Source organism: Shewanella sp. ULN5 (assembly GCF_030731885.1).
GTDB classification, from domain to species: Bacteria; Pseudomonadota; Gammaproteobacteria; order Enterobacterales; family Shewanellaceae; genus Shewanella; species Shewanella holmiensis.
In genome coordinates this window covers 47,229-89,318 of record NZ_JAPJEE010000001.1, presented here as the reverse complement: position 1 = coordinate 89,318, position 42,090 = coordinate 47,229, and the positions used below count along the sequence as shown (strand labels likewise).

The 42,090-nt window shown below is 41.4% G+C and carries 35 protein-coding genes; 16 read left to right on the top strand and 19 right to left on the bottom strand.

Annotated features, from left to right (window positions below):
• Positions 1–968 precede the first annotated feature (968 nt).
• Positions 969–2,783, top strand: coding sequence for a M1 family metallopeptidase (locus ORI98_RS00360; RefSeq protein ID WP_261299732.1), 1,815 nt, complete (start codon positions 969–971; stop codon positions 2,781–2,783).
• 312 nt (positions 2,784–3,095) lie between these two features.
• On the opposite strand, the gene ORI98_RS00355 is transcribed toward ORI98_RS00360, so the two are convergent.
• A complete protein-coding gene (locus ORI98_RS00355; protein WP_261299733.1) occupies positions 3,096–4,601 on the bottom strand; it encodes a peptide MFS transporter in 1,506 nt (501 codons plus the stop codon).
• 607 nt (positions 4,602–5,208) lie between these two features.
• On the opposite strand from ORI98_RS00355, the gene ORI98_RS00350 reads away from it, so the two are divergent.
• From ORI98_RS00350 to ORI98_RS00330, 5 genes are all read left to right on the top strand, one after another.
• Positions 5,209–5,871 carry an OmpA family protein gene (locus ORI98_RS00350; RefSeq protein ID WP_306133829.1) on the top strand — a complete coding sequence of 221 codons (663 nt, stop codon included), beginning with the start codon at positions 5,209–5,211 and terminating at the stop codon, positions 5,869–5,871.
• Between the two features lie 24 nt (positions 5,872–5,895).
• Positions 5,896–6,732: a mechanosensitive ion channel family protein gene (locus ORI98_RS00345; protein WP_306133828.1), complete on the top strand. Its 837-nt coding sequence runs from the start codon at positions 5,896–5,898 to the stop codon at positions 6,730–6,732.
• Positions 6,733–7,069: 337 nt separating this feature from the next.
• Positions 7,070–7,618, top strand: coding sequence for a thiol peroxidase (gene tpx / locus ORI98_RS00340; RefSeq protein WP_371931102.1), 549 nt, complete (start codon positions 7,070–7,072; stop codon positions 7,616–7,618).
• 49 nt (positions 7,619–7,667) lie between these two features.
• A complete protein-coding gene (ltaE, locus tag ORI98_RS00335; RefSeq protein WP_261299765.1) occupies positions 7,668–8,681 on the top strand; it encodes a low-specificity L-threonine aldolase in 1,014 nt (337 codons plus the stop codon).
• Between the two features lie 211 nt (positions 8,682–8,892).
• Positions 8,893–9,261 (top strand): acyl-CoA thioesterase, encoded by a 369-nt coding sequence (locus tag ORI98_RS00330; RefSeq protein ID WP_261299737.1) that lies wholly within the window; start codon positions 8,893–8,895, stop codon positions 9,259–9,261.
• A 49-nt stretch (positions 9,262–9,310) separates the two neighbouring features.
• On the opposite strand, the gene ORI98_RS00325 is transcribed toward ORI98_RS00330, so the two are convergent.
• Positions 9,311–9,982: a DUF2461 domain-containing protein gene (locus ORI98_RS00325; RefSeq protein ID WP_306133825.1), complete on the bottom strand. Its 672-nt coding sequence runs from the start codon at positions 9,980–9,982 to the stop codon at positions 9,311–9,313.
• Between the two features lie 288 nt (positions 9,983–10,270).
• Between ORI98_RS00325 and ORI98_RS00320 the strand changes: the two genes are divergently transcribed.
• From ORI98_RS00320 to ORI98_RS00310, 3 genes are read left to right on the top strand one after another with little or no spacing between them, the layout of a single operon-like run.
• Positions 10,271–10,702 (top strand): RimK/LysX family protein, encoded by a 432-nt coding sequence (locus ORI98_RS00320; protein WP_306133824.1) that lies wholly within the window; start codon positions 10,271–10,273, stop codon positions 10,700–10,702.
• A gap of 1 nt (position 10,703) precedes the next feature.
• Complete coding sequence (gene rimK / locus ORI98_RS00315; RefSeq protein ID WP_306133823.1) at positions 10,704–11,609, top strand: 30S ribosomal protein S6--L-glutamate ligase; 906 nt, start codon at positions 10,704–10,706, stop codon at positions 11,607–11,609.
• Positions 11,610–12,623: a succinylglutamate desuccinylase/aspartoacylase family protein gene (locus ORI98_RS00310; RefSeq protein WP_306133822.1), complete on the top strand. Its 1,014-nt coding sequence runs from the start codon at positions 11,610–11,612 to the stop codon at positions 12,621–12,623.
• 76 nt (positions 12,624–12,699) lie between these two features.
• On the opposite strand, the gene ORI98_RS00305 is transcribed toward ORI98_RS00310, so the two are convergent.
• The gene (locus tag ORI98_RS00305; RefSeq protein WP_306133821.1) at positions 12,700–14,490 is read right to left on the bottom strand and encodes an acyl-CoA dehydrogenase C-terminal domain-containing protein; all 1,791 of its coding nucleotides are present in this window, start codon (positions 14,488–14,490) and stop codon (positions 12,700–12,702) included.
• A 209-nt stretch (positions 14,491–14,699) separates the two neighbouring features.
• On the bottom strand, positions 14,700–15,641 hold the full coding sequence (locus ORI98_RS00300; protein WP_306133820.1) for an alpha/beta fold hydrolase: 942 nt from the start codon (positions 15,639–15,641) through the stop codon (positions 14,700–14,702).
• 250 nt (positions 15,642–15,891) lie between these two features.
• Between ORI98_RS00300 and ORI98_RS00295 the strand changes: the two genes are divergently transcribed.
• The gene (locus tag ORI98_RS00295; protein ID WP_306133818.1) at positions 15,892–16,401 is read left to right on the top strand and encodes a DUF1097 domain-containing protein; all 510 of its coding nucleotides are present in this window, start codon (positions 15,892–15,894) and stop codon (positions 16,399–16,401) included.
• 346 nt (positions 16,402–16,747) lie between these two features.
• Positions 16,748–17,743, top strand: coding sequence for a GGDEF domain-containing protein (locus tag ORI98_RS00290; protein WP_306133817.1), 996 nt, complete (start codon positions 16,748–16,750; stop codon positions 17,741–17,743).
• Between the two features lie 116 nt (positions 17,744–17,859).
• Here ORI98_RS00290 and ORI98_RS00285 read toward each other — a convergent pair whose 3' ends face one another.
• From ORI98_RS00285 to ORI98_RS00245, 9 genes are all read right to left on the bottom strand, one after another.
• Positions 17,860–18,363, bottom strand: a complete 504-nt coding sequence (locus ORI98_RS00285; RefSeq protein WP_306133816.1) for a GNAT family N-acetyltransferase — start codon at positions 18,361–18,363, stop codon at positions 17,860–17,862.
• Positions 18,364–18,464: 101 nt separating this feature from the next.
• The gene (locus ORI98_RS00280) at positions 18,465–19,121 is read right to left on the bottom strand and encodes a 3-oxoacid CoA-transferase subunit B (protein WP_261299747.1); all 657 of its coding nucleotides are present in this window, start codon (positions 19,119–19,121) and stop codon (positions 18,465–18,467) included.
• A gap of 13 nt (positions 19,122–19,134) precedes the next feature.
• Positions 19,135–19,839: a CoA transferase subunit A gene (locus ORI98_RS00275; protein WP_261299748.1), complete on the bottom strand. Its 705-nt coding sequence runs from the start codon at positions 19,837–19,839 to the stop codon at positions 19,135–19,137.
• A gap of 86 nt (positions 19,840–19,925) precedes the next feature.
• Positions 19,926–20,813, bottom strand: coding sequence for a hydroxymethylglutaryl-CoA lyase (locus ORI98_RS00270; protein ID WP_306133815.1), 888 nt, complete (start codon positions 20,811–20,813; stop codon positions 19,926–19,928).
• Positions 20,810–22,834, bottom strand: a complete 2,025-nt coding sequence (locus tag ORI98_RS00265) for an acetyl/propionyl/methylcrotonyl-CoA carboxylase subunit alpha (protein ID WP_261299750.1) — start codon at positions 22,832–22,834, stop codon at positions 20,810–20,812. Before ORI98_RS00265 ends, ORI98_RS00270 begins: the two co-directional genes overlap by 4 nt.
• The gene (locus tag ORI98_RS00260; RefSeq protein WP_261299751.1) at positions 22,834–23,646 is read right to left on the bottom strand and encodes an enoyl-CoA hydratase-related protein; all 813 of its coding nucleotides are present in this window, start codon (positions 23,644–23,646) and stop codon (positions 22,834–22,836) included. The genes ORI98_RS00265 and ORI98_RS00260 overlap by 1 nt, the downstream gene beginning before the upstream one ends.
• A 28-nt stretch (positions 23,647–23,674) precedes the next feature.
• Entirely contained in the window at positions 23,675–25,282 is a 1,608-nt protein-coding gene (locus ORI98_RS00255; protein ID WP_306133813.1) for a carboxyl transferase domain-containing protein, read from the bottom strand.
• Positions 25,283–25,414: 132 nt separating this feature from the next.
• Positions 25,415–26,584, bottom strand: coding sequence for an isovaleryl-CoA dehydrogenase (locus ORI98_RS00250; protein WP_261299753.1), 1,170 nt, complete (start codon positions 26,582–26,584; stop codon positions 25,415–25,417).
• A 193-nt stretch (positions 26,585–26,777) separates the two neighbouring features.
• A complete protein-coding gene (locus ORI98_RS00245; RefSeq protein WP_306134055.1) occupies positions 26,778–27,176 on the bottom strand; it encodes a MerR family DNA-binding transcriptional regulator in 399 nt (132 codons plus the stop codon).
• A 289-nt stretch (positions 27,177–27,465) separates the two neighbouring features.
• Here ORI98_RS00245 and ORI98_RS00240 point away from each other — a divergent pair, with 289 nt between their 5' ends.
• Entirely contained in the window at positions 27,466–29,385 is a 1,920-nt protein-coding gene (locus ORI98_RS00240) for a propionyl-CoA synthetase (RefSeq protein ID WP_306133812.1), read from the top strand.
• Positions 29,386–29,635: 250 nt separating this feature from the next.
• Positions 29,636–31,165, top strand: coding sequence for an NADP-dependent phosphogluconate dehydrogenase (gene gndA / locus ORI98_RS00235; RefSeq protein WP_306133811.1), 1,530 nt, complete (start codon positions 29,636–29,638; stop codon positions 31,163–31,165).
• 105 nt (positions 31,166–31,270) lie between these two features.
• Here the strand turns inward: gndA and ORI98_RS00230 are convergent, their stop codons facing one another.
• Positions 31,271–32,155 (bottom strand): 1,4-dihydroxy-2-naphthoate polyprenyltransferase, encoded by an 885-nt coding sequence (locus ORI98_RS00230; protein WP_261299756.1) that lies wholly within the window; start codon positions 32,153–32,155, stop codon positions 31,271–31,273.
• A gap of 208 nt (positions 32,156–32,363) precedes the next feature.
• On the opposite strand from ORI98_RS00230, the gene tesB reads away from it, so the two are divergent.
• The 3 genes from tesB (at position 32,364) to ORI98_RS00215 (ending at position 35,063) form a co-directional block, all read left to right on the top strand.
• Entirely contained in the window at positions 32,364–33,227 is an 864-nt protein-coding gene (tesB, locus tag ORI98_RS00225) for an acyl-CoA thioesterase II (RefSeq protein WP_306133810.1), read from the top strand.
• 58 nt (positions 33,228–33,285) lie between these two features.
• Complete coding sequence (locus ORI98_RS00220) at positions 33,286–33,681, top strand: YbaY family lipoprotein (RefSeq protein ID WP_261299758.1); 396 nt, start codon at positions 33,286–33,288, stop codon at positions 33,679–33,681.
• A gap of 65 nt (positions 33,682–33,746) precedes the next feature.
• Complete coding sequence (locus tag ORI98_RS00215) at positions 33,747–35,063, top strand: MFS transporter (RefSeq protein WP_261299759.1); 1,317 nt, start codon at positions 33,747–33,749, stop codon at positions 35,061–35,063.
• A 29-nt stretch (positions 35,064–35,092) separates the two neighbouring features.
• On the opposite strand, the gene ORI98_RS00210 is transcribed toward ORI98_RS00215, so the two are convergent.
• The 5 genes from ORI98_RS00210 to ORI98_RS00190 form a co-directional block, all read right to left on the bottom strand.
• Positions 35,093–36,469 (bottom strand): sigma-54 dependent transcriptional regulator, encoded by a 1,377-nt coding sequence (locus ORI98_RS00210; protein WP_261299760.1) that lies wholly within the window; start codon positions 36,467–36,469, stop codon positions 35,093–35,095.
• A complete protein-coding gene (locus tag ORI98_RS00205; RefSeq protein ID WP_306133808.1) occupies positions 36,466–38,277 on the bottom strand; it encodes an ATP-binding protein in 1,812 nt (603 codons plus the stop codon). The genes ORI98_RS00210 and ORI98_RS00205 overlap by 4 nt, the downstream gene beginning before the upstream one ends.
• A 119-nt stretch (positions 38,278–38,396) precedes the next feature.
• Positions 38,397–39,794, bottom strand: a complete 1,398-nt coding sequence (locus tag ORI98_RS00200; protein WP_306133807.1) for a TRAP transporter large permease — start codon at positions 39,792–39,794, stop codon at positions 38,397–38,399.
• Positions 39,794–40,456 carry a TRAP transporter small permease gene (locus tag ORI98_RS00195; RefSeq protein ID WP_371931097.1) on the bottom strand — a complete coding sequence of 221 codons (663 nt, stop codon included), beginning with the start codon at positions 40,454–40,456 and terminating at the stop codon, positions 39,794–39,796. The genes ORI98_RS00200 and ORI98_RS00195 overlap by 1 nt, the downstream gene beginning before the upstream one ends.
• A 73-nt stretch (positions 40,457–40,529) precedes the next feature.
• Positions 40,530–41,480 (bottom strand): TRAP transporter substrate-binding protein, encoded by a 951-nt coding sequence (locus ORI98_RS00190; protein ID WP_371931101.1) that lies wholly within the window; start codon positions 41,478–41,480, stop codon positions 40,530–40,532.
• Positions 41,481–42,090: the final 610 nt, after the last annotated feature.

Genomic DNA, 42,090 nt, shown 5'->3' with positions numbered 1-42,090 from the left:
GTAAAAACACTATCGAAGGGGAGATGATGATGAACATAACATTTCAACAAAGTAGCTTAAAAAATTCGGTTCATATAATCAGAGTCCGTTTGTTTGAATAAGTTCCGCAGCGCAGTAAAAAAATTCCAAATATCGATATTATTCTCATTCTCCTTTTCTGAGATGCCAAATCACAGGTAAAAAAAAGCAACCTGGTTAAGGTTGCTATCACTGCAATATGCAATTCATTTGATAGGTAAAAACACTATCGAAGGGGAGATGATGATGAACATAACATTTCAACAAAGTAGCTTAAAAAATTCGGTTCATATAGTCAGAGTCACTTTGTTTGAATAAGTTCCGCAGCGCAGTAAAAAAATTCAAAATATCGCTATTATTTTCATTCCCCTTTTCAGAGATGCCAAATCACAGGTAAAAAAAAGCAACCTGGTTAAGGTTGCTATCACTGCAATATGCAATTCATTTGATAGGCATCAACACTATCGAAGGGAGGATGATGATGAACTAAACTTCAATAAAAGTACTGTAAAAATTCGGTTCGTATATTAGGACTTGTGATCTTGGCAAAAGTTCACCAGTTTTCAAATTATTTTAAATAAAGCGATGTACTTGATGTTTATAGGTGGCATTTTGTTCGATAAAACAATTTACGCTGATTGAGCCAATCGCCTAGTTATTTTATTTAACTAGGTTTAACAATGTATCACTCTTTAAGTTGTTTCGTTTGGGACGGCATTATCATGGTATTAGTGATGTTCGCCCAAACAAGATCGTAACGTCTTTTTTGCCGTTTTGGGCTTAAGCCAAGTACAATAATTGTTGCAATAAACCTATAACAGCTAACCATAATAAAATACCGAATTAAAACGGATATTCCCTTACAAACATCACCTTTAAAGATGCTATCTTTAGTGGCAATTAGTCAGATGCTTTTTTATAAAATATAAGCCTAGCGAAAGGATATTAACGTGGCCAAAACAATAGAAACTCAGTGGGATCATCAGCATGATTATCATTCTAGTGCGAATGTTGACTCATTAAAAGTGACTCATTTATCACTCGAGCTTAGAGTCGACTTTGAAGCCAAGCAGTTAATCGGTCACGTACAACTTCAGTTTGAATCAAATAATAATCCCAATAATGTTCAACAACTTATTTTAGATTGCCGTGATTTAACCATTTTCAAGGTAACTGATAAACATGGGGGCGTGCTTGATTTTACTCTTAGCGAGGTTGACGATGTGCTGGGGCAAAAGCTGGTTATTGACATTCATCAATCAATGCGTGAGGTCGTGGTTTATTATGCGACTTCCCCTCAAGCACAAGGTTTGCAATGGTTAACGCCAGAGCAAACACTGGGTAAATTAAAACCTTATTTGTTTAGTCAGTCTCAACCCATTAATGCCCGAAGCTGGATACCGCTGCAAGATACCCCAAAAGCTCGGGTGACTTTTGATGCCGTTATTCATGTAAACAATGGCTTGCGGGCTGTGATGAGTGCATTGAATGACCCGAAAATGCCTGAAAATGGTGTTTTTAACTTCGCTATGGATAAACCTATTCCAACGCATTTACTTGCCTTAGCCGTTGGTGATTTAGCGTTTGAAGCCACTGGGCCTCGAAGCGGTATTTACACTGAACCAGGAATGCTCGCGTGTGCAGTTAAAGAGTTTGAAGATACGGAAGCTATGATTCGTGTTTCAGAGTCGTTATTAGGTCCTTATGCTTGGGGTCGTTACGACATGATAGTGTTGCCGCCCAGTTTTCCATTTGGCGGTATGGAAAACCCTATGTTGGCATTTATGACGCCCACTTTGATCGCTGGAGATAAAAGTCTAGTCTCAACGGTTGCCCATGAACTTGCTCATTCCTGGACTGGTAATTTAGTCAGTAATGCTACCTGGCGTGATTTGTGGCTTAATGAAGGGTTTACGACTTATTTTACTAATCGAATCGTTGAAGCGGTATACGGAAAAGAACAAGCGGATTTAGAATGGGTTAATGAGTACACTCGCTTAGTGTCTGAGATGCATTCATCTGACTTGGCAGAGCAAACTTTGCCCGCCAATGTCCAACGTCAAGATCCAAATTTAGCGTTTAATCGTTTTACTTATGATAAAGCCTCTATGTTTGTGCATGAACTAGAGTGGCGTTTTGGTCGTGAAGCATTTGATGCATTCCTGTTTGACTATGTCAGTCATTTTGCTTTTAAAGCGATTACAACAGAGACATTTATCAGTTATATGCAGCAACACGTCTTGCCTACGTTTTCAGATAAGCTGTCGCTAGATGAACTCAATGAATGGGTTTATGGCCAAGGCTTACCAGAATGGTTTGTTGCTCCAACATCTAATAGCCTAGATAAAGTACACCTTGCATTAGCCGATTTTGAACAGCTTAAATCAGCAAGTTCATTAAATGTGACAGGATGGCGAGTACACCATTGGCAGTATTTTTTAAATCAATTACCGCAAGTTATCACGCAAGAGCAATTACTTGATTTAGATGAATCCTTTAATTTTACCCTCAGCCAAAACTCAGAGATTGCATGTGATTGGTTTAGGGTCGCTATTCGTAATCATTATGATCCTGTGCTAGACGCGTTATCAGGTTTTTTGATGACGGTTGGCCGCGCTAAGTTTGTTAAACCCCTGTATATCGAATTACAAGTTGCAGGATATCACCAAGAGGTGCAACAAATTTATCAGCAAGCTAGGGCAGGCTATCACCCTTCATTACAGGTGCAATTAGATAAGATAATTGTCATAAACTCGGCAGGGTAGTTGTTTGTTTCAATTTCGTTTTGACGGAAGGTAAGTGCATGAGCTTAATATCAAATTCGTGGAATAACGTGACTAGAGCAAGAACCAAGAGTGAGGGGCCGTTATTATTTCGGTTTTCATTTAATTGTTCATTACAGGTGCGCAATAGTTTGGTTTAGTTTGCCCAAGTTTTACGGAAACTCAATAAAACAGCGCACAAACAGTAACTCACTAAGATTGACTCATTGCTTGTAAGTTACAAGCAAAAAAAAACCTCAGACAATATCTGAGGTTTTTTATTGCCTTACATAATGATAAGGCTAAAACATACTATTAACGTTTAATAGCTTCATGTTCGCCTGTTACGCCAATTTCTTCGGTCAATGCCGCTTCTTCAGTGTCATTGTGCCCTTCAGCACCGTGCATCCAATCGACTAACTTGTCAGCCATGAAGTATAAAATGATACCTGAAACTGCCGCAGTGATTGCGATGCCTGCGAAGATTGACATTGCATTCGCAAGTTGATCTTCAACACTGCCGCCATGACCGATTAATGAGCCGACTAAACCACCCACTTTGTTAGCAATCGCAATAAACAGGAACCATGCGCCCATCATTAATGATGCGATACGCAGTGGTGCAAGTTTAGTGACCATAGATAGACCAATTGGAGATAAACAAAGCTCACCCATAGTGTGGAAGAAATACGCACCGACTAACCACCACATGCTTGATTTGATTGAAGCGTCACCGTCCATCTGTAAAACAGCACCAATCATAAATAAGAAACCAATGCCAAGTAACACTAGACCAAGGGCAAACTTAACGGGTGAGTTGGGTTCGTTTTTACCTAAACGTATCCAAATTGATGCTATAACTGGAGCAAAAACAACAATAAAAATAGCATTAAGTGATTGGAAGTAAGTCGTCGGAACTTCCCAGCTACCAATCATACGGTCGGTAAAGTTATTGGTGAATAGGTTCATTAAGCCACCGGCTTGTTCGAAACCAGCCCAGAAAATGATGGTAAATAAACCCATTACCATGATCACTTTAATACGATCACGTTCAATTTTAGTTAAAGGCTCACTACGCACTTGACCTTTTTGGGCATTTTTCTCTCTTTCAAGTTTTGCCGCAGGGACTGTACCAATATCACCCAATAATCTTTGGGCAAAGATGAACTGAATAATTAAAGAGGCAATCATACCTACACCAGCACAGAAGAAACCTGCCTGCCAGTTGTTTACAAATACTTCCTGACCTTCAATGACTGTGCTGTGACCAAAAGAGGTATAAGCCCAAGCTACGATAAAGCCAGATAACGCCGCACCCACGTTGATACCCATATAGAAAATAGTGAATGCACCGTCACGACGGTGATCGCCTTCTTCGTATAAGTCACCAACCATGGTAGAAATATTGGGTTTGAATAAACCGTTACCAAAAATTAGAGTACCTAAACCAATATAGAATAACGTGGTCTCTAAACCTGGGAACCAGCTATGTGGGGCCGCAAGGGTAAATTGTCCGATAGCCATTAATGCGCCACCGATATAAATAGCTTTTCGCTGACCTAGATATGTATCAGCTAACCAACCACCGATAAGTGGTGTTAAGTAAACAAGACCAGTAAACGTACCATATAAAGAAAGCGCTTCGGCTTGTGTCCAACCTAAGCCACTGCCCCCTTCAGATTGTACTTTATCAACCAAATAAAGTACTAAAATAGCGCGCATTGCGTAGTAACTGAATCGTTCCCACAATTCTGTTGTAAAGAGTAGGAACAATCCCTTTGGATGCCCAAGCATCGTTCCTGGTGCTTTTACTTCACTCATTAAGTTTTCCACCTTAAAGCTTGTGATTGGCTGTGACGCAAGTTGCATCACAGAATAGTTGTTTGCAAAGTTAACCTGAGTATCACAAAGACAGCACAATTCAAGAAAATGAAGTGCAACTTAACCAGGAAATCTTGGCTTATTTATTGTTCATTTTTATAATAAATAGTGTTTATTCGATGCTTAATTTGTTTAAAACATCAAAAAACCCACCTTATATACCCTTTTAAGACCGCTAAAGTCAATGTTTGTGCGGGTATGGGGTGTATATTAAGGGTTGCAAAAATGTTAACGCCGCTCTGTGTTTTATCTCTAGCTAAAACGTTTTTTGAAAGTCATTGAGGTTATTCCTACTGGTAGCCATTATTGCGTCATAATCAAGTTTGCCAACAGTTGGTCGATAAAGAGTGGCTTTATCAAAAAAATTTAGATGACGTTATTTTAAGCAAGTAAAGGGTGGTTTTTAACTTGTTTACAGCAATTAAGTGTTACGTGATTGCAAAAATGTAACTAAAAGTTAGAATGTGTAGAAATTACAGTGCTGCAAAATAATGATTATCCAGAATATGTTGCCTAACCGCATCGAGACAACATGATTGAGGACAATATGCGCTTATTATTAAATGCAATATCGCTATCTATTATTTTGCTGAGCACTGCAGCTTCGGCCTGGATAGATACTGATATGGATGGCGTGCCAGATAAAAAAGACGCTTGTGCTGGTACCGCAAAAGGCACAGTGGTTATGGCGAATGGTTGCCAAGACCCAAGCAATATTGCCATTGAAGAAATTGAAGAAATTGAACAAGAGTTTGACCTTGAGTCCCCGGTTGAAATATCGGCTATTGAAGAGCCACCATTAACCCCACAAGAGTTGGTTAATAGATGTGAACAGCAAACAGGCCTCAATGACATCTCAGCGTGTTTACAACAAGCAATACAACCTGTGTATTTTGAATTTGCTAAAGCGGATGTACTATTATCGCAGCGTCCATTTTTAGACAGTATTCATCGATTAACTGATAAAAATGATAATGTGCAGTTGATGTTAGTTGGTCATGCCGACCTACTGGGCACTGATGAATTAAATCAAGCGCTGTCACTTGCTCGAGCAAACAGTGTAAAACAAGTGTTAGTGACCGATTATCATTTTAATCCTGACAACATTTCTGTAAAAGGAATGAGTAACAAACAGCCTGCTGCAGATAACGCCACAGTAGAAGGGCGTCAACGTAATCGGCGAGTAGAATTTATCATTTCGGCAGAATAACCTGCCATTTAAGGGAGTAAAACAATGGAAAACCTTGAAGGTTTAGAAGGGTTAATGCAACAAGCACCTGAGTTTATTATGGCTTATGGTCTTAAAGCATTAGCGGCTTTGGTGATATTTATTATTGGTAAATATTTTGCTGGTGTTGCAAAACGTCTAACTGACAAAGTATTAAGCAGTCGTAAAGTTGATCAAACCGTAGTGTCATTTGTGGCTAATTTAGCGTGGGCAATTGTTTTTGTCTTCACTATCATTGCTACATTGGGTCAGATTGGCGTTCAAACTGCATCGCTTGTTGCCGTGATCGGTGCCGCTGGTCTTGCTGTTGGTTTAGCATTACAAGGCTCATTATCTAACTTCGCTTCTGGTGTGTTGATGGTGTTATTCCGTCCATGTCGTGTAGGCGATTTTGTTGAAGCTGCAGGTGTTGCAGGTGTTGTTGATGAAATTACTATTTTCTCAACTAAGCTACGTACTGGTGATAACAAGCTTATCATCGCACCGAACTCAGCCATTATGAATGGGACTATCACGAATTATTCAGCGCTTGAAAAGCGTCGTATCGATTTGGTGATTGGTGTTAGCTATGCGTCTGATATTGCTAAAACTAAGAAAGTGATTGCAGAAGTATTAGATAACAATGCATTTGTTTTAAAAGATCCTGGTTATACCATTGGTCTAGCTGAATTAGCCGATTCTTCTATTAACTTTGTGGTTCGCCCATGGGTAAGTACGGGTGATTACTGGCCGGCACGTTTTGAAGTTTTAGAGCAAATCAAAAATGCACTTGATGCTGCTGACATTGAAATTCCATTTCCACAAATGGATTTGCATGTAAAAGAGTTAGCTGCAACTAAGTAACCTAAACTCTGGATAACAACTTGCTTTCTAGAGGCTATTTTTACTGATAACAGTGTTAAATTTATTTGCAATAGGCCAGCTATTGACGCACAAATTTGCCTTGTTTTAAGAAAAAATATCTCTCTAGAATACATGGGTTAGATATATGTTATTTAATTTCATATGTATAGCTAATCTCTTATCCAGAGTTCAGGTTAAGTAATCAATTTATCGATTGAGTACGTATCAAAAAACCAGCCAACGGCTGGTTTTTTTAATGAATTTTTAAACGCATTTATTGGAGCTTACAATGACACTTAAACACGCACTTTTTAATTTAGCTTTTACGTTAGCATTAATGACTACGCCGTTATTGATAACGTCGGCGATAAGCGCAGAAGTCACTATAGGTGGCCATTCTGTGACATTAAAAGGCAAATTACCGCTCAATAACACCACAGCACCAGAATTTAAAGTTGTCGACGATAAGTTTAATCCGGTACACCTAAGTGACTTCAAAGGTAAAACGGTATTAATCAGCGCAGTACCGAGTCTAGACACAGGTGTTTGTGCGCTGCAAACGAAACGTTTTAATAATGAGTTTGCCCATTTTAATGCTGATGTGGTGATGTTGACGATTAGTACCGATTTACCTTTTGCACAAAAACGTTTTTGCCAAACAGAAAGTGTCGATAAAATTAAAGTGTTATCTGATTCAGTTTGGCGCAACTTTGCAGAGCAATATGGCTTATTAATTGAAGATCGTGGTTTGTTAGCCCGTGCGATATTTATCATAGATGACGAGGGGAAATTGCAGTATCAAGAACTGGTTAAAGAGGTGAGCCAGCATCCTAACTACGACGCGGCGCTTTCAGCCTTGACAAAAATTGCTGCAGTAAAATCTTAATCCGTTACACTGTCGACTATGGATTGAGATTAAATAGATAATAGAAATAATGATTGATTTTAGAAGCGATACTGTTACTCAGCCGACAGCGGCAATGCGCCGCGCCATGGCAGAGGCTCCTGTTGGTGATGATGTTTATGGCGATGATCCTACCGTTAATCACTTACAGGATATGGCCGCTGAAATGTTCGGTTTTGATGGCGCATTGTTTGTCAGCTCTGGCACACAAGCTAACTTATTAGCATTGATGTCGCATTGTGATCGAGGCGACGAGTATTTATGTGGGCAACAAGCGCATAATTATAAATTTGAAGGCGGCGGAGCTGCGGTATTAGGCAGTATTCAACCTCAGCCGCTCAATAATCAGCTAGATGGCAGTATTTTATTAGCTGACGTTGAAGCCGCCATTAAACCCGACGATATACATTTTGCCCGCACTCGTTTACTCAGCCTTGAAAATACTATTGGCGGCAAAGTTTTACCTCAAGAGTATTTATCACAGGCGCAGGCTTTAGCGTTTAACCGCGGGCTAAAAATCCATTTGGATGGTGCCCGAGTTGCAAATGCTGCAGTCGCTCAAAATATCGATATTGCCGACATTACCCAGTATTTTGATTCAGTTTCAATATGCTTATCTAAAGGCTTATGTGCCCCAATAGGTTCTATTTTGTTAGGGGATGAACGATTAATTGCTAAGGCCACTCGATGGCGAAAAATGTTAGGTGGTGGTATGCGCCAAGCAGGTATTATTGCCGCCGCAGCTAAATTAGCATTAACGGAGCAGGTAGACCGCTTAGCTGAAGATCATCACCATGCAAAACTGCTTGCTGAAGCCTTATACCAATTTGACGAATTTGAAGTAGACATTAAAGCGGTACAAACCAATATGGTTTTTGCACGTCTGTCTAGTCACATCGATCCTCATTATTTATCACAGGCATTACTGCAAAAAGGCATTAAGATTAGCCCTAGTCAGCAACTGCGCCTTGTGACCCATGCGGATATTACCAGCGAAGATATTACGGCTTTCTTAGCATCCTTAAAGCAGGTGTTATCGGCTTAACTTAGAGAGTGCTTATCTGAAACCCCATGAAATATTTAACGCCATTTATGACATGAATGGCGTTAAATAGTGCAAATGTAATTCCGTTATGGGGCAATTTTTATTATTCAAACCTTTAAGTGTTTGATTAATAATTTAACTACAATTGGCTTAATCATTGCTACCTCTTTAGTAATACACGTGTTTGTTGTAAACAACTAAAGGGGTTTATATGAAATATCTTAGCCGTCATCTTATTTTACCAATTCATCTAAATAACAGTCAGGCGCTTTGCTGTGGACAGCTACTGAGTTGGATTAATGAACAAGCGACAATTTTTGCCAGTTGTCAGATGAAGAGTCAGTGTCATGTCGCCAAACTTATTTCTGAAATCAATTTTATGACACCTGCAGTAGCGGGCGATATGCTTGAATTTGGTTTTGAATGTGTAAGTTTAGGGCAAAGTTCAGTTACCATTCGTTGCAAGGTGCGTAATAAAGTGACTCAATCGCCTATCGCGAGTATTGATAAAATGGTGTTTGTAAACATAAATGCCAATGGCTTGCCTATTCCTCATGGAATGCGAGCCAATGCAGCTTAAAAACAGTATAGATAGGTAAGTCATGCGCGTAACTGACTTGCCGATGCTTTTAGTAATCTAATTCAAGGGCAAAACACAAATAGGCCATCAGACTGGTCGTTTGTTGTAATTCCTTTTGGCAGTATTCTACAAAATCTGCCTGGCAAGCCTGTTTTTGCGAAATAGGTTTTATGGCGATAAAGTCTTTTCGTTTGAGTTCATCAACTAAAGGATGATTTTTAGCAAACCCTCTTGGCGGTCTTATTAGTTGATCCCCTTCCATGTTAAAACCAGCTTTATTTAATCCCTGTATGGTCTTTTGATAGCCATTGGGGTTTTCATCTATGCATTGTCTTATTGCATTGAGACTTTTTGATTCCGGATGCCATATACCTGCAGCGATAAAGCATTCATCGTTTGCCAGGTGAATATAAAAGCCAGGAGCGTGAACATCTTTCCCTTGAAAATGCCTAAATTGGATACCCACGTTGGTTTTGTAGGGCGTTTTGTTGTGACTGAATCGACTATCTCGTTGAGGGCGCATTAAGCTGCCACCGACTTTTTTGGCCACAGCAGTAAAGCGCGGTGAAAGGGCCGATACAGGTCCTTGCATGGCTTCAATAAACTGCAGAGCTGGGCCACGGACGAGCGCTTCATAACGGGGTTGGTTTTGTTTAAACCAATCGCGGTCATTATTTTGAGAGAGTTCCGTTAAAAAACCAAAAGTTTGTGGACTGAACATTGGCATGGCCCCGTATTTAATTCTTTTAATATTAACTGGTTAGTAGTAGTGTGATTGTGAAGATTTATTTAACAATTTATGCTAATTACCTTAACGTGAAAATAGATTTTAAAAAAATATATTTTATTGAAGATGCAGTGTATATTGCGCCGAAATTAGCTGAGACACGCTATGCTTAACAGCTGAGTTAATAAACAGTTATTTTGTTAAATGAGCCATTAATTTATTTGGCTATAATTATTTTCAAAAAGGTAAGACTTTATTTCCTATTAATCTTAAGGACTGACCATGACACAACAAACCCTCGATATAGTGGGCTGGAGAGAATGGGGCACGTTTCCTGAAATTGGCAATGAAAAAGTCAAAATTAAGGTGGATACAGGAGCTAAGACCTCTTGTTTACATGCTTTTAAAATTAAACCGTTCCAAAAAGAAAATGAAAACTGGGTGCGTGTATGGTTGCATCCTGAACAAGAATCTGAACGTGAAGTTATCTGTGAATTCCCCATTTTTGATCGCCGTAATGTTAGCGATTCTGGTGGACACGTGACTAAACGGTATGTAATTAAAACACCAATCATTATCGGTAGAAAGCAGTTCGATATTGAACTGACCTTAACCAATAGAGATAACATGAAATTTCGTATGTTGTTAGGTCGCAGAGCACTGGAAGGACGATTTTTGGTGGATTCAGCAGCATCTTATATCACTGGAGAGTAGAATGCACATTGCAATTATGTCACGGAATAAGAATCTTTATTCCACCAATCGTTTAAAAGAAGCCGCTGAAGCTCGTGGGCATGAAGTTAAAGTTATCGACCCATTAAAGTGTTATATGAACATCAACATGACCTCTCCAAGCATCCACATGAAAGGCGAAGATCTGCCTAAGTTTGATGCCGTCATTCCACGTATTGGTGCATCAGTAACCTTTTACGGAACAGCAGTATTACGTCAGTTCGAAATGATGGGAGTTCACCCATTAAATGAGTCGGTAGCGATTACCCGTTCACGTGACAAGTTGCGTTCATTACAGTTACTCTCTCGTAAAAATATTGGCTTGCCTGTGACTGGTTTTGCAAACAAACCTGCGGATATACCAGACTTATTAGACATGGTTGGTGGCGCACCGTGTGTGATTAAGTTACTTGAAGGTACTCAAGGTATTGGTGTTGTACTTGCCGAGACGCGTAAAGCGGCTGAATCTGTTATTGAAGCTTTTATGGGCCTTAAAGCCAATATTATGGTGCAGGAATATATCGCTGAAGCGGGTGGGGCTGACATTCGCTGTTTCGTGATTGGCGATAAAGTGATCGCGGCGATGAGGCGTCAAGCATTGCCAGGTGAATTCCGTTCTAACTTACACCGCGGCGGTTCTGCTACCATAGTTAAGTTAACACCTGAAGAGCGCTCAACCGCGCTTCGCGCAGCTAAGACCATGGGTCTTAACGTTGCTGGTGTGGATATTTTACGCTCTAAACATGGTCCATTAGTCATGGAAGTGAACTCATCACCAGGTCTTGAAGGCATTGAAAAAGCTACCGGTATTGATGTAGCCGATAAAATTATTCAATTTATTGAAAAGAATTCTAAAAAAAGCAGCTCTAAAACCAAAGGAACGGGCTAAATGGTCAAAAAACGCGAAGCTTTCACTCTAGGTGAAGTGAGCGTTAAAGCTGGCACGCAACAAAGCGTAAAACTACCTGCGGCAAGGCTTTATAACGACACACCTATGGAGTTGCATGTTGAAGTTTTCCATGGGCTAAAAGCCGGGCCGACTTTATTAGTGTGCGCCGCTATTCATGGTGACGAACTTAATGGTATTGAAATTTGCCGACGTTTGCTCAGCAAAATAAATGCTAAATCGTTAACCGGCACCATACTTGTTGTGCCTATTGTTAACGTGTTTGGTTTTATTCAGCAATCAAGATATTTACCGGATCGTCGCGATTTAAACCGTTGTTTTCCTGGTTCTTCAAAAGGGGCTTTGGCGAGTCGTTTAGCTCATCTGGTTTCGCATCAGTTAGTTGATCGTGCAACCCATATTATCGATTTACATACTGGGGCGGTTCACCGTGATAATTTGCCTCAGATCCGTTGTGATACCGATGATGAAGTAATGTTTGGCATGGCAAATGCCTTCGGTGCACCTGTGATTATGACGTCTAAAAATGTCGTAGGCTCTATGCGAGGTTATGCCAATAGCAAAGGGATTCCGTGTATTTTGTATGAAGCTGGTGAAGCATTACGCTTTAGCGAAATGTCGATAAAATCAGGTCTTAATGGTGTGATGAATGTGATGCGCCATTTAGAAATGGTCAAAGGTCGTATTCGTATTAAAGGCAATAGTGTTAACGCTAGCCGCAGTTATTGGGTTCGCAGTGAGGCTGATGGTTTGATTAACATTAAGCTTAAGCTAGGTGAGAGGGTTAATAAAGGTAATATCTTAGCTTATATTGTTAACCCACACGGCGGTGAAACTATCGCACTACGCGCGCCAACAGACGGTATTATTATCGGTAATAGTAATATTCCTGTCACTAATGAAGGTGAAGCTTTATTCCATATTGCCCAATTTGAGGGTGATGAGATTGAGATCGTTAATGATAGCCTAGACGATTTCATGGCTGAATACGCATAATTATGTTTGTCAGTTAAAATGCCGCTGAATTCAGCGGCATTTTTGTTTTATCAACCTTCGGTTTGTTAACTAAGGCTTAAAAGTCTGATTCTTCGAATGCAACAATATACTCACTACTGGTTTCTATTTGTTTGCGTAAACTGCGGGTTTGGCTAACCCAGTAACTCATATAAAAGGTACCCGTTTTTAGTTTTGCTTGATAGAAGCTGACTTCATCTGTGCCTTTTTCAAGCGCCGCTAATGAGGTTGCGGCAATACGTGCCCACATCCAAGCTAATGCACTGATACCAAATAACTGCATATAAGCCATAGAAGCGGCCCCTACGATATCGGGGTTAGTCGCAGCGTGTTTGGCAATGTAACCTGTTGCGCGCTCAAGATCGCCTGCGGCGTCCATCAACCCAGCAATAAAAGGCTGCATTTGTTCATTAGCTGAGTGTTGGCCAATAAATTGCTTCACCATTTCGGACCATACTTGTAAGGTTGCACCTTTATCGGCCAGTAATTTACGACCCACTAAATCCAGTGCTTGTACACCGTTTGTACCTTCATAAATCATCGCAATACGAATATCACGAACAAATTGCTCCATACCCCATTCATTGATATAACCATGACCGCCGTATACTTGCTGGGCATCCACGCATGCTTTAAAGCCTTGGTCAGTAACAAATCCTTTCACAATAGGCGTAAACAATGCGGCTAATGCTGAAGCCTGTTTTGCTTTAACGGGGTCCGCTTCACGTTCTGCTTGGTCTAGCCACAAAGCTTGTTGCCCCATCAATGCGCGAGTGCCTTCATTAAATGATTTTTGCGACAGTAACATGCGGCGAACATCGCCGTGAACCAAAATTGAATCCGCAGCTTTTTCGGCTTGTTTTACGCCACTTAGTGCACGGCCTTGAATACGATCTTTGGCGTAAACTAATGCATTTTGGTAGGCAATCTCTGATACCCCTAAACCTTGAATCCCCACGCCTAAACGAGCCTGATTCATCATAGTGAACATTGCGCGTAAACCTTGGTGAGGTGCGCCGACAAGCTCACCGACGGCATTGTCAAATAACATCACACAGGTGGAGTTTCCGTGAATCCCCATTTTATGCTCAAGACCTGTCGCCGCTAGGGTATTCGCTTTGCCAAGGCTACCATCGGCATTGACTAAAAACTTAGGCACTGCAAACAGTGAAATGCCTTTTACGCCTTCAGGGGCATCAGGCAGACGTGCTAATACAAGGTGGATGATATTTTCCGCAAGGTCATGGTCGCCAGAAGAAATAAAGATTTTTTCACCGCTAATCGCAAATGTATCGTCACCTAAAGGTTTGGCTTTTGTGCGTAATAGGGCTAAATCGGTACCCGCATGGGACTCTGTTAGGTTCATGGTGCCAGTCCATTCACCACTCACTAGTTTAGCGAGATATTTTTGTTTTAGCGCATCACTACCATGCACATGAATGGCTGAATAAGCACCATGTGTTAGCCCTGGATACATAGCAAATGCCATATTAGTCGCAGTTTTCATTTCAGTGGCAAAGGTACCCACGACTTCAGGTAAGCCTTGCCCGCCATATTCTGGGTCACAGGTTAATGTTGCCCAGCCATTCTCAACATATTGTTTATAAGCATCTTTAAAGCCATCAGGAGTAATAACTTTACCATCAACTAATTTACAGCCCTGATGGTCGCCGACGCTATTTAAGGGCAGCATAATATCGGTCGTAAAATCGGCAACGCCTTGCAAGATGGCATCAACGAGCTCGGGATCGACTTCTTCAAATCCAGCTAATTCTTGATATTGATAAATGTTCAGTAGTTCAGAAAGAATGAATTGATAATCACGGATAGGTGCTTGATAAATAGGCATAAGAGGTCGTTCCTTGTTGATGCTTGTTATTGAACAATTTATCTCGCGGTATTTTCATCTGTAGGGACGAGGTACGCGATTCATTGTGCATTATGGTTATCTTTTCTACATTAACGTAATTTGAGTAAAAACTCAGTATTTTTATTGGATAAAAACTCAGCAATTTACCTGCTATTTTTACTCATAAAGCCAAGATGTTTTAGATTCTTTTATTGTTCTGCATCGGCGGGCGGAATTATTTTATGTTGTCGCCAAAAATTCACGCAATGCACTAAAACGGCATGCGGATTTTCTATTTGAGGGTAATGCCCTGTTTCAAGTAATGCGATTGTGTCAGCCTGTTCAATAAGTTGTTCGAATCGCATCAGTGTGTCTTGGCCTGAAACCGGGTCACAAATACCATTAATTAACCTGAGTGGTTGTGGGTATTGCTGTAATGCATTTACCCAGCGATGACGATGTACTTGGCGCTCACGAATATATTGAATGACTTTGTGAATAACATCCACACCCTGATTATGTTGGATAAGTTGCCAATGAATCGCAAGATCTGCCACTGGCACTTTTTGATAGCAAATGTGATTAAAGTTGGCGATAAACTTTTTGAATGAGAAAAATTTGGCCACTAAAAAACCAACAGGACTAAGCAATATTTTTTGGGTAAGAATAGGGCGGGTGGTTTCAGGAAATAAACCGCCATTAAGTAAAATAGTACTTTTTATATCAAAGTCGTCATTATCGTTAGGTTGGCCATGGCGAGCCAAAAGTTCCTGAGCAACGGTATCACCATAATCATGTGCCAATATATGAAATTCTTTAATTCCCTGATGCTTCAATACATCTTCAATTATGTCAGCTTGTAAACTAAATGTGTATGTTGCATTGCTGGGTTTATCAGATAACCCATAGCCGAGTAAATCTAGCGTGATTAAATGAAAATGCTGAGCTAATGTTAGCCACAGTGGTTTCCAGTCGTAGCAACTTGTGGGGAATCCGTGAATCAACAACAAGCAAGGTTTGTTGCTTTTGACATGGTTAATGTATACCTGACGAGTAATGCCATCATGGAGGTATTGATGAAAGAAACCACTTTGGTGCCATGGCGTCGGCCATATTTGAGAACAAGCATCATTTGAATGGTTGATAAGCATAGCTTCCTTTTTTGCTTCATTATCTGAATAGGCAAATCAAAATAGATATTAGAACATTTATGCCGCAATTATTATTTGTTTTTCTCATTCTACAGGGTAATCAAATCACCTTAGTGTGACCATTATGTTTTAGTTTACGGATAGTTTTGCGAGCAAGATCCCTTTTTAATGTTAAACATACTGTTTTTTCAATCGATCGTGTTAAATTAAGAATTATCAGTTTTAAAAATAAGTCAATCTAGGGGTGTTTATGCAACATCGATTTCAAATTGCGATATCAGCAGGTCTGTTAGCCGCATTATGGGCTGGAGTCGCTGATGTATTTCAGTTAGTTACTTGGATTGGATTTCTAGGCTGCAGTACTTTTTTTGCCCAAACTGAAAATGGTTTTAAAGGCATGCTGATGGCAATGACCACTAACTTATCTGGTGTGTTTTGGGGGTGGCTAATTATTGCCGGCAGTACTTTTTTGGGTTCACCGATTATCAGTTATGCGATAACAGGTATTGTGACTTCAATTATGTGTTTACAAGCTAGCCATAAACGACTTGCCTTTATTCCCGGTGCTTTTATTGGTTGTTGCATTACTTTTGCGATGAACGCTGATATTGCAGCGATAGTGCCTCCATTAGTTATTGGTGCCTTGCTGGGTTACAGTATGAGCTTGCTAACGGAGCAGTTGATTACATTGACAAAAAACAGACAAAACCTTTCGTCTCAGGTGACCAGTGTCAGTGACAATGCAGCAGAAGAGCGGTAGTCATAGCAAGCGTAATAAATACAGTCAAACCTTAATTTGGCTGCATTTTACTCGGTAATAAAATGGTAATTTTTAGCATTGAGGTTAGCTAGCGTATAAATCGATTTAATACTCATTCAATTCCTATCGCTTTCCTTGTTCAAAATGAACGATTAAAACCGCTTTCATACTTTTGTTTTCTCAAAATTTTTACGTACTGTTGTTTTTTAAGGCGTTCTCTAGGTTGCAGCGAGCCAAGAATTTTCGTCTATACTCTAAAAAATAACTTGCTTTAGGCGCTAGCTGTTTTGGTGACCTTAAGATGATGTTGCATAAATCATCTAATAAAAATTATAAAGGATGCTTTATGAAGTATATTAATGCACTTCAAGACTCTACAAAGCTACCTCGAAATGCGTCAATTGCGTTTCATATTGCCGCAATAATCACGTTTCTTGTTTATGGTTTGTATCGGTTACTCCATGATGATGTGTACTTGTTTTTGCTCTTTTTGTCAGCAATACTTCCTTTGTCTATATCTCTTTTATTAGAAATTAAACACCTTGGAAAAGTGCAGCATAAGCAGTTCACTTTAATCGTAGTTTGTATGGCCATTGCCATTTCAAGCTATTACTTAGGTTATAAATCGCTAATCTATGTATTTCCAACCATCTTTATTTTTTTCTTTATTTTTAATCTGCAACATGCGTCTATTCTGAGTAGCTTTTATGCATTAATCTGCTTAGTTACGGCACTTAAAATTGAAAGCTTTGCCTTAGTTTGGCGCTTTGGCGTGGCAACTTTCGACTGTATTATTTTTGCGGCTATATTTGCTTATATCATTGCAAAACAAAAGGCAGCGCTTATATATTTGGCAACCACAGATGAACTCACGGGCGCATTGAATCGAAAAAACTTAGCCGCTAGTTTAAGTCTCAGTATTGAATCGTTTCGGCATACCGGTACAGATTCTAGTCTGTTGTTAATCGACATAGACCATTTTAAAACGGTCAATGACACCTATGGTCATTTAGTGGGTGATAAACTATTAACGCAGTTCAGTGAAGTGATAAAGCAATTGCTACCAGCAGAAGCTAAACTGTTTCGTTTTGGTGGCGAAGAATTTTTAGTTCAATATGAAAATTGTGGTTTGGAAAAAGCCCTTGATACGGCGCACAAATTAAAGCATGCGGTTAATCAAACTCGTTTTGATGGTGTACCTGTGAATGTGTCCTGCAGCATAGGGGTGGCTGAATTGCGTATTAATGATTCGTTAGAGGAATGGTTAAAGCAAAGTGATATTGCACTTTATGCGGCGAAAAAATCAGGGCGAAATCGCGTGGTGTCGCGACTGGATAAATAGCGTTAAGCAATCAGATTTGAGGTAGTTTGTCAGCGATTAAAGCAATGCAACAGTACTTTTTAAAATATTCTATGTCATTGTATTAAAGTAAAAAATATAAGTTTATTTCAACAAATCTAAGTCAGGTCAATGATGAATCTTTTGACTACTTGCGAACCGCTTTGTATTGCAGAGTCGAAAACTCCACCATTAGAAACAATTGCCCGTTCGGAGGCTAAATTATCTTCATAACAATGAATATGTAGTGGATTGTTACCCATTGAATGGAGCTTCTCAATCGAGCGCTTCATTAACAGAATACCTAAGCCTGTGCCTCTTTTCGATGGTCGAATACTTAAACCAATATGACCGCCACAATGCTTAATTTGATCGTTCAAATAATGCCGTAAATTAGTCACGCCCACGATTTCATTGTGATGAATTAGCCAGAATGTACTGCTAGGTACATAGCCATTGGGCAGGTTTATGCCTTGTGAAAAATCTTTGACTTTAGTTAAATAGGTATCGAAATCTTGATAGTCAAAATCTAATACGAATGGATACCGTTCCTCATTACCCAATTCATTGATATAACTATGATAACTGTACTGATATTCAATGCTAGGTAATACTAAATTCATATCGATATGATGCTCTAAACATTAAATATATTGAGAATACAAATAAAAATGCGCACTTGTGTATCAGTGCGCTGTTAAGTGGGGGATGTCTATCTTACAGACTAAAACACCATTTCAGGCACATGTTCAGGCACAATTAATTTACCCGCAGTTTTAGCGATAATTTCTTCAACCGAAACCCCTGGAGCACGCTCCAGTAAATGGAATGCACCGTCTTTAATTTCAATAAAAGCTAAATCGGTCATCACACGTTTAATGCAACCATAACCTGTTAAAGGTAGCTCACATAAAGGTAATAATTTTGAATTACCATATTTATCGGCATGCATCATGGTAACAATAATGTTATCTGCTCCAGCCACTAAATCCATTGCGCCGCCCATGCCTTTAATGAGCTTCCCGGGGATCATCCAAGAGGCAATTGAGCCATTAACGTCAACTTCAAACGCGCCTAAAACGGTTAAATCAACATGACCACCACGGATCATGGCAAAGCTTTCAGCAGATGAGAAAAATGATGCACCGGCAACGGCTGTAACGGTTTGTTTGCCTGCATTGATTAAATCTGCATCGATAGCATCTTCTGTTGGGAACTCACCCATACCCAATAGACCATTCTCAGATTGCAGCATTACCTGCATTCCATCGGGAATATAGTTTGCCACCAATGTAGGAATACCAATCCCCAGGTTAACATAAAAGCCGTCTTGCATTTCTTTTGCTACGCGTTGAGCAAGTTGTTCTCTTGATAAAGCCATGTGCTTGCTCTCCTTATTTTGCCGCTTTTACGGTGCGTTGTTCGATGCGCTTTTCAAAGCTTGCTTGGATAACGCGATCAACGTAAATGCCAGGGGTATGAATATGGTTAGGGTCTAATTCACCTGGTTGAACAATTTCTTCGGCTTCTACTACGGTAATTTTACCGGCAGTTGCCATCATAGGGTTGAAGTTGGCCGCTGTTTTACGGAACACTAAATTGCCCATAGTGTCGGCTTTCCAGGCTCGCACTAAGGCAAAGTCTGCGGTCAGAGATTCTTCAAGCACATAATGACGGCCTTTGATTTCGCGGGTTTCTTTACCATCGGCAATCGGCGTGCCGTAACCCGTTGCGGTAAAGAAAGCGGGAATACCGGCTCCACCTGCACGAATTTTTTCAGCCAGTGTGCCTTGAGGCGTTAAAATGACGTTTAATTCGCCAGATAACATTTGCTGTTCAAATGTTGCATTTTCACCGACATAAGAGGCGATCATAGTGGAGATTTGACGTTGCTTGAGTAATAAGCCTAACCCAAAATCATCAACTCCAGCGTTATTTGAAATTGCGGTTAAACCTGTTACGCCCAATTTAACCATATGGTTGATTAGGCCTTCGGGAATACCACATAAACCGAAACCACCAACCATCAAGGTCATGTTATCTGTTAGTCCAGCCAGCGCTTCATCATAGCTGTGAACGACTTTATTAAAACCTGCCATTGTGCTGTCCTTTTCTCGTTTTTATGTTTGATAGATGCTGATTGATATGAGTCAGCAGCTTAAAATCAGTTTGTTGCTAGCCTACATTAGGATAAGGCATTAGCCACTTTAGACGCACTTTTGCGGCCGATAATTTGGCTAATATGATTACCCGCTGTAGCCAGCTTATTTAAGTCGATACCTGTTTCAATACCGATGCCGTGAAGCATGTAAACTAAATCTTCAGTTGCTAAATTACCTGATGCTCCTTTGGCATAAGGACAACCACCCAATCCAGCAACAGAGGCATCAAATGTGGCAATACCCATATCTAAGCAAGCAAAAATATTCGCTAGAGCTTGTCCGTAGGTATCGTGAAAGTGTAGTGCAAGCTTTTCTACGGGCACAACTTTTGCCACAGCTTCAACCATTCTACGGGCATTTACAGGCGTGCCAACACCTATGGTGTCACCGAGAGAAATCTCATAACAGCCCATTTTGTAAAGAATCTCAGACACACGAGTTACTTCACTGACCTCAATATGACCTTCATAGGGGCAGCCAAGGACACAGGATACGTATCCTCTGACTGGAATGTTGTGCTGTTTTGCTAGTTGCATCAATGGGATAAAGCGTTCGATAGATTCATCGATTGAGCAGTTAATATTTTTTTGACTGAAGCTTTCTGACGCGGCGCCAAATATTGCCACTTCATCTGCACCCGACGCTAACGCAAGCTCAAAACCTTTCATATTTGGGGTTAATGCACTATAGGTTACCCCTTTGATGCGAGGCATTTGGGTAAAAATATCGGCGGAGTCGGCCATTTGTGGCACCCATTTAGGTGATACAAAGCTACCTGCTTCAATACGAGTTAATCCTGATGCGGCCAAATCAGCAATTAACTGAAGTTTAGCCTGAGTAGTCACGGCAACTTCATTTTGTAAGCCATCGCGAGCGCCGACTTCAAAAATACTGACTTTTGCGGGCATCATACGCTGGCTTCCTTTTGTGCTTCTTGTGGGGTTTCTTCCACATGTAAAAGCTGTACGCCATCGGTGACCAACTCACCACTTTGGAAGTAAAACTCGGTTACGACACCGTCAAATGGGGCTTCGATGGTGTATTCCATTTTCATGGCTTCCATAACCAGCAGACCTTGGCCTGCTTTCACATGGGTGCCCACTTCAACTAAATGGGTGACCACAGTGCCATTCATCGGCGCTTTTAATTTGTCTGCGCTGTTAACGGTTTCTTCAGCAACTTGTGCTAATACCGCGGTAAAATGATAACTGCCGCTGGGTAAAAATAAGGTAAAGTCGTCAGCCTCGCGGCTAACAGGGACTTTACTTTTGTGGCCATTAATTTCAGCAAACAACACATCATCTTTAATTTGCCCTGCCAGCTTTAATGCTTGGCCGTTTAAACCTAAATGCAAAGCGCCACCAAGATCGGTCATTATCAGATTTTGCAGTTCATGCTTTTCATCTAAAAGGGCGACATGATGAATGCTGGCACTGTTTAGTCTAAAGCCACTGACTTGTCCCCAAGGTGAATAAGGGTCATTGCTGTTTACTGCGTTGGCTTGTGCTTGTTGTTGGCGTAATAACACCTGATACAAACCTGCTAGTGCGATAGCCGTATCTGATTCGCTGTTCGCGTCACCGATCAAAGTATTGCCGTAACGTTCGATAAAGTCGGTACAGAAATCCGCTTTAGCAAATGCGGGGTGTTCTGCAATGTTAGCTAAAAACTCAATATTATGTTTCAAACCACTGATTTGATAGGATTCTAGTGCATGAATTAGGCGCTGCAGGGCTCTAGGGCGCGTTTCGTCCCAAACAATTAACTTGGCGATCATCGGGTCGTAAAAGTTACTGATCACGTCATTTTCACGTATACCAGAATCTATCCGTACATAGCGGTTCTGTTCCGGTTCTCGCAAGAAATTCAGTTTACCGCTGGCGGGTAAAAATTCATTTTGCGGATCTTCTGCGTAAATGCGAACTTCGAATGAATGTCCATGAATGCGCACTTCGTCTTGTTTTAGCGGTAACTCGCCGCCACTGGCAACCACAAGTTGCCATTTTACTAAGTCTTGACCGGTAACCATTTCGGTAACCGGATGCTCGACTTGTAAGCGAGTGTTCATTTCCATGAAGTAAAAACTGTTGTCGGTATCTAACAAAAACTCTACGGTTCCGGCACCCACATAATCAATGGCCTTTGCTGCAGCAACTGCGGCTTCACCCATTTGGATACGTAATTCATCAGACAAACCTGGCGCGGGTGCTTCTTCAACCACTTTTTGATGACGACGTTGAATAGAGCAATCACGATCAGAGAGGTAAATCGCATTACCATGGCTGTCTGCAAATACCTGAACTTCAACATGGCGAGGTTGACGTAAATAGCGTTCCATCAATAATTTATCATTACCAAATGATGAAGTGGCTTCACGACGAGCTGAGCGAATGGCTTCTAAAATTTCACCGTCATTTTCAACGATGCGCATCCCTTTACCGCCGCCACCATATGCTGCTTTTATTAGCAGTGGGAAGCCCACCTGTTTGGCTTGTGCTACTAAATTGGCGTCGGCTTGATCGTCACCGTGATAACCTGGTACTAAAGGCACGTTTGCTTTGCCCATGATCTCTTTAGCGGCACTTTTACTGCCCATAGCATCAATTGCATCACTGCCAGGGCCCACAAATGCAATGCCATTTTGTTCACACTTACGCGCAAACTCGGCATTTTCGGATAAGAATCCGTATCCTGGATGGATGGCTTCTGCGCCAGAACGTTTGGCGATATCAATGATCAAATCTGCTTTAAGGTATGAGTCTGCTGGGGCGCTGCCACCTAAATGGAAAGATTCATCGGCCATGGCAACATGACGGGCATCTTTATCGGCATCAGAGTACAAAGCAATGGTACGAACGCCCATTGCTTGGGCAGTTTTAATAATACGACAGGCAATTTCACCGCGGTTGGCTATCAGTAATTTGGTAATCATTATTTGGCTCCTTTAGGGTCCGTGGCATTTTGCCAAGCCGGAGAGCGTTTTTCGAAAAAGGCATTTAGGCCTTCCTGACCTTCATCAGAAACACGAATACGAGCAATTTTTTCACTGGTATAAGCTAACGTGGCATCGTCTATCACGCCATCTTCTAAATGAGACACTAAGGTTTTAACCCAGGCCATGCCCTGAGGGCTATTGGCGTTAAATGCCGAAATAAAAGGCATGGCAGCGGCGTCTAAATCATTATTAATCGCGTGGATCACTTGATGTTGTAGTGCTTCATCTGCGCTAAAACGCTCAGCGGTTAACATGAATCGTCTCGCTTGACGATTTCCCATAGCACGCACCACATATGGGCTTATCACGGCGGGAATTAATCCAAGCTTCACTTCACTTAAACAAAAACTAGCACCTTCATTAGCGATAGCAATATCGCAGCAACAAATCAGTCCTAACGCACCACCGAAAGCGGCTCCATTGACCAATGCGATAGTGGGTTTTGGGAATTTATCTAATACATGCATTAGCTTGGCAAGCTCATGGGCATCAGTCAGATTTTGTTCAAAGTCCATTTGGGCTTGTTTGCGCATCCAATTAAGGTCTGCTCCGGCACTGAAGTTTTTACCCTTAGCCCGCAAAATCAGCATCTTGCATTCGGCTGAATCGGCAAACAGTGCTATTGCTGAAATCATTTCACTGATCATGACTTCATCAAAGGCATTGTGCTTTTCTGCGCGATCTAATATTAACTCGCCAACGCCTTGATTAAGCTGACATTGGATGTGTTGAAAATCATTTTTAAACATGTTTAATGCTCCTATTGATTGAACGCAATTACATGCGGAACACACCAAACTTGGTGTCTTCAATAGGGGCATTTAATGCCGCGGATAATGCTAAACCAACCACATCACGGGTTTGCGCAGGATCAATAATGCCATCGTCCCATAAGCGGGCGCTAGCATGATAAGGATGACCTTCTTTGTCATACTGCTCGACAATCGGTTTTCTAAATGCTTGTTCTTCTTCAGCGGTCCATTCAACGCCTTTACGGGCTAAACCATCGCGACGCACTGTTGCTAGCACACCAGCAGCTTGTTCGCCGCCCATCACCGAAATACGCGCATTGGGCCACATCCACATCATGGTCGGTTCAAATGCTCGGCCACACATGCCATAGTTGCCTGCGCCATAGCTACCGCCAATAATGACAGTGAACTTAGGGACTGTGGCACAAGATACTGCGGTAACCATTTTGGCTCCGTGTTTTGCGATGCCTTCGTGCTCGTATTTTTTACCCACCATGAAGCCAGTAATGTTTTGTAAAAACAGTAAAGGGATTTTTCGTTGGCAACACAGTTCAATAAAATGCGCGCCTTTTTGTGCCGATTCAGAAAACAAAATGCCATTGTTAGCCACAATACCGACAGGGTATCCATGGATGCGGGCAAATCCACAGACTAATGTGGCACCATAATTGGCTTTAAACTCATCAAAATCAGAATCATCGACGATACGGGCAATGACTTCTTTTACATCGAATGGTTTTTTAAGGTCAGTACCGACAATGCCGTAAAGCTCGTGAATATCATATTTAGGTGGTTTAACCGGACTGAGTAAGCTGGCGATGTTTTTTTGATGATTTAGACGTGATACAGCGCGACGAGCAAGCTCAAGCGCATGATCATCATTTTGAGCTAAATGATCGGCAACCCCGGAAATTTTTGTATGTACTTCAGCGCCGCCAAGCTCTTCTGCGGATACTTCTTCACCTGTTGCGGCTTTTACTAATGGCGGCCCTGCTAGAAAGATGGTGCCCTGTTCTTTAACTATGATTGATTCGTCGGCCATGGCTGGAACATAAGCACCACCTGCGGTACATAACCCCATTACCACGGCGATTTGCGGAATGCCTAAAGCAGACATTTGCGCTTGGTTATAGAAGATACGTCCGAAGTGGTCTCGATCTGGAAAGACTTCATCCTGACGGGGTAAATTTGCTCCGCCTGAATCGACGAGGTAAATACAAGGTAAATGACAACGTTTAGCGATGTCCTGAGCGCGCAGATGCTTTTTGACGGTAATAGGGTAGTAGGTTCCGCCTTTTACCGTTGCATCGTTAGCAATGATCATGCATTCAATACCGCTGACTCGGCCTATGCCTGCAATCACCCCCGCAGCTGGAACATCTTCATCATACACTTCATAGGCCGCAAATTGAGCTATTTCGAGAAAAGGTGATCCTGGGTCCAGCAGTTTTTCTACTCGCTGGCGGGGTAATAACTTGCCACGAGATAAATGACGCTCACAGGCCACAGGTCCGCCGCCTTGTTCAATTTTTATGAGCTTTTTTTGAAGGTCATCGACTAACAAAGCCATATCATCAAATTTGGCTTTAAATTCATCGCTACGAGGATTTATCTTGCTGCTCAGGTGCGTCATGTCAATATCCTTTATTGAGCACAAATTAGAGTATCAAGGGGGAGGGCACAGAGGCCTATTAAGCGTACCCCTCGACAGAAACTCACTTGCCTTGCACTAATGATATTAAGCCTAAGACAAGTGTTATTGCGATTATTTAGATTCGTTAAAGAGTTCGCGGCCAATTAGCATACGGCGAATTTCTGACGTGCCAGCTCCAATCTCATATAACTTAGCATCACGTAATAATCGGCCGGTGGCGTATTCATTAACATAGCCGTTACCGCCTAATAATTGAATCGCATCTAATGCCATTTTTGTCGCAAGCTCGGCGCTATAAAGAATCGCTCCAGCGGCATCTTTACGAGTGGTTTCTCCGCGGTCGCAAGATTTTGCAACGTTATAAACATATGATCTTGCCGCATTCATTCCTGTGTACATGTCGGCAATTTTGCCTTGAACAAGTTGGAATTCACCGATTGATTTTCCAAATTGAACACGTTCATGGACATAAGGGACGACTATATCCATACAGGCAGCCATAATGCCGAGTGGGCCGCCAGATAACACCACGCGTTCATAGTCTAGACCACTCATTAACACTTTTACGCCATTATTAAGACCACCTAAGATGTTTTCTTCTGGAACTTCACAATCTTCAAAAACCAGCTCGCAGGTGTTCGACCCGCGCATGCCTAGCTTGTCGAGTTTCTGTGCCTGGCTAAATCCTTTAAAGCCGCGTTCTACGATGAAAGCGGTAATCCCATGGGCACCTTTTTCTAAATCAGTTTTGGCATAAATCACATAAGTGTGAGCATCTGGACCATTGGTGATCCACATTTTATTACCATTAAGAATATAGCGGTCGCCGTCTTTACGTGCATGCAGCTTCATTGATACCACATCTGAGCCCGCATTCGGTTCACTCATTGCTAACGCGCCGATATGCTCACCGCTAACAAGTTTTGGCAGGTATTTAGCGCGTTGAGCATCATTACCGTTACGGTTGATTTGATTTACACACAGATTTGAATGGGCGCCATAGCTAAGTCCAATCGATGCCGATGCACGGGAAACTTCTTCCATTGCAACAACATGAGCCAAATAACCCATGTTTGCACCGCCAAACTCTTCCGGTACGGTGACGCCAAGTAATCCCATGTCACCTAACTGAGTCCACATATGGTTTGGAAACTCATTATCGTGATCAACTTGGGCGGCAATAGGGGCTATTTCATTGCTAGCAAAACTGCGAACAGCGTCGCGTAACATATCAATATCTTCGCCTAAACCGAAATTAAGGCTGCTGTATAAATCGCTCATGGCTTGTGTCCTGTTGAATTATTATTTTTAGACTCCACGCTATGTTGCGTTTAGGAGTCGTTTGCTTGTCTTTTAAAACTGCTATTACAGCAGTGATGTAAGTACTCTGACCGATTATTCGGCTCTTTGTTGCTGTGCTTACTGGTTGTACAAATTACAAAAAATGCATGAGATGAGAGTCAATCAAACTTGTTTACGTTTTATTACTTTCTAACGCGGCTTTACATTGCTGCTCTGCGGAGTTGAGTTCCATTAGCACCACTTTAATGTCATCCATTTGTTGCTGCAGCGCCGCTTTCTTGTCGTTGACTAACTCAAGCATGGTATTTAATTGTGATGTGCTTGATTTGTCCGCATCGTAAAGTTCGAACAACCGACGAGTTTCAGCTAATGAAAATCCTAAGCGTTTGCCTCTAAGTATCAGTTTGAGTCTGACACGGTCTTTTAGGCTGTAAATGCGAGTTTGACCGCGACGCTTAGGTTTAATTAAGCCCTGGTCCTCGTAAAAACGAATACTGCGAGTGGTGATATCAAATTCCTTTGATAAATCACTGATGGAATATGTAGATTGGGTGCTGACTGTAGCGTTCATCATCTCACCAAATTGGTTTCTTTTGTTGCAAGATATATGAAGTTTACGTAAAGGTAAAGTTTGCGGTAAAAATTCTATTTGGCGACTGTTAATTTGAGTTGCCATTGATTCAGATGGTGTTGATTATCTACATGATAAATATGCTTTTATATTTAGGCTGCATGGTGGAGTCTTAACGCGAATCATTAAATACGTGCCGCGGCAGTATAGATGCTTATCCGTTTGTCTAATAGGGACATTGAATGAATTCTGCTCATAATCAGGTTGGGAGAGCTAAAGGAGAAAAAACATGACGGGTGTAGGAAAGTCATTGCACAACCAATCAATTGCAGATCCAAGGACCTTTTGGGCAAATGCTGCAAAGATGATTACTTGGGACAAAGAACCTGAGAACATCTTAGATGAAACAAACAAGCCATTTTACCAGTGGTTTGCCGACGGCAAGATGAATACTTGCTATAACGCCGTTGACCGGCACGTGGCCGCGGGCAGAGGCGATCGTATCGCCATTAATTACATTAGTCCTGTGACACAAAATCAGTATCAAATTACTTATAACGAGCTGCTTGCTCAAGTGAGTCGTTTGGCTGGATATATGCAATCAATTGGTATTGAAAAAGGCGACAGGGTGGTTATTTATATGCCAATGATCCCTGAAACCGCGTTTGCAATGCTAGCCTGTGCTCGAATAGGCGCTATTCACTCCGTAGTATTTGGTGGCTTTGCTGCGAATGAATTGGCAACCCGCATTAATGATGCCAAACCCAAATTAATGTTGTCGGCTTCGTGTGGCATAGAGCCATCAGGTGTCGTGCCTTATAAGCCGTTATTAGATGATGCACTTAAGCAAGCCACGCATAAGGTTGATCACTGTTTAATTTTGGCAAGACATCAATACCAAGCAGATTTGACCGTGCCAAGGGATGTTGATTGGCAAAGTGCCCTTCAAAATGCTCCGAGTGCAGCGTGTGTATCCCTGAATGCCACGGATCCACTTTATGTACTTTACACCTCAGGCACCACAGGTAAACCTAAAGGGGTTGTGCGTGATAATGGTGGCCATGCGGTGGCTTTATGCTGGTCAATGAAAAATATTTATGACATCGAGAGTGACGATGTTTTTTGGGCTGCATCCGATGTGGGGTGGGTTGTGGGGCACTCCTATATTGTTTATGGACCATTACTCGTCGGCTCCACCACTGTCATGTATGAAGGTAAACCCATAGGCACGCCCGATGCTGCCGCGTTTTGGCGAATTATTGCCAATAATAATGTTAAAAGCTTTTTTACCGCACCTACCGCTATTCGCGCCATTAAGCGTGAAGACCCCGAAGGTAAGTTAATCCAAGATTTTGATTTGTCCTGTTTAAAGCAAATGTTTTTAGCCGGAGAGCGATGTGATCCTGACACCTTAAATTGGAGTCAGACTATGCTAGGTAAACCCGTTATTGACCATTGGTGGCAGACAGAAACGGGTTGGCCTGTTGCATCAAACTTAATGGGTGTTGAGCCTATAGCCATTAAGCCAGGATCGCCTGCAAGACCTGTTCCCGGATATCAAGTGGAAGTGTTGGATGCAATGGGTGAGCAAGTTGCAGCAAATGAAAGCGGCAATGTGGTGATTAAACAACCCTTACCGCCAGGCACCTTAACAACCTTGTGGCAAAATGATGATCGTTATGTTGACAGTTATTTATCCATGTATCCAGGATATTACCTAACGGGTGACGCAGGCTACATAGATGAAGATGGATATTTGTATATTATGAGTCGAATTGACGACATCATTAATGTTGCGGGGCATCGTTTATCAACCGGACGTTTTGAAGAGGTGCTGTGTCAACACCCTGCAGTGGCTGAAGCTGCTGTTATAGGTGTACAGGACAAACTAAAAGGTCAAGTTCCCTTAGGTATGGTCGTGCTTAAAAACGGCGTTGAATTAACTGATGAAGAGTTACATAGCCAATTATTAGCCTTAGTTAGGCAAGAAATTGGTCCTGTGGCATCTTTTCGATTAGTGAGCGCTGTGCCTAAATTACCCAAAACGCGCTCGGGTAAAATTTTACGGGCGACGATGCGTAAAATTGCTGATAACCAGGAATACACAGTGCCCGCAACCATTGAAGATCCCCAAACCTTAGACATTGTTCGCAATACGTTAACCCGAATGGGCTATGCCAATGCATTAACTAAAGCCTTAGGTGAGTAATTTTTTTGCCAAATGTAAACGTCAATGTTAGCTAAGTTAACGGTTTTTATACTTGATAACATTGACGTTTTTAAAGACACATCCTTTACAAACGCGGCTTTACGGTAATAGTAAAAACACATTTTGATTACTGTACGCCATAGAATCTAGGTTTTAACTGGTAATTTAGTTACAAAAATCGCTATAATATTTGTCCATATGGGTTCGCGAATCGCGATAAATCTCTGTGACCTTGTGGAATATAAATCTAATGACTCACCACACAAACTTGTCAAACATCGGCGTTATTGGCCTTGGTGTTATGGGCAAAAACCTCGCTTTAAATATTGCTGATAACGGTTACCACGTTGCTGTTTTTGATCTTGACACCGCAAAAGTTAATGCGGCATTAGAACAGGAGCATCAAGAGCGTAAAGCTGGCTTAGCCCCTCGAATGCAAGCCTGTAATAATCTTTCAGAAATGCTTGATAAACTTGTCTCACCTAAGGTGATAGTGTTATCTGTACCTGCAGGTAGTATCGTTGACGGCATTTGTAATACCCTTATTGAAAGTGGTATCAACAGTGAAGACATCGTCATAGATACAGGCAATAGCTTGTGGACGGATACTGTAGAGCGAGAAGCTCACTATCAAGGCAAGTTTAAGTTTTTCAGTTCAGCCGTTTCTGGTGGTGAAGTTGGCGCACGTTTTGGGCCATCTTTAATGCCTAGTGGTGATGAGTCAGCATGGCAATATGTTGCGCCAATTTGGAATGCAATTGCCGCTAAAGTGGACAGTAAAACCGGTTTGCCGATAGAGCGTTTTGAACCGGGTAACCCTGTGACTGAAGGCGAGCCATGTACGACTTACATCGGTCCTGCGGGTTCTGGTCATTATGTTAAAATGGTTCACAATGGTATTGAATATGCTGATATGCAGCTAATTTGCGAAGCTTATCAATTACTGTATGAAGGCATTGGCTTATCGACATACGACATTGGTGATATTTTCAAACGCTGGAACCAAGGTAGCTTAAACAGTTACTTAATGGGGATCAGTGCGGAAGTGTTACAGCAAAAAGATCCATTAACCGATAAACCGTTAGTGGAAATGATTTTAGACAAAGCGGGCCAGAAGGGCACTGGGTTATGGACTGCTGTAAGTAGTTTGCAGATTGGTTGTCCAGCACCAACAATTGCTGAAGCGGTTTATGCCCGCGCTATCAGCACGCAAAAGTCACTGCGTGTTAGTTTAAGTAACACCCTGGTGGGGCCACAAAAAGCCACACTCACAGAGGCTGAAAAAACAGACTTTATTAACGCATTAGAAGATGCGCTTTATTGCGCTAAAGTATGTTGTTATGCTCAGGGTTTTCAACTTATGGCGATGGAAGCCAAAGAGCAAAACTGGACACTAAACTTTGCTGAAATCGCCAAAATTTGGCGTGCAGGCTGTATTATTCGCGCCACGTTTTTACAATCGATTACACAAGCCTATGTTGAAAATCCGCAATTGGCGAATTTGCTTATGGCAGAAAGCTTCAGCAGCGCACTTGCGGCTAAACAATTAAATTGGCGTAAAACCGTTGCAGCATCAGTGATGCAAGGAATACCAGCCCCCTGTATTGCTTCTGCCGTGGCTTATTACGATAGCTATCGTTGCGAAACCCTACCAGCCAACCTGTTGCAAGGTCAGCGTGACTTTTTTGGCGCGCATACCTTTGAACGTACAGATAAGCCAGCTGGTGAGAAGTATCATTTAGATTGGAGTGCCAAGGTTCGTACTTTAGTTAAAATGTAGTTTGTGGTCATTGTTAAAAAAGGCTTCTTATCAGAAGCCTTTTTATTGCTTGAAGCAAGCATCATTGCGATTGTGTATTAATGCAGATGTAATATATGGCTTAGGCTATATCTGACTGAGATTAATCATCAAACCTGCGCTAAACAACACACTGAATATCATTGTCAGTTTAGCGGTTTTACCGAGTATAGGGTTAAGATCTTCGCCTGAATTGTCTCTAAAATCTCGACTCAGCTTTCTGGCTAATATTAAGGATACACCAGCTAATAGCACTGGCCATCCTTCAAGTGCCCCTAATAAAAAACCAGCAATAATGATCCCAAAAGGCAGGTATAAAAAGCTCTGGTAGAGTACCTTTGCTTGCGGTTCACCAATTCTAACTGCAAGGGTGTTTTTGCCCGCTTTGGTATCTGTTGTGATGTCACGGGTGTTATTCACTAACATAATTGCGGCGTTGAAAAAACCAATTGCGCAGCCCAATAACCAGGCTGTTAATGTTGTCTCTCCTGCCTGTAAATAATAACTTCCCACAACAGCGACAAGGCCAAAAAACACGAATGCGGCAACTTCGCCCAAGCCATGAGATGCCAAAGGGTAAGGGCCGCCACTGTAACAAATTGCCCCTAGAATAGAAGCTGCAGCTAATATCGCGATAGGCCAGCCACCGTGCCAAATTAGGTATGAGCCAACCAGTAATGCGGCTAACAAGCATGCTATCATTGCATTACGCACTGTGGTGGGGGCGATCATGCCACTTTGGGTGACGCGAACCGGTCCCAGTCTTTCTTCAGTATCTATGCCATTTTTATAGTCAAAATAGTCATTGGCTAGATTGACCGAAATTTGCAGTAAAATAGCACATAGCATTGAAATTACAGCAATTAACCAACTGAATTGCATAAGTTCGATTGCCAACATATTGCCAATGAGTAAAGGGCCAATAGCCGCTGGCAGTGTTCTTGGGCGTATCGCCAAAATCCAAGATTGCATAAACACCAAAATAACAAGATTAGTAATCTTGATAGTTTATCAAACATTACTGACTACTGCTGTTGATATTGTTTGCAGCAAATCACTAATTTAGTAATTTTGTATTCAAAAACGGTGTTTAACAATTAAACCCCTAAAAAGACACTAGCCCTTGTTGAAGATTATAGGTTAGGCTAAATGATATTTTTGTGGTTTCTGAGAGTGTTAAATGAGTCAGGTGTTAAACGATTTATTATCATTATTGTCCTTAGAGCAAATAGAACTCGGGTTGTTTAGAGGGCAAAGTCAAGATTTAGGCTTTGGCCATGTTTTTGGTGGTCAGGTGATGGGGCAGGCTTTGAGCGCAGCAAAACAAACCGTGAGTGAAGACCGTCACGCTCACTCTTTGCATTCTTATTTCTTGCGAGCTGGCGATGAGAAATTACCAATCGTTTATGATGTAGAAAGCATGCGTGATGGTGGCAGTTTTAGCGCCAGACGGGTAAAAGCGATTCAAAAAGGTCGACCGATTTTTTATATGACTTGCTCATTTCAAACCCATGAAGAAGGTTATGAGCATCAAGCGACAATGCCGGTTGTTCCGGGTCCTGAAGGTTTGATGAACCAGCAAGAGCTTGCTATGACCATGCGTGATAAAGTGCCTGCCCAAATGCTTGAAAAATTTATGGCCGATGCGCCGATTGAAATGCGTCTGGTCGATCCTTTTAATCCACTAGCGCCATTGACCAGAGAGCCCGTTCGTCATGTGTGGTTAAGGGCTAATGGTGATATTCCCAATGATCATAGTATTCAAGAGTATCTGTTGGCGTATGCGTCAGATTTTAACTTTTTAGTGACAGCCGCTCAGCCCCATGGTGTCTCATTTTTAACCCCCGGCATACGCATGGCGACCATAGACCACTCAATGTGGTTTCATCGCAGTTTTGATATGAGCCAATGGATTTTATACAGCATCGAGAGCCCAAATGCTGGTGGCGGACGTGGTTTTGTTAAGGGGCAGTTTTTTGATCAACAAGGGCGTTTAGTGGCATCTGCAACCCAAGAAGGGTTGTTACGAATGACTAAGCCCTAATGTATGACGTTTAGTTGTTAAACATTATTACCAGCAAAGGATGAATAGGTTGAGCAGTATGCGTAAATTAAAGAGTATTTGGGTCAGTTTTTTTGCAGGGTTATTGTTGCTTACAGGCTGCGTCACAGTTGTGCCAGATGCGCCGGTTGTCGTGAACGGATATGCAGGGTACCTTGAAAAAATAGCCTTACCGCAGGGGAGTAAAATTTACATCGCGATAATTGACATCAATACGCCTGGAGCGATTATTTCGCAAAAGTCTTTTGATATCGCGCGAGCGCCCGTGCCGTTTAAGTTTATTTTCCCCGCAGAGGCTATCGATAAGAGTGTGGATTATGGTGTCGTTGCGATGATCACCTATCAAGGTAAGGTGATTTTTCAAACTTATGATAAATTCGAGGTGATTAATAATGATAAATTCACCACTGAAGTACTCATGAAACAAGTCAACTAAGCTTTTAAAAAGCCAATTAAGTCACCCAGTTCACATTCCACTGCGTTCGCCATTGATTTATCTTAATGGCGAACGATAATGTTTTTTCGTTGTCATCATTCTTTGGCCATGTTGTGATCCACAAAGACGTATCTGTGACCCATTCTGGGCGAATATCAGACCATGAAATAATACCGCCAGAATACGGAAAGCAAAGCCGATTAATTTGGGCGCTTTGCCTTGCATCAGTGGTTATTTATATCAATCTTTATACGGTTCAGGGCATGTTGCCGCTGATTGCCGAGCACTTTGATGTTACCGGCGCACATTCCACTCTTGTGTTATCAGTTACCAGTTTCACACTCGCTTTTTCACTCCTTTTTTATGCGGTGATTTCCGATCGCGTTGGCCGCTTAAAGCCGATTGTGATCAGCTTGTGGTTATTAGCATGCTCTAATTTATTACTGATTTTTGTCACTGATTTCGACTCATTGGTATGGGTAAGGCTGTTGCAGGGCGTACTGTTAGCAGCAGTGCCTGCCATTGCCATGGCCTATTTTAAAGAACAACTTGCCCCTGAGTTTATGCTAAAAGCGGCGGCAACTTATATTACCGCTAATAGCCTTGGTGGGATTTTTGGACGATTATTTGGTGGCTTAATGTCACAGCATTTATCGTGGCAACAATCAATGGGCTTAGTGTTTATCGTTACGCTAATTGGGGTAGCAATAGTCACTTTTCTATTGCCTCGGCGTGAAATTAAGCCGCACCTAGTAAATTTATCTGTTAAACCAGCAAAACTCGCAAAACTACAACAGGATTTACAAGGCTTTTGGGGGCACATCACCGACCGAAAAATGAGTTTAGTGTTCATCATCGGCGGGTTGGCATTTATGATGATGGTAAATCAATTTAGTTTTATTCAGCTGCATTTAATGGCATTACCGTATGAGCTGAGTCGATTCAATGCCACGCTAATCTTTTTGTGTTATCTCAGCGGCACCTTTGCCTCATATTTATCGGCGAAGTGGATTGTACGCTTTGGGTCGATAATCTTATTTAAAGCGGCTTTTTTGTTGATGGTTCTAGGGACCTTGCTGACCTTAGTCGATACCTTATGGGCCATTGTATTGGGCTTTTTGATCACCGCGAGTGGGTTCTTCTTGACCCACAGTTGCTGTAACTCGTTTGTGGCTATTCGGGCGGTAAATCATAGAGCTAAAGCTACGTCTTTATACCTGTGTTGTTATTACTTAGGCGCGGCGTTAGGCGGACCCTATTTAATGGTCTTTTGGCAACATTCACTGTGGCAGGGGGTTGTGGTCGGTTCGCTAACCTTGTTAGCGATGTTGGCGCTAGCAATATGCTTATTGAGCAGAGGGCCGCTAGAAAAGCCGGCCTAATTTAAGTGAGTGTATTATTAGATTCGAGTCTAATTATCCGTAAATTGCTTGCGGTCTATGCCAAATTTTTTCATCTTGTCATATAAGGTTTTACGGGGCAGTTCAAGTTGCTCCATAGTGAGCTTGATACTGCCTTTATTATAATTTAGTGACTCTTCGATAAGTAAGCGTTCAAAAAAATCGACGCGTTGTTGTAATGACATATTGGAGTGCATAGTTGGGTGGTTATCCATATTACCCGCTGCAAACGCAGCTTCAGCACCCAATAGCACGTACCGTTCTGCTAAATTGCGTAACTCACGTACATTTCCTGGCCAATCATGGGATGTCAGCATTGCTTGTTGTTCAGGATTTAATGCGATAAGCGCCTTGTGATAGCGTGTTGAGGCTATCCTGGCAAAATGCAGGAAGAGTAAAGGGATATCTTCTCTTCGCTCCCTCAGCGCAGGGATAGGCACTGTCACTAAATTCAGGCGATAGAGTAAATCCTGACGAAACTCACCGGTTTCACATAATTGTTGTAAATTCACTTTTGTGGCTGCAATTACCCGAATATCAAGGTCAATTGATTGGTTTGAACCTAAGCGTTCTACTTTCCGGTCTTCTAAGACCCTTAAGAGTTTGACCTGCAAACTCAGTGGTGTGCTTTCAATTTCATCTAAAAATAACGTACCTTGATTAGCGTATTCAAACTTACCAATTCGAGTTTTATCGTTGCCTGTATAGGCACCAGCCTGAGCTCCAAATAGCTCACTTTCGATGAGGTTTTCTGGAATTGCACCACAGTTAATAGCAACAAAATTGTGTTTACTGCGATGACTATGATCATGAAGGTATCGGGCGACTAATTCTTTACCTGTACCTGTTTCACCTTCAATCATAATGTCGGCAGGGGCGTTTATCACCTGGTTGAGGATATTACGCATTTTGACTATGCCAGGGCTGTGACCAAGTATTCTTGGCCCAGGGGCAATATGTGATTCTAACTCTTTTTTTAATTTACGGTTTTCCAGGGTTAATTGACGCTTTTCTAAGGCACGTTTTGCTACATCAACGACATGCTCATTGTTAAACGGTTTTTCAAGAAAATCGTAAGCGCCTTTTTTTACCGCATCAACAGCCATGGCGATATCACCAAATCCCGTGATCAGCACAACCGGTAAATCTGGGTCTTTTTGCATTAATTGCTGCAATAAACTAAGGCCATCCAGTTGGGGCATATTAACATCAGAAAATACCACGCCAGGCCAATCTCGATGGATTTGTTCTGCAACCAGCGCTGGTTGGGTGGTTGATGCCGCTGCGATGCCTTCTAGTTTAAATAACTGACTAAGAACACTGCCGATATGGGGTTCATCATCGACAATAATGACTTGTAGCGGGTTAATATCACCTAGTGGACTCAAGTTCGGGCATCCTCATATAAATAAATGGGTAAATGAATTTTAAAAATAGCGCCACCTTCAACATCATTTTCAACGGTTATTTTACCTTGCATTGATTCAATAATTCGCTGTGAAATAGATAACCCTAAGCCTAATCCTTGTCGTTCATTGGTCGTGAAGTAGGGCTCAAATATTTTGCTCATTTGGCCTTCTCTGACTCCGGGACCAGTATCTTGGATGCTAATGATTAGCTTATTACTGGTTGTGGCTTTGCTTGCCGTAATATTGAGTCTTTTCATTGGACTTTGCTGCATTGCTACAATCGCATTACTTATTACATTTACCAATACTTGCTGTAATCTAACGGTATCGCCCCAAATCTGGCACTTACCTTTAAGCATTGTTTTACTGAGTTTTACCCCTTGTTTGTCTATTTCAGGTTGAACGATAGTCAGCGCTTGTTCGATAGCTTGCTCGATTTCTATTGCGTTGTCTTTACCTTGCGATTTACGGGTAAAACTTTTGAACTGAGCAATAATGTCGGCTAATCTGTCGGTCAATTCAATCATGATTTTTAAGTTATTTTTGGCATCGTCAAACATATTTCTTCCCAGAAATGTTTGGGTATTTTGCGCATAACTTCTTAGCGCTGCCAAAGGCTGATTCAGTTCATGATTAATACTGGCGGATAAGCTGCCTATGACGGTCAACTTAGCCGCTTGTATCAATTCATCTTGGGTATCCTTTAGTTTAGTGTTGGCTTGTTCAAGCTCAAGGGTACGCTCTTTCACTCTTTGTTCGAGTAAATTATGAGCATGTAGCATACGGCGTAAATTTTTACGTCGTTCAATGGCATAAAGAATCAGTAATACCAGCAATAGATATAAACTTGCCGTTAATAACATGATGGTAGGCAACGACTTATATAAAGGCTTCAGTGGCGCTAATACATGCAGCGTCCAATTCGCCTTTGGCATCAATTTATTTTTTTCTAAAAATGTTTCACTGCCATTGGCTGAAGTGATTTGGTAGGTATGAACTTCTGCTTCAGCTAAAGCATTATAGGGTGGCTTTATGGCTAATTCGCTGATAGGGCGGGTTGCATAGCGCTTGGATGTATTCAAAGCAAAGCGTTTCGCCTGTGATAAAGGCGCCAAAGAGCGAAAGCGCCAATGGTTTATGCTGGATAAAAAGATAATGTCATCGGGGTCGCTAATCATGAACTCATATTGCCCTGCGATGGCAATACCTGTGCTTTGTTGTTCAATAACGCCAATATCCACCTTCACCACTATGACGCCTAATACTATGCCATTATGCAATACTGGATTAGAAAAATAGAAACCGCGTTTATCGGATGATGTACCTACAGCATAGTAGCGCCCAGCACGGCCAGATAACGCTTCAATAAAATATGGACGAAATGAATAATCTTGATTGATAAAAGTATTAGGTTGCTGCCAATTACTGGCAGCAATAGCGACTCCAAGAGCGTCGGTTAAATAAATATCTGATGACTCTGTCACTTCTTGTAGCTCGGATAAATAGGCATTTAATTGGGCAATTTTTTGAGGATCTTTTTGGGCTAATAAGCCTTCTTGTAAAATGGGATTAGTGGCAATAACTTCTGGAATAATTTCAAATTGTGCCAGTTGTTGATCAATGAACAGCACGAGTTCATTGATCTGTTTTTCAGATTGAGCAGCGATGTCATTTTTGCCCTTATTAAGCCAATACCATTGGCTGGTAAATAGGGTAAGTAACAGTCCAGCGATAAGAATGATACTTAATAAAATTTTGTATTGTATTTTTGTGGTAGCAATAACCATATTTACTCTTAATTGGACATTAAAAAAGTGACAAACCAAATGAGAAAATATCCGTTGTCAGTTAGATTAACAACGGATATTCAATTTTAAGGCTCGTTCATTTTGTTCAATAAATCAAGTTAATAGCCATTCAACTTATCAATGTATTCAGGCAAAAACAGTGATATTTGTGGAATATAAGTAATTAACATTAAGAAACCAAGTAATAAGACTAACCAAGGTAAACATGATTGGATCACCCAGCCCATGCTTTTACCGGTAATTCCCGCGGTAACAAATAAATTGAGCCCCACCGGTGGTGTTAGCATACCGATCTCCATGTTGACAACCATGATAATCCCTAAGTGGATAGGGTCGATGCCTAATTGCGTGGCGATAGGAAACAAAATAGGGGCCATAATCAACAGAATAGCGGAGGGCTCCATAAAGTTACCCGCTGCTAGCAACAACAAATTGACTATGATTAAGAAGCCCCAAGCGGGCAAACCAAAGCCCACAATCGTTTCCGCAATAATATGTGGGATACGTTCAGTGGTAAGAACATGGGCAAAAAGCATAGCATTGGCAATAATGAATAACAGCATGATACTGACTTTTGCGCCATCGCGAACCACATGACGAATCTCTTTATCTGTGGGGGTTTTTATCACCGCCAGCAACATTTGCAGAATATTACGTATTCCAGCACCAACAATAGATTCCTGCTGATTACGCCAAGCCACATTTTTCAATGGACCAATATCACGATAACCAAAGACCGCAATAAAATAGGCATAAACACAGGCTACTGCCGCCGCTTCGGTAGGACTTGCTACGCCGCCATAAATAGAACCCAGCACAATAATAATTAAGGCAAGACCACCCAAAGCTTTCGCGCTTGAAATGGATAAGGCTTTAACCCCAGGGAAGGGACGTGATGGTAAGTTTTTGATTCTGGCTACAACGTAAATTGCCAGCATCAAGATAAAACCCATCATTAAGCCTGGGATTAACCCTGCCATAAACATTCTAGCTGCCGACACTTCAGTTGCGGCAGCATAAACTAGCATCACTATCGATGGCGGGATTAAGATACCTAAGGTGCCGGATGTGGTAATCACCCCTGCAGCGAATTTTTCAGGGTAGCCTGCGCGCACCATACCAACGATAACAATTGATCCGATAGCTGCAACGGTGGCGGGTGACGAACCTGATACCGCAGCAAATAGCATACATGCCATTACCGAGGCCATGGCTAAACCACCGCGAATATGGCCGACACTGTCCATTGCGAAATCAATAATTCTGCGAGCCACGCCGCCCGTGGACAAGAATGCCGATGAAAGAATAAAAAACGGAATCGCCAGTAAGGTGTAATGCTCAGAAGTGGATTCATAAAGCTTCAATGCGATTGAAGCAAGAGAGTCGTTTGAAAATAATAAAATAGTTAGAACGCTTGAAAAACCTAACGCAATAGCGATAGGCATACCAATTAACATACAAACAAGAAGTGTGATAAATAAGGTTGCGATAGTCATTATTTTTCGTCCTTATTTTTTTCTGTTGCTGTGGTTGAATTAATCGCACTTGCTAGTGCTGCTTCATCAATTAAATGCATGCTGTCTTTCGCTTCATCTGCTAATGCAAAGCCATCAGCTTTACCAGTCAAAATGGCGATAAACAATTGTACAAACCGCCAAGCCAACATAGAAAAACCTATGATTAAAATACTTTGAGACATCCAAACGGGTACCGCTCCCTCATCTTCAAGATCGATCTTTAATACATCCCATGCAAAATCAGGATCGAGTTGATGAACAAGAAATGCTGGAAAATCGATATCCTCCATTGGCAGTCCAATTTGGTACATTTGGCTTAAATAATCCCAGCTACCTTTAAGAAATAAACCACAATAGATAACGCATAACGAACAGGCTAATAGCGCAACCCACTTTTTAGGTGCGGGTGATAGTTTACTGACAAAGGCATCAACACCAATGTGCGCGCCGACCTTGACGCCATAAGACATGCCGAATAATACAAACCATCCACACAGAGTCAGGGTCAGTTCTTGTATCCACAGAAAACCGGTATTAAAGAAAAAACGTGCGATAACTTCGCCAAAAACCAATAAGGTCATCAGTGATATCAATAGGTTTAAAAACCCTTCTTCGAATTTATTGAGCAGATTTGAAATCACTTTGTTCTCCTAAATGTTAATGAAAAGAGGGTTGTTATCCTGTTATGACTTTCGATAACAACCCAAGAGAACCCTATTGCGTGTTTGCGGCTTGTGCGGCGTCAATAACGTCTTTACCAATTTGAGACTCAAATTTAGTCCACACAGGTTTCATCGAATCAACCCATTGTTGGCGTTGTACTGCGGTTAATGAAACTAATTCAGAACGTTTTGAATCTAAAATCGCCTGTCTATCTTCACCTTCTTTAGCGGCAGCAATTTGATTGCCTAATACAATGGCTTCATCGAGAGATTTTTTGATAATTTCACGCTTGTCTTTAGGTAGGCTTTTCCAGAAAGTGTTTGACGTTACTAGCATGTAATCTAATACACCGTGGTTACTTTCTGTAATGTGGCTTTGCACCTCATAAAACTTCATTGAATAAATATTTGACCAAGTATTTTCTTGACCATCAATGGCGCGAGTTTGCAAAAGGGTGAACACTTCGGAGAAAGGTTTTTTAACTGGAATTGCTTTTACTGCATCAAATTGAGCGGCAATCACATCAGACGCCATAATACGGAATTTTTTACCGCTGGCATCAGCCGGTGTTGAAAGTGGCGCATGGGCTGAAAATTGTTTCATACCATTATGCAAATAACCTAAACCGACAATGCCTTTGCGATTCATCGCGTTTAAGAGCTTTTGACCTTCCTCAGATTGCTGAAAACGGTCAACTGCTGCCATGTCTTCAAATAAGAATGGTAAATCGAATACCTGCAGTTTTTTGGTGTATCGTTCGAATTTTGATAAAGAGGGAGCAACAATTTGTACATCGTTCAAAAGCAATGCCGCTAGCTCATTGTTGTCGCCGAATAGTTGTGAGCTTGGGAAGACACTTACCGTGTATTCACCAGGTAAACGTTGTTCAACTAATTCTTTAAACTTTAATGCCATTTGTCCTTTAGGGGTATTTTCAGCCACAACATGTGAAAACTTAATTTCAACAGGCTCTGCAAACGCGCTGAAACTTGAAACTAACATTGAAGCTATAGCGGTCAGTTTTGCTGTTGCTTTGATTGATTTCCACACAGGTTTAATTGCAATCGATGGGTACATGTTTGGGCTTCCTTTCTTGATTATTCATTGTTGTTTTTCCTCTATTTGCATTCGAACAATGCATTTGGGATATTGCTGGGTTCCCTAGAGGGGTACAACATAGATAGCAAGGTCAGTGCCAACTTGAAAATAATATTTATCCATATGTTTTTTATAGCTAATTTTTTTTGTTCAATGATGTGTAGCTTATTCTTGGGTCAGAAGAGGAACAGAAGATATGCTGCTATGGGTGGAAAGTCACACATTGATAACATTCGATCATATTGTTAACAAAATGCCGTCTTCTAAGATCATTTTTGAAAGAAACATTCATAAATTGAATGTGCTTAAAAATAGAGAAGGGCGAAACGGTTATTTTTGTGGTTAACAGAGAATGTTATGCGAATCAATTATCAAAAAACAATTATAGATTTGGAGTGTTTTATTGCCGAATAAGACGAACAATATGTGATGTTTAGGATGTTTAGGATGTTTAGGATGTTTAGGATGTTTAGGATGTTTAGGATGTTTAGGATGTTTAGGATGTTTAGGATGT

Excerpts from the sequence above, each read along its gene's own strand:
- ORI98_RS00355 (WP_261299733.1), bottom strand. The coding sequence starts at position 4,601 with ATGAGTGAAGTAAAAGCACCAGGAACGATGCTTGGGCATCCAAAGGGA.
- ORI98_RS00350 (WP_306133829.1), top strand. The coding sequence starts at position 5,209 with ATGCGCTTATTATTAAATGCAATATCGCTATCTATTATTTTGCTGAGC.
- ORI98_RS00345 (WP_306133828.1), top strand. The coding sequence starts at position 5,896 with ATGGAAAACCTTGAAGGTTTAGAAGGGTTAATGCAACAAGCACCTGAG.
- tpx (WP_371931102.1), top strand. The coding sequence starts at position 7,070 with ATGACTACGCCGTTATTGATAACGTCGGCGATAAGCGCAGAAGTCACT.
- ltaE (WP_261299765.1), top strand. The coding sequence starts at position 7,668 with ATGATTGATTTTAGAAGCGATACTGTTACTCAGCCGACAGCGGCAATG.
- ORI98_RS00330 (WP_261299737.1), top strand. The coding sequence starts at position 8,893 with ATGAAATATCTTAGCCGTCATCTTATTTTACCAATTCATCTAAATAAC.
- ORI98_RS00325 (WP_306133825.1), bottom strand. The coding sequence starts at position 9,982 with ATGTTCAGTCCACAAACTTTTGGTTTTTTAACGGAACTCTCTCAAAAT.
- ORI98_RS00320 (WP_306133824.1), top strand. The coding sequence starts at position 10,271 with ATGACACAACAAACCCTCGATATAGTGGGCTGGAGAGAATGGGGCACG.
- rimK (WP_306133823.1), top strand. The coding sequence starts at position 10,704 with ATGCACATTGCAATTATGTCACGGAATAAGAATCTTTATTCCACCAAT.
- ORI98_RS00310 (WP_306133822.1), top strand. The coding sequence starts at position 11,610 with ATGGTCAAAAAACGCGAAGCTTTCACTCTAGGTGAAGTGAGCGTTAAA.
- ORI98_RS00305 (WP_306133821.1), bottom strand. The coding sequence starts at position 14,490 with ATGCCTATTTATCAAGCACCTATCCGTGATTATCAATTCATTCTTTCT.
- ORI98_RS00300 (WP_306133820.1), bottom strand. The coding sequence starts at position 15,641 with ATGCTTATCAACCATTCAAATGATGCTTGTTCTCAAATATGGCCGACG.
- ORI98_RS00295 (WP_306133818.1), top strand. The coding sequence starts at position 15,892 with ATGCAACATCGATTTCAAATTGCGATATCAGCAGGTCTGTTAGCCGCA.
- ORI98_RS00290 (WP_306133817.1), top strand. The coding sequence starts at position 16,748 with ATGAAGTATATTAATGCACTTCAAGACTCTACAAAGCTACCTCGAAAT.
- ORI98_RS00285 (WP_306133816.1), bottom strand. The coding sequence starts at position 18,363 with ATGAATTTAGTATTACCTAGCATTGAATATCAGTACAGTTATCATAGT.
- ORI98_RS00280 (WP_261299747.1), bottom strand. The coding sequence starts at position 19,121 with ATGGCTTTATCAAGAGAACAACTTGCTCAACGCGTAGCAAAAGAAATG.
- ORI98_RS00275 (WP_261299748.1), bottom strand. The coding sequence starts at position 19,839 with ATGGCAGGTTTTAATAAAGTCGTTCACAGCTATGATGAAGCGCTGGCT.
- ORI98_RS00270 (WP_306133815.1), bottom strand. The coding sequence starts at position 20,813 with ATGATGCCCGCAAAAGTCAGTATTTTTGAAGTCGGCGCTCGCGATGGC.
- ORI98_RS00265 (WP_261299750.1), bottom strand. The coding sequence starts at position 22,834 with ATGATTACCAAATTACTGATAGCCAACCGCGGTGAAATTGCCTGTCGT.
- ORI98_RS00260 (WP_261299751.1), bottom strand. The coding sequence starts at position 23,646 with ATGTTTAAAAATGATTTTCAACACATCCAATGTCAGCTTAATCAAGGC.
- ORI98_RS00255 (WP_306133813.1), bottom strand. The coding sequence starts at position 25,282 with ATGACGCACCTGAGCAGCAAGATAAATCCTCGTAGCGATGAATTTAAA.
- ORI98_RS00250 (WP_261299753.1), bottom strand. The coding sequence starts at position 26,584 with ATGAGCGATTTATACAGCAGCCTTAATTTCGGTTTAGGCGAAGATATT.
- ORI98_RS00245 (WP_306134055.1), bottom strand. The coding sequence starts at position 27,176 with ATGAACGCTACAGTCAGCACCCAATCTACATATTCCATCAGTGATTTA.
- ORI98_RS00240 (WP_306133812.1), top strand. The coding sequence starts at position 27,466 with ATGACGGGTGTAGGAAAGTCATTGCACAACCAATCAATTGCAGATCCA.
- gndA (WP_306133811.1), top strand. The coding sequence starts at position 29,636 with ATGACTCACCACACAAACTTGTCAAACATCGGCGTTATTGGCCTTGGT.
- ORI98_RS00230 (WP_261299756.1), bottom strand. The coding sequence starts at position 32,155 with ATGCAATCTTGGATTTTGGCGATACGCCCAAGAACACTGCCAGCGGCT.
- tesB (WP_306133810.1), top strand. The coding sequence starts at position 32,364 with ATGAGTCAGGTGTTAAACGATTTATTATCATTATTGTCCTTAGAGCAA.
- ORI98_RS00220 (WP_261299758.1), top strand. The coding sequence starts at position 33,286 with ATGCGTAAATTAAAGAGTATTTGGGTCAGTTTTTTTGCAGGGTTATTG.
- ORI98_RS00215 (WP_261299759.1), top strand. The coding sequence starts at position 33,747 with ATGGCGAACGATAATGTTTTTTCGTTGTCATCATTCTTTGGCCATGTT.
- ORI98_RS00205 (WP_306133808.1), bottom strand. The coding sequence starts at position 38,277 with ATGGTTATTGCTACCACAAAAATACAATACAAAATTTTATTAAGTATC.
- ORI98_RS00200 (WP_306133807.1), bottom strand. The coding sequence starts at position 39,794 with ATGACTATCGCAACCTTATTTATCACACTTCTTGTTTGTATGTTAATT.
- ORI98_RS00190 (WP_371931101.1), bottom strand. The coding sequence starts at position 41,480 with ATGTTAGTTTCAAGTTTCAGCGCGTTTGCAGAGCCTGTTGAAATTAAG.